Source organism: Pseudoalteromonas sp. MSK9-3, from assembly GCF_003590335.1.
Taxonomy (GTDB): Bacteria; Pseudomonadota; Gammaproteobacteria; order Enterobacterales; family Alteromonadaceae; genus Pseudoalteromonas.
Window position 1 is genome coordinate 115,343 of sequence record NZ_MIET01000022.1, and the last position, 44,045, is coordinate 159,387.

38 protein-coding genes and 1 pseudogene are annotated in these 44,045 nt (G+C 40.5%); 23 read left to right on the top strand and 16 right to left on the bottom strand.

All coding sequences use genetic code 11. The features are described from left to right. Positions 1-376 precede the first annotated feature (376 nt). The 4 genes from BGP78_RS07685 to BGP78_RS07700 are packed head-to-tail and all read left to right on the top strand — an operon-like array spanning position 377 to position 6,207. On the top strand, positions 377-616 hold the full coding sequence (locus BGP78_RS07685; RefSeq protein ID WP_119860892.1) for a hypothetical protein: 240 nt from the start codon (positions 377-379) through the stop codon (positions 614-616). A gap of 54 nt (positions 617-670) precedes the next feature. Beyond that, positions 671-1,888 carry an exonuclease SbcCD subunit D C-terminal domain-containing protein gene (locus BGP78_RS07690; protein WP_119860850.1) on the top strand — a complete coding sequence of 406 codons (1,218 nt, stop codon included), beginning with the start codon at positions 671-673 and terminating at the stop codon, positions 1,886-1,888. Further along, positions 1,885-5,538, top strand: a complete 3,654-nt coding sequence (locus BGP78_RS07695) for an AAA family ATPase (protein WP_119860851.1) — start codon at positions 1,885-1,887, stop codon at positions 5,536-5,538. The genes BGP78_RS07690 and BGP78_RS07695 overlap by 4 nt, the downstream gene beginning before the upstream one ends. 3 nt (positions 5,539-5,541) lie before the next feature. After that, positions 5,542-6,207 (top strand): class I SAM-dependent methyltransferase, encoded by a 666-nt coding sequence (locus tag BGP78_RS07700; RefSeq protein ID WP_119860852.1) that lies wholly within the window; start codon positions 5,542-5,544, stop codon positions 6,205-6,207. Here BGP78_RS07700 and BGP78_RS07705 read toward each other — a convergent pair. From BGP78_RS07705 to BGP78_RS07715, 3 genes are read right to left on the bottom strand one after another with little or no spacing between them, the layout of a single operon-like run. Beyond that, on the bottom strand, positions 6,164-6,562 hold the full coding sequence (locus BGP78_RS07705; protein WP_119860853.1) for a response regulator: 399 nt from the start codon (positions 6,560-6,562) through the stop codon (positions 6,164-6,166). The two genes, BGP78_RS07700 and BGP78_RS07705, sit on opposite strands and share 44 nt — an antisense overlap. Positions 6,563-6,601: 39 nt before the next feature. After that, complete coding sequence (locus BGP78_RS07710; RefSeq protein ID WP_119860854.1) at positions 6,602-7,129, bottom strand: DUF6942 family protein; 528 nt, start codon at positions 7,127-7,129, stop codon at positions 6,602-6,604. Further along, the gene (locus BGP78_RS07715; RefSeq protein WP_119860893.1) at positions 7,126-7,578 is read right to left on the bottom strand and encodes a YaiI/YqxD family protein; all 453 of its coding nucleotides are present in this window, start codon (positions 7,576-7,578) and stop codon (positions 7,126-7,128) included. The genes BGP78_RS07710 and BGP78_RS07715 overlap by 4 nt, the downstream gene beginning before the upstream one ends. A gap of 111 nt (positions 7,579-7,689) precedes the next feature. Here BGP78_RS07715 and BGP78_RS07720 point away from each other — a divergent pair, with 111 nt between their 5' ends. The 3 genes from BGP78_RS07720 (at position 7,690) to BGP78_RS07730 (ending at position 12,015) form a co-directional block, all read left to right on the top strand. Continuing rightward, positions 7,690-8,220, top strand: coding sequence for a lipocalin family protein (locus BGP78_RS07720; protein WP_119860855.1), 531 nt, complete (start codon positions 7,690-7,692; stop codon positions 8,218-8,220). 169 nt (positions 8,221-8,389) lie between these two features. Further along, the gene (locus tag BGP78_RS07725; RefSeq protein ID WP_119860856.1) at positions 8,390-10,276 is read left to right on the top strand and encodes an alkaline phosphatase PhoX; all 1,887 of its coding nucleotides are present in this window, start codon (positions 8,390-8,392) and stop codon (positions 10,274-10,276) included. Positions 10,277-10,353: 77 nt separating this feature from the next. Continuing rightward, positions 10,354-12,015: a hypothetical protein gene (locus BGP78_RS07730; protein WP_119860857.1), complete on the top strand. Its 1,662-nt coding sequence runs from the start codon at positions 10,354-10,356 to the stop codon at positions 12,013-12,015. Between the two features lie 515 nt (positions 12,016-12,530). On the opposite strand, the gene BGP78_RS07735 is transcribed toward BGP78_RS07730, so the two are convergent. From BGP78_RS07735 to BGP78_RS07745, 3 genes are read right to left on the bottom strand one after another with little or no spacing between them, the layout of a single operon-like run. Next, entirely contained in the window at positions 12,531-12,863 is a 333-nt protein-coding gene (locus BGP78_RS07735) for a DUF3325 domain-containing protein (RefSeq protein ID WP_119860858.1), read from the bottom strand. Next, complete coding sequence (locus tag BGP78_RS07740) at positions 12,860-14,446, bottom strand: PepSY domain-containing protein (RefSeq protein ID WP_119860859.1); 1,587 nt, start codon at positions 14,444-14,446, stop codon at positions 12,860-12,862. Before BGP78_RS07740 ends, BGP78_RS07735 begins: the two co-directional genes overlap by 4 nt. Then, the gene (locus tag BGP78_RS07745; protein ID WP_119860860.1) at positions 14,443-14,745 is read right to left on the bottom strand and encodes a hypothetical protein; all 303 of its coding nucleotides are present in this window, start codon (positions 14,743-14,745) and stop codon (positions 14,443-14,445) included. The genes BGP78_RS07740 and BGP78_RS07745 overlap by 4 nt, the downstream gene beginning before the upstream one ends. Positions 14,746-14,953: 208 nt before the next feature. On the opposite strand from BGP78_RS07745, the gene BGP78_RS07750 reads away from it, so the two are divergent. Continuing rightward, a complete protein-coding gene (locus BGP78_RS07750) occupies positions 14,954-15,526 on the top strand; it encodes a uracil-DNA glycosylase family protein (protein WP_119860861.1) in 573 nt (190 codons plus the stop codon). Positions 15,527-15,618: 92 nt separating this feature from the next. After that, entirely contained in the window at positions 15,619-15,999 is a 381-nt protein-coding gene (locus BGP78_RS07755; RefSeq protein WP_119860862.1) for a hypothetical protein, read from the top strand. Between the two features lie 24 nt (positions 16,000-16,023). On the opposite strand, the gene BGP78_RS07760 is transcribed toward BGP78_RS07755, so the two are convergent. Next, the gene (locus tag BGP78_RS07760; protein WP_119860863.1) at positions 16,024-16,503 is read right to left on the bottom strand and encodes a GNAT family N-acetyltransferase; all 480 of its coding nucleotides are present in this window, start codon (positions 16,501-16,503) and stop codon (positions 16,024-16,026) included. Between the two features lie 92 nt (positions 16,504-16,595). Between BGP78_RS07760 and BGP78_RS07765 the strand changes: the two genes are divergently transcribed. Genes BGP78_RS07765 through BGP78_RS07775 form a run of 3 tightly spaced genes read left to right on the top strand, consistent with a single transcriptional unit; the run spans position 16,596 to position 18,671 of the window. Then, complete coding sequence (locus BGP78_RS07765) at positions 16,596-17,525, top strand: LysR family transcriptional regulator (protein ID WP_119860864.1); 930 nt, start codon at positions 16,596-16,598, stop codon at positions 17,523-17,525. A gap of 55 nt (positions 17,526-17,580) precedes the next feature. After that, a complete protein-coding gene (locus tag BGP78_RS07770; protein ID WP_119860865.1) occupies positions 17,581-18,102 on the top strand; it encodes a chalcone isomerase family protein in 522 nt (173 codons plus the stop codon). Next, positions 18,099-18,671: a DUF3833 domain-containing protein gene (locus BGP78_RS07775; RefSeq protein ID WP_119860866.1), complete on the top strand. Its 573-nt coding sequence runs from the start codon at positions 18,099-18,101 to the stop codon at positions 18,669-18,671. Before BGP78_RS07770 ends, BGP78_RS07775 begins: the two co-directional genes overlap by 4 nt. A 7-nt stretch (positions 18,672-18,678) precedes the next feature. Here the strand turns inward: BGP78_RS07775 and BGP78_RS07780 are convergent, their stop codons facing one another. Beyond that, a complete protein-coding gene (locus tag BGP78_RS07780) occupies positions 18,679-19,062 on the bottom strand; it encodes a DUF3224 domain-containing protein (protein WP_119860867.1) in 384 nt (127 codons plus the stop codon). Positions 19,063-19,127: 65 nt separating this feature from the next. Between BGP78_RS07780 and BGP78_RS07785 the strand changes: the two genes are divergently transcribed. Beyond that, positions 19,128-19,916, top strand: a complete 789-nt coding sequence (locus tag BGP78_RS07785) for a helix-turn-helix domain-containing protein (protein ID WP_119860868.1) — start codon at positions 19,128-19,130, stop codon at positions 19,914-19,916. Between the two features lie 13 nt (positions 19,917-19,929). Here the strand turns inward: BGP78_RS07785 and BGP78_RS07790 are convergent, their stop codons facing one another. Next, a complete protein-coding gene (locus BGP78_RS07790) occupies positions 19,930-20,298 on the bottom strand; it encodes a response regulator (RefSeq protein WP_119860869.1) in 369 nt (122 codons plus the stop codon). Between the two features lie 143 nt (positions 20,299-20,441). On the opposite strand from BGP78_RS07790, the gene BGP78_RS07795 reads away from it, so the two are divergent. Then, the gene (locus tag BGP78_RS07795) at positions 20,442-20,729 is read left to right on the top strand and encodes a Rho-binding antiterminator (protein ID WP_138637168.1); all 288 of its coding nucleotides are present in this window, start codon (positions 20,442-20,444) and stop codon (positions 20,727-20,729) included. Here BGP78_RS07795 and BGP78_RS07800 read toward each other — a convergent pair. Both BGP78_RS07800 and BGP78_RS07805 read right to left on the bottom strand, forming a co-directional pair. Beyond that, on the bottom strand, positions 20,718-21,179 hold the full coding sequence (locus BGP78_RS07800) for a GNAT family N-acetyltransferase (RefSeq protein ID WP_119860871.1): 462 nt from the start codon (positions 21,177-21,179) through the stop codon (positions 20,718-20,720). The genes BGP78_RS07795 and BGP78_RS07800 overlap by 12 nt on opposite strands. Before the next feature lie 157 nt (positions 21,180-21,336). Next, entirely contained in the window at positions 21,337-22,386 is a 1,050-nt protein-coding gene (locus BGP78_RS07805; RefSeq protein WP_119860872.1) for a hypothetical protein, read from the bottom strand. Positions 22,387-22,875: 489 nt separating this feature from the next. On the opposite strand from BGP78_RS07805, the gene BGP78_RS07810 reads away from it, so the two are divergent. From BGP78_RS07810 to BGP78_RS07820, 3 genes are all read left to right on the top strand, one after another. Then, the gene (locus BGP78_RS07810) at positions 22,876-25,665 is read left to right on the top strand and encodes a methyl-accepting chemotaxis protein (protein WP_119860873.1); all 2,790 of its coding nucleotides are present in this window, start codon (positions 22,876-22,878) and stop codon (positions 25,663-25,665) included. Positions 25,666-25,829: 164 nt separating this feature from the next. Beyond that, positions 25,830-27,002 (top strand): hypothetical protein, encoded by a 1,173-nt coding sequence (locus BGP78_RS07815; RefSeq protein ID WP_119860874.1) that lies wholly within the window; start codon positions 25,830-25,832, stop codon positions 27,000-27,002. Between the two features lie 192 nt (positions 27,003-27,194). Beyond that, complete coding sequence (locus BGP78_RS07820; protein WP_119860875.1) at positions 27,195-28,112, top strand: diguanylate cyclase; 918 nt, start codon at positions 27,195-27,197, stop codon at positions 28,110-28,112. 260 nt (positions 28,113-28,372) lie between these two features. On the opposite strand, the gene BGP78_RS07825 is transcribed toward BGP78_RS07820, so the two are convergent. Beyond that, a complete protein-coding gene (locus BGP78_RS07825) occupies positions 28,373-30,526 on the bottom strand; it encodes a M3 family metallopeptidase (protein ID WP_119860876.1) in 2,154 nt (717 codons plus the stop codon). A 176-nt stretch (positions 30,527-30,702) separates the two neighbouring features. Between BGP78_RS07825 and BGP78_RS07830 the strand changes: the two genes are divergently transcribed. Then, positions 30,703-31,275: a DJ-1/PfpI family protein gene (locus tag BGP78_RS07830; protein WP_119860877.1), complete on the top strand. Its 573-nt coding sequence runs from the start codon at positions 30,703-30,705 to the stop codon at positions 31,273-31,275. Between the two features lie 40 nt (positions 31,276-31,315). On the opposite strand, the gene BGP78_RS07835 is transcribed toward BGP78_RS07830, so the two are convergent. Further along, the gene (locus BGP78_RS07835) at positions 31,316-34,732 is read right to left on the bottom strand and encodes an ATP-binding protein (protein WP_119860878.1); all 3,417 of its coding nucleotides are present in this window, start codon (positions 34,730-34,732) and stop codon (positions 31,316-31,318) included. A 440-nt stretch (positions 34,733-35,172) separates the two neighbouring features. Then, on the bottom strand, positions 35,173-36,129 hold the full coding sequence (locus BGP78_RS07840; RefSeq protein WP_119860879.1) for a class I SAM-dependent methyltransferase: 957 nt from the start codon (positions 36,127-36,129) through the stop codon (positions 35,173-35,175). Positions 36,130-36,648: 519 nt separating this feature from the next. Here BGP78_RS07840 and BGP78_RS07845 point away from each other — a divergent pair. The 4 genes from BGP78_RS07845 to BGP78_RS07860 all read left to right on the top strand — a co-directional run bounded on the left by BGP78_RS07845 (position 36,649) and on the right by BGP78_RS07860 (position 40,465). Further along, on the top strand, positions 36,649-37,257 hold the full coding sequence (locus tag BGP78_RS07845; RefSeq protein WP_119860880.1) for a hypothetical protein: 609 nt from the start codon (positions 36,649-36,651) through the stop codon (positions 37,255-37,257). Between the two features lie 122 nt (positions 37,258-37,379). Continuing rightward, positions 37,380-37,853, top strand: coding sequence for a membrane lipoprotein lipid attachment site-containing protein (locus BGP78_RS07850; RefSeq protein ID WP_119860881.1), 474 nt, complete (start codon positions 37,380-37,382; stop codon positions 37,851-37,853). Positions 37,854-38,906: 1,053 nt separating this feature from the next. Then, positions 38,907-39,881, top strand: a complete 975-nt coding sequence (locus tag BGP78_RS07855; protein WP_119860882.1) for a transposase — start codon at positions 38,907-38,909, stop codon at positions 39,879-39,881. Between the two features lie 242 nt (positions 39,882-40,123). After that, on the top strand, positions 40,124-40,465 hold the full coding sequence (locus tag BGP78_RS07860; protein ID WP_147386069.1) for a hypothetical protein: 342 nt from the start codon (positions 40,124-40,126) through the stop codon (positions 40,463-40,465). Positions 40,466-40,887: 422 nt separating this feature from the next. Here BGP78_RS07860 and BGP78_RS07865 read toward each other — a convergent pair whose 3' ends face one another. Further along, positions 40,888-41,925, bottom strand: a complete 1,038-nt coding sequence (locus BGP78_RS07865) for an IS110 family transposase (protein WP_119860884.1) — start codon at positions 41,923-41,925, stop codon at positions 40,888-40,890. A gap of 40 nt (positions 41,926-41,965) precedes the next feature. Beyond that, positions 41,966-42,211, bottom strand: a pseudogene (locus BGP78_RS07870) (integrase core domain-containing protein); the annotation flags it as partial. Positions 42,212-42,441: 230 nt separating this feature from the next. On the opposite strand from BGP78_RS07870, the gene BGP78_RS07875 reads away from it, so the two are divergent. Further along, positions 42,442-43,416 carry a transposase gene (locus tag BGP78_RS07875; RefSeq protein ID WP_119860885.1) on the top strand — a complete coding sequence of 325 codons (975 nt, stop codon included), beginning with the start codon at positions 42,442-42,444 and terminating at the stop codon, positions 43,414-43,416. Positions 43,417-44,045: the final 629 nt, after the last annotated feature.

The following is a 44,045-nucleotide window of genomic DNA, read 5'->3' on the forward strand; positions in this document are numbered from 1 at the left end:
AAATAAAACGCTCAGCAAATAGTCTAATTTTATTACAGTTAATGAGATAATGTAACAATAACAGAAACATGGAAAATAACACGCTATTCAGCTGTGATTAATTACTTTAGACTAAAGTACAAGTGAAAACGTTTAAAAACTCGACTTTACTGGGCTAATTCAAGCATTCAAAGGCGTGCCATTGTGATATTTTTGAAAGTTATTATGCCCATTTTTGAAATAAATAAAGAAAGGGCAAAAAAAGTATTGATATTTGGACCAATTTATCTTTAAAATCGCGCTCTTTTTTATTTCAGAGAAAATGAGGCCTGAAAAGTTGGCGTTAGTTTTGCTCTGTAATTTATACCCGTTTAGTCATAGACAAGTGGTGAGCAGTATGGATTTTTATATCCTAAAAAAACAAGAAAAATTAGTTGCCATCCCTGCAGATGAGCAAAGCTGCAAGCAATATTTAGATGAAGGCTACTTTTATGTAGATAAAATCGCTGCTTGTAATGAAAAGTCTGCATTAAAAAGGCAACAGGCAAAACAAAATAGGTTTTTTAAAACACCTACTTTATTGTTATTGCTTGTTTTACCAATCATTATTTTTGCTTCGTTACAGATAACCCGTTAAACAAATCTGCTTTGCAATGCTATATTAGCGTCTCGATGAGTATAGGGACGCTTAATGAAAGTACTGCACACCTCCGACTGGCACCTTGGTCAGCAATTTTATGAACATAATCGGACACAAGAGCATAACGCTTTTCTCTCTTGGCTTTGCAATACGCTTGCTGAGCAAGTAATTGATGTATTGGTGATTGCAGGGGATATATATCATACTGCAACCCCTCCAGCCTACGCAGAGCAGCAACTATACACCTTCATTAAACACGCCAAAGCGAGTCGCCCAGCTTTGCAAGTCGTGATCATCGCCGGTAATCATGACTCAGCAAATCGCATCGAAACAGCCAAACCCCTATTGCAAGCGTTTGATACCCACGTTGTTGGCAGATATAACAAACATGCACCTGAGGATGTTGTGTTATCCATTACAAGCGAGCAAGGGCCTTTAACAGTTGTCGCAATGCCCTTTTTACGCGCTGGCGATTTAACACTTGATAACCAACTTCCAGATGCTTATCAGCAAGGGGTTGGTACAGCCTATCACGAGAGCATTTCCCATGCGCTGTCGATTAAGCAAGGCCCTTTATTGGTTATGGGACACCTGCATGCCAAAGGCGGGGATATCTCCAGTGATTCAGAGCGCAATATCGCGATAGGTGGGTTTGACTCTATCAACGCCTCTATATTTTCAGACCATGCAGATTACGTCGCACTGGGTCATTTACACAAATCACAACGCGTCGCAAAAAGCGAATTCATACGATATTGCGGCACGCCAATGCCCATGTCGTTTTCAGAACGGCACTATCAACATCAGGTACTCATAGCGCAATTTAATGCCCAAACCTGCACGTCTGTAACACCGTTACTGGTACCACGCTATCAAGATGTGTGCTTATTACCCGAAAAAGGCAGTGCAACCCTTGATGAACTGTGCAAGTTAATAAGCCAACTACCGAGCGAGCAAGATACCCCCCCTCTTTATGTACGCTTGCGGCTAAACGCCACAGAAACAGACAGTCAGTTTCGCGCAAAAATAGATGAGGCGTTAGCTGGCAAACATGTGCTTTTTTGCGGTATTGAACGTGTGCGAACCAATGCTGATCATGATCAACAAGCACAATTTGACGATTTGGGCCGTGTGGAGCAGCTCGATCCCGCTCAGTTACTCGATTTGGCATTTAAACACCATATGGGGAGCGCTGAGCAAGTGCCCGACGCAATACAACAGTGCTTAGCTCACGTACTCACTACATTGGATGAGGTAGACCAATCATGAAGCTCATTAGCGTCACGCTGACTAATCTCGCATCCATCACCCAGGCAACAATTGATTTTGAGCAAACACCACTGCAACAAAGTGGTTTATTTGCTATTACTGGCGATACTGGCGCAGGAAAAAGCACCTTGCTCGATGCTATTTGCTTAGCGTTATATGCAAAGACCGCTCGCCTTAAAAACGATTTAAAGAATACAGTTGCCTTTAATGGTGACGAAATAAAGCTGAATGACCCTCGTAATTTATTACGCCGAGGATGCGCACAAGGCAGCGCCGAAGTGCTATTTATCGGACAAGACAATCAACGCTACAAAGCGTGCTGGAAGGTCGCACGCGCACGCAACAAAGTAGATGGTCGGCTTAAAGTAGCCGAACACGAAATATACGCCTTAGCTGATGAGACACTCATTGCCCAAAAATCAGCTGCGGTAAAGTGCACTGAGCAGCTCATTGGCTTAAACTTTGAGCAATTCACACGTGCTGTACTGCTTGCTCAGCATGAGTTTTCAGCCTTTTTAAAAGCCAGCAGTGATGAAAGGGCGCAACTGTTAGAGTGCTTAACGGGGACTGATAAATTTAGCCGCATCGGACAGACAATATTCGAGCTACATAAAAATAAAAAAGTCGAATTAGAGCAATTGCGTTTGAGCTTAGAAGCCTATTCTTTGTTAAGTGATGAAGAGCTTGATGACATTACGATACAAAATAGGCAACATCACGCAGCATTAGAAGAGTATAAGCAACAGCAAAAGCACATAGAACAACAAAAAAACTGGCTGCAAACTGGCCAAGCTATACAAAGCAAAGTACAAGATCATACCACGCAGTTAAATCATGTTGCAGAGCAGCTTTCAACACAATCAGCAGAATTTGAGTTAGCACAATTGGCAACCGTTGTAGCGCAAATCTCAGATAATAGGGCTCAAGCCAAGCAGCTCATAGTACAACACAAAGAATGTACTTTAGAGCACGCGCAGCTTAATAAGGTGGATCTCACTGAAGAGATCAGAAAAAAAGAAGTCCAGCACCGCGACTTCATTGCTATAGAATCACAAACTAAAGCAACCTTTGAACAACAACAGCCAAGTATTATTCAAGTGAGAACACTTGATACAAACCGCACCGCAAACAAAGCCCAATTAGACAATGCACAGCGCGAGGTTGAGACAATACAATGTACGCTCGATAAAACAGCAGCAGAGCAGCAAGCCCTGCAGAAAAATTTGTCAGACGATAATGCCAAAGCCACACAATTGCGTGACACATTAAATAGCGATCCTCAGGGTGTTGCTGCATTACCACATTGGCAGCACCTTAGTGCATTGCTATTAAAGTTAGAACAATTAGCGACTCAGCGAACTACGCTCAGCAATGAACGCCAAGCAGCGACTCAACAAGTCACTCAGCTCGCTGAGCGGTGTGCACCGCTCACACTGCAAGTCGACAAACAACAGCAACACAGTTTACAGATTGAGACACAATTAAACGCCCTAAAACAAGAGATTGCTCAGCTTGACTATGAAGCCATTCAACAGCGCCGTTTTGCGTTGCAGAGCGGGTTAGCGTGCAAAGAATCACTGCGTAATGTCGATACTGAGTTAACTCTATTACAGGTAGAATTAGATAAAACTCGCCACCAGCAGCACAGTTTAACGCTACAACTAAAAGATACTGAGCAACAAACCGAGTTAGCAAAACAGCGTGTTGCACTCACTCAGGATAATTATAACCAAGTACAACTGAGAGCCAGTGAAAATATTAGTGCCTTACGCAGTGCGCTTCAGCCAGGCAAAGAGTGTGTCGTCTGTGGCGCAACAGAGCATCCCTACGGCGTAGAGCATATCGATGAACATTGGCAAAATTTGCTCGATGACTTTAAAGTGCAAAAAGCGCAAGCAGAGCAAGCATTGCAACAAGCTCAAACGCGTTATACTGAGCACCTGAGCACACTCGAAGCCGTTAATGTCCAACTACAAGTCACGTTGCAGCAGCAAGCGCAACTAGGGCTCAAATCGCAGCAATTAACCACACAGTTAAATGAATTGGGCGAAGTTGCTACTTTATCTGATGAGCAGTGCCATAGCCAGATAACATCATTGCAAGCGCAGCTTACACAGTATAGTGCGCTATCAGCCCAACAACAGGATGCGTGGCAACAGTTTCAACAGGCGCAAACCGCATTGCAAGCAGTCCAAACTGAGCTGAAAAATACCGAACAAGCTTTACAACAACACCAGCACACAACACAACACTGTGACCACCAGTTAACACAGTTAAACCAAGATATCTGCGACATTGAGCGACAAGCCCAGCAACTTTTTAATGATGAGAATTGGTGGTCACTTTTTTCAGAGCAAAATCACCAAGCGCGGTTATCTCTCACGGCTCGAATTGAACAGCTACAACATGTTGAGCACTCTCTAAACCTCCTAGCCACATCGCAACAAAATGCGCGCAATGCATTAGATGTTATTTTAGCGCAGCATGCAGAGCAAACGCTGCAATGTGGAAATGCACAGCATCGCGTTGATACCTTAGCTGCCAGTGCACTGCAACTTGATCAAGCACGCGCATTATTGCTGCCCCTTGAGCAAACCCCTGAACAGTGGCAACAGGCTTTGCAATTGGCGGTAGATAATGCGCAGCAACAAGTAGTTGAAGTAAACAGTACGCTTGCAACGCTTGCCCATGCTCTGCAAGAAAAAACCTTGAAACAAGCCAATTTGCAGCAGCAACTGAGCCAAATCGACCAGCAAACTCAAACCGTAGAACAGCGCTTTGCACAGTGGCTGTCACAGCAACAGCCGGTCTTCCCGCAGTTAGACGCTGAGTTAATCGATTCAATTTTATGCCAAGACCAAACGCACTTTTTGGCACTGCATGCACAGCACAAGCAACTAACAACACAGCATGATCAAATACAAGCGACTTTGGTGCACCTGCAAGCTGAATATACTCAGCATCAAGCACATGCTATGACTGATAAGTCTGTCACTGAGCTTAACGCAAGCCTTGATAAACTAAATCAACAACAGCAAGCGACTCAAACGCTGTGGCTTGAATGTAATACTTTGCTGACCCAGCACGAAAAGAATGTGGCGCAATTACAAGAAAAACAAACCCAGCTGTCCGCTCTGCAGGCAGATTACGAACACTGGCATTTACTCGATAAACTCCTAGGCGACGCCACAGGGAAAAAGTTACGTAACATTGCCCAAACGCAGACCTTAAAAATATTATTACAATATGCAAATCAGCATCTTCAGAGCCTATCAAAACGATACAAGTTAACGGTGATTGGCCACTCACTTGATATTGCCATTATTGATAAAGATATGGCTGACGAGCAACGTTCTGTGAATACCTTATCTGGTGGCGAGTCATTTTTAGTGTCTCTGGCCTTGGCATTGGGACTTGCTTCTTTATCTTCGAATAAAGTACACATTGGTTCACTCTTTATTGACGAAGGCTTTGGTACTTTAGACCCAGAAACATTGAGTGTCGCGCTAGATGCGCTAGACTCTCTGCAAGCACAAGGGCGCAAAGTAGGGGTGATTTCACACGTAAGTGAAATGACCGAACGCGTAGCGACGCAAATACAGGTTAAAAAGCAACCCGGTGGCTATTCAAGTCTTACGGTAAAAGGATAATGTATGCCGCACTTTCAAGGTGATGAAGCTGTAAATTATGATGCAAAAATTACAAAGTTAGTACCTGGGTATGAGCTATTACACCAGCTCACTGGCGCACAGTTACTCACTTTGCTCCCTGATGACTCTGTTATTTTAGTCGTTGGTGCGGGAACCGGTCGAGATATCATAGAACTTGCCAGTATAAATGAAAGTTGGCACTTTATTGCTCAAGATATCTCTGCTGATATGCTCGATATTGCAAAGACACAATTTACCGACCATGGTCTGCTATCTCGTGTTACGTTTCATTATGGTGAACTCACCACATTAGATACACCCGTTGATGCTGCACTGTGTTTACTGGTGATGCATTTTTTACCCGACAACGGGGATAAAGACACATTACTACACTCAATCCGACGCAACATGGTGTCATCAGGGGCGGTTTTTATAGCTGATTTAGTTGTGCCTGAAACCAAGTTTGAACGTGAAGCTCAACTGGCAATGTGTCGTACATTAGGGCTAACGGAAATAGGAGAGCAGCGTATGCGTCATAACTTAAGCCATGAGTTTTACCCACTTAATCGCATACGCTTGGCTGAGTTACTTGAAACATCAGGATTTTCAAACCCACATCACTATTTCAAAGCACTTGGCTTTTCAGGGGTTGTTTGCCACGCTTTGTAGCAATACACTGAAGCTGTTTTTCTAAAGTATTTAAGCAGAACGGCTTCACTATGATCCCATCAACTCTGGCGGAGATCAGCTTTAGCAACGTACGACGGTTGTCTTCACACGTCACCACCAAAATAGCCATTTTATGACAAGCAAGCTCGTGTTTTACTTTATCAATCAACATGGTGCCGTCCATTTTTGGCATGTTCAAATCCGTCACTAACAGATCAAACTTTTGTTTTTTCAAATAAGAGACAGCCTGCATGCCATCAGTCGCTTCTGTGATGTCTGTGTATTTCAACTTGCGTAACATATTGATTAGAACATGCCGCATCAGTGGCATATCATCGACGACTAAAACCTTCATCCTTTACCTAACTCTTATACCAACCTTGTTAGTGAGAGATTAGTCAAGGCTATCTAAAATGCCACATAATTTGCTAATTTTAATATTACTTAGCTGTCGGTAGTCAAAGTACGGACACACCACTAAGTTTAAGGTTCTGTCTACTGCAAACTCGTCATCTAGCCACTCTAGTGTGTTAGTAAAAATCTGATCTCGCAATAACTTTTTGGCATACGTTCGCCCTGCAATAATGTGATATTTGTAGAGTTTCTCACCAATTTTAGGAGGGCTAAACAACAAAGCTTCCTGACTATGCTGCTGTAATAAACAATTATCACGATATTTTTGCCATGTATCATACTTAGTAAAATTATGATCTCTATGATTTAGCTGCGCAATAAACTTAGCATAAACATTGAACACTTTACGCCACCCATTTCCAGATGCCATATTAATCGCGTTAATTTCACCACCAATAAGTGCCTGTATTTCATTTAAATTATGATATTCGGACATGGGGGGAGGGCGCTCAATATAAACAGCAATTAGCCCCGTGTCAGCGCCAAAACCCTGAGTTAGTATTTTCATGATTTAGCACGTTGTAAAATACGGTCTAGCGCATTACCAAACGCTTGTTTATCCGTTGCTGACAGCTTTGCTGGGCCTCCGCTCATTTCCACACCGCTACTGCGCATTGTATCCATGAAATCACGCATATTGAGAATCGATTTAATATTATGCTCCGTATATTCTTCGCCTCGGGGGTTAATCGCATGTACCTTGAGCTCAACCACTTCAGCAGCTAGGGGAATGTCTGAGGTGATCACGATGTCGCCTGGTTGTACCCGCTTTACGATTTCATTGTCTGCAATATCAAACCCTTGATTAACCCGTAGTAACGTCACAAATTGAGTTGCAGGTACTCGCATTGCGTGATTTGCCACAAGTGTTGTTTGTGTTTGCGTGCGCTGTGCTGCACGAAAAATAATTTCTTTTATTGGCGTAGGACAAGCATCTGCATCAACCCAAATTTGCATAGTAAAACCTCTGGTAGAATTGGTAGGTAAAATAATGATCTTGGCGACCATTGTAATCGTAACGCTCTATAATTTAAATTAATTAAACATTTTGACTGTAGGCATAACACCATGCATAAAATTATGACGTTTGTATGTGTTTTATTTTTCACTGGATGCACAGGCATAGCAGAAGGAATAAAACCGGTTACCGAGCTCGACATCGAAAAATATCAAGGAAAGTGGTACGAGATTGCACGGTTAGACCATCGGTTTGAACGGGGCATGAGCAGGGTAACCGCAAACTATGCATTGAAACCTGATGGCTATGTAGAAGTAATAAACAGAGGTTATGTCGATGAAGAACAAAACTGGAAACAAGCCATTGGCAAAGCTAAGTTTGTCGGAGATAAACCAAACGGCCATTTAAAAGTGTCTTTCTTTGGCCCTTTTTATGGATCGTACGTTATTTTTGAACTGGATAAAGAAAACTATCAATATGCCTACATTACTAGCTACAACAAAGACTATTTATGGCTGCTTTCAAGGACGCCTAGCGTCTCTGAGCAACGTCTAACCCACTTTATTAGCACAGCCACGCGCTATGGATTTGACACCGATGCGCTCATATTCATGACGCATAATGACACAAAGACACCTTAACGCTTTACTGTAAAGCCCCTTGACAGTGAAGGCCCCGAACACCAAGCCCCAATAAGGCAGTCTTATAACTGTCTGAAAAATTTAATATTAGTGTCAGGTACTTGTAACCGGTCCACGCAACACTGTTGTCTGTTTTAAAAACAACAATGATAGCAATCTGGAGTAACTGATGAATCGTGTAGCATATTCTCTACTAGCAAGTGCCGTCGCACTTGCTTTAACCGCCTGTAATGGCGACGATGGTGCCACTGGTGCTGCTGGCGAACAAGGCGATGCAGGTATCAATGGCACAAACGGCAGTGATGGCCAAAACGGCGCTAATGGCCAAAATGGTGTCGATGGTACTACAGGAAAGAGCGGTGTAAACGGCGGTTCTGGTTTGATCCGTATTGCAACCGTGCCAGCAGGAGCAGAGGTAACGGGGTTACATTTAACACGACAAGGTGACCTATTTTTCAATATCCAACACCCCAATGATGCCAACACTGAAGTTGATAGTTTTAACCAAAAAACCTATCACACAGGAACTGTTGGTGTATTAAGTGGTGTGAACTTCAATAACTTACCTAGAAATATTGTCAGCTCTGCGGTACCACATAGTGATTCAGCTCTAGAGCAACAAACCGTAGTCTCTGCGGTAGGCCAATATCAGATTTTGGGTCAAACTGGCGACACCTTCGCGCAATTAAATGAACAAGGTCTACCTGGCGGATTAGGGGTAATATACGGGATCAGTTCAAAGCAAGAAATAATTAAAAATAACATGCCTGACTTTAATGGCTTTGTTCCTGCGGGTGAAAACTCAGGTTACTTATTTACTAACTGGGAAGACTACCCAGGAGGCATGAGTCGCTTAAAAATGAGTAAAGCAACTAATGGAACTTGGTCTGTAGAAGAAGCCATGATGGTTGATTTTGACTCAGTAAAAGGTACCGCTGCAAATTGCTTTGGCTCCGTATCACCTTGGGGTACACCGCTCACTTCTGAAGAGTGGATCGTTGACTCAAAAGTAGATACCACAACAAACCCTGCTTGGAATAAGCCCACAGATGTCAGTTCTCGTTTAGAGAACTTTCGACAATTCCTTGCGCCAGAGTTCCCAAACCCTTATCGCTACGGGTATATTGCTGAGGTACAAAACCCAGCAACAGATACGCCAGATGTTGTTAAACACTTTACTATTGGTCGATATGAGCACGAAAACTCAGTGGTTATGCCTGACCGTCGCACCGTCTACTCCTCGCAAGATGACACCGGCGGTGTGCTATTTAAATTCATTGCCGATCAACCTGAAGACCTTAGCTCAGGTACATTATATGGCGCTAAGTTAACACAAGATGCCGGCCTTAATGACCCAGCAGTCACCGGGTTTGATATTGAATGGGTTGAATTAGCATCCAATACCAATGCCCAGATAGAAACTTGGATCGCACAATATGATGACGTTACCAGTGCAGATTACGTAGAGGGACAAACAAGCTACCTATCTGTCGCTGATGTACAAGCATGGGTTGATGGTAAAGCGACCTACCCAACCGTTGCACAAGGTGGTGGTCCCATTACAGCGGGTAAGCCTATGGATGATCGAGTGGCATTCTTAGAGTCTCGCCAAGCAGCTCGCTTAAAAGGCGCAACAGCTGAATGGCGTAAACTAGAAGGGATCAGCATAAACCATGACCGTGTACTAGAAGCAATTACGGGCCAAGATGTTATCGCGGGTGAAATTGTAGAAAAAGCCTATATGTATATTGGCATTGCTGATTTAGACAGCACCATGACAGATGGTGAAGGCGATATGCAATTGTCTGCTCGTGTAAAAGACTGTGGCGGTGTTTATCGCGCAAGCATAGACAGTAACTACAACCTGACACGTATTGAGCCTGTCGTTATGGGTGGCACATACCGTTCAAGTTTAACCGGCTCAGAGCGCTGTGATGTAAACCAGCTGTCTCAACCAGATAACGTCATTGTTATGCGTGATGGACGTATCCTTATCGGTGAAGATGGTTTTCAAGAAAACAATACTTTGTGGATGTATGATCCCCAATCAAAGTAACCGTTAACATTTTATTAGTCTGAGCGGCACTCATCGCATTGCCGCTTTTTTTAGCAACAAAAATAGAAGTCATAAAAATGAAACAGCTTCTCTTAGTATTACTATTGCCTGTATCTATCACCGTGTTACTTGGCTGCTCAGAACAAAACATCATCCTCGGTACTGAACTTAACGCAAACACCCATACAGCACCACCCAGTGCCCCGCCATACCAAGTAGGCGATGACATTCCTGCACTGGCTTATATTGAACATAACGAAACGTACAATGCAGAATCGGTGATCCCACCGCAGTGCTATACCAAAACAAACGGTGTAAATAATCCGTGTTATGCATGCCACCAAACTGACCGTACAGATCTAAATAGGCCAAATCAAATGGCTGACGGTAATTTACAGGGTGACTATGAATTTTCAGATCTGGGAGTAAAAAACCACTGGAAAAACCTGTTTGTTGACCGAACTGACTTAATCAAAGGCATTTCAGATAAAACAATACTCGATTGGATAAACCAAGATAATTACAGTGAGTTTATCAAAAAACAGCAAGCCAACTCACAATGGCAAGGTGAGATCACCCCCATTAAAAACTTGGCATACCCAGAAAAAGCATTTAACTCCCAGGGTTTTGCGAAAGATGGCAGCGGCTGGGTCGCATTCAACTATAAGCCATTCCCTAGTACCTTTTGGCCTACGAATGGCTCAACTGGAGACGTCATGATCAGGCTGCCAAGTGCATTTAGGGAAGTGAAAGGCGTGTATAACCAAGACGCTTATCTTGCCAACCTCAGCCTTGTAGAGCTTGCTTTAAAAGGATTAGAAACAATCTCAACACCGCCAATCAATGAGCAACGAGTAGGCAGCGATTTAAATTCTGATGGCAAACTCTCTACCGTTAATCATATAACCAAACAACCCCACTATGTTGGCGATGCGACCTCACCGTTGGCATATCAGCTGTATCCAGAAGGCACCGAGTTTTTGCATACCGTTCGCTACATAGGCGTAGACAGTAACGGCACCATATTTAACGCGCCACGCATGAAAGAAGTGCGCTATATGAAAAAGCATAACTTCAAGTCTAAACAAGAACTTGGTACATCATATTATCGAGAAGCGAAAGAAAAATCATTTGAAAATCTACCTCAAACACTCTATCTCGGAGATCAGGGTATCAATAACAGTTTTGGCTGGACCATCAATGGCTATATAGAAGATACGCAAGGAAAATTAAGGCCTCAGCATAAACAAGAACTGGCTTTTTGTAATGGGTGTCACAAAACAGTTGGCGCAACATACGACCAAACATTTTCATTTGCTCGTAAAGTGACTGGTAAAAAAGGGTGGGGTTATATCGATTTAAAATCAATGACGGATGTACCAAATAAAGGTGAAACAGACGGAGAGTTTTTAACCTATATGACCCGTGTTGGCGGTGGAGATGAATTTAGACAAAATCAAGAAATGCTTATGCGCTGGTTCAATGAGGATGGCCAACTTAATACTGAAAAAGTCAAAGCCACATCCACACTCTATGATCTTATTACACCATCTCCTGAGCGCGCACTGGCTTTAAATAAGGCGTATCTATCAATTGTCAAAGAACAAAGCTACTTATTTGGTCGAGATGCTACTTTGGTTAAAGCACACAATGTTTTAGAGCATGTAAATGATAGCCAACAACCCCTTAAGCCAGAGCATCGTTATGTGTGGGATATGCAGTTAGCGTGGGCTGATTGATAAAAATGGTAACCTAGTAAGTAAAATAGTGATCTGTATCGGTTCACTATTTTACTTACTTGATGGTATGTAAGTCCTGCGACACTCTATTTTACCGCTATAGATCAGTATTTTACCAAGCTAGATGGATGAGATCACACTTTTACTAACTAGGTACAAGCCAGATCGTTATTTTACTAACCTCGATTAAACAGATCATTGTTTTACTAACTAATCATGGCAAAAACAATGATTTGTCCATAAAAACCCCTTCCATTCCCTTAGTAGCCCTATATGAGATATCACGAGATCAAGATTTTACTAACTAAAAGTGTATAAATCACAACTTAAGATCAGATTTTTACTAACAAAGACACTGCGATAACATGCTGAGATCAGATTTTTATTAACTAGAAGGAGAAAAAGCGTCATAGAGATCACGATATTACTAAGTTATGTTAGTAATATCGTGATCTCTAAGGGGGTGACTACCTATTTAATCGTAAACTAAAGCTTAAACGCTAATAAATAGGTCATTAAATTAGCATTAAGATACTTGTTATGATTAATAATGCCGGAAGTACGTAAATAAGTGATCTCAGCTTTGCCGGTTGATAACTTAGTACTAACGCCAAACACATCACAGAGACGGCCATATAGCCACAGAATAATACGCTGCCATAACCAAATTGGTGCCACATGCTCACCACCGCACTGGCTAATAAACAAACCCACGACATTATCAGTATATGACGGCTCGACTTTGTATCAATTCGTACAGCGAATACGGCTCTGTAATGACTACTTTTAGCCAACGCAAAGCCTGTAAAACCGGTAAAGCAAAGCAAAAATGCAAGGAGCTGCGTCATACCACTTGCCCCTTTAATGTTCTACTAGTTGCAGGAGTTGCAGCTTCTTTGTTCGCCAATTTACGGCTTTGAATATAAAACACAGCGGCAGTGATTAAACACAATATATCAAACCCAGCTAAAACCCACTGCTGCTTTACTATATAACTTACTAAATTCCCCTGTGTTGTAAATGCATTACAAAGAGGTAATAAAAGCCATAATACGGCATTAAACTGTGCTAACTGACGCCATTGGGCAGTGCCCGCTTTGTATAAAGCCATGAGCGCTACACCCAGCCATCCTAAAAAGAAAAGGTGGATTTCAGCCTCAGCACGACCTGTAAAACTATCCGGTAATAAGCGATTAGCAAAGAAAAATGCCGCCGTCGCGACTGGCAAGCCCATAATGGTTGCCAAATTAAGGCCTTCTACCAGTCTGAGCCCAAAGCTTGCTGTTTGATCTGCCTTCATACGTTCACGAATACGCTTCGCCCACATAACAGCGCCACTGCCTATCATGACGCACCCAGCAATACCACACACAAAGAATAACCACCGCAGGCCGGGTAATGCTAAACGTCCCGTATGTAACGCTATCATGCCATCATATAACGTTTCACTGGCACTCAACTCTGTATTTGCCGTCATCACGAGCTCACCCGTGACTGTGTTATATATCCATACGGGCATTTCATCTTGTACTTTAGTTCCCGTATTAGCATAAAATTTAAGCTGTGCAGTTTCATCTGACGGGTGATCGACAATAACCCGCTTTACATCTATGTTTGGCCAGTTAGTATAAAACTGATCTACAAGTTGTTTCATAGGTAACATTTCAACCCGATTCCCAGTGATATCAACGTGCTGCCTTGCGGGGTTTAGATCGGCAAAGAAAGCTTTTCTCCCCTCCTCATATTGCGTCATCGCTGGGTAGGGAAATAACATGAAAATCAAAGTGACTAAACCGGTATAGGTGATCATAATATGAAATGGCAACGCCAATACAGATGACAGGTTATGTGCATCTAACCAAGTACGTACACCTTTTCCTTTTCTAAACTGAAACATATCTTTAAAAATGCGTTTATGGATCACGACGCCTGAAATCAAGCCAATCAGCATAAATAAACTAGCAAAAGATACTAGCCAACGTGCAATAGTGCGGTCCATATAGTGTAAATCAAAGTGGAGTCGATAAAAGAATAACCCACCTTTGCTATCTCTATATTCGTTTAGCGTTTCCTCAGTGTTTGGATCCATAAACTGATCGTGCCATTGACCGCGCTCCCCCTCTTTTCCTTTGTCTTGATACGACACTTCAATTGCGCGACTACGTTCAGTGGGTAAACCAACCCACCAAGTTTCAGCATCCGCTGCGTTAGCCTCTAAATGCTGTAACGCTGAGGTAATTTGACTCTGTTGCGACAACACTCGATTTTCTTGTGGCGCTACATCGTGAATAGCAGGCTGTGACCACAGCGTAATTTCATGACGAAAAAAACTCAGGGTACCTGCGAAAAAAATAAGAAATAACAACCAACATACTAAAAGACCTGTCCAAGTATGTAACCATGTCATTGAACGAAAAAAGCTATCTTTCATAACCAACCTTTAATGAATGCAAGCAATAAAGCCTGACATGTACCTAATAATATTAAGACCCCATATACTTTTCGTAGCGTTCGCACACTGAATACCCAAATAAATACACATACATAAACTAAAATACTCAAACTAACGGCAAGTAATACAGAATCCGTTTTTGGTAATGGCACCACAGCCGCAAGTAAAGAGACCGCAATCGCAGAAAAAACATAGCCACCAACAATGGCAGCGAAAAAACGCGAACACACTAAGAACTGAGCACTTTTAAACCAAGTACCGATATGGGATATAACCACGATAAAACCCTAGGGGATAAAATACAGAAAAATAAATTATGCTAAATTAGACACAAAAAAGATAGTCATTCTCATTTGTATTTGTATATAAATGAGGCAAAAGGAAATGAATAACCAATATGTACCTATTAATGACGTAAATCTCGTTCAGATACGAAAAAAGAAGTATACTTTAAAGCTCGTTATATGAAGGAAGCGGTCGATTAGTGTGACAATTTTAGATGAAATTAAACAGTGCAAAATATGTCATGACCACTTACCTTTAGGCGCGAACCCAACCATTCAAGGAAACAAGAACGCGCGTATCCTCATTGCAGGGCAAGCACCCAGTAAAACTGTACACCTTACAAATAAACCGTTTAATGATGCCAGTGGTGTGAGGCTCAGGTCATGGTTAAATGTCACCAGTGACGTATTCTATAACCCAAATATATTCGCCATTGTACCCATGGCATTTTGTTACCCTGGCAAGGGAAAAAGCGGTGATCTGCCACCACCTCCGATATGTGCACAAAAATGGCGTAAAACATTATTGCAGTATTTCAATAAAGTCGAACTAACACTTGTCATAGGGCAATATGCACAACAATATCATTTTGCAAACTTTACAAGCGTCACAGAACAAACTAAGCAGTGGCAAACGCAGTTACCAAACATAATAGCTTTACCACACCCGAGCCCAAGAAACCGACACTGGTTACAGAAAAATAGCTGGTTTGAGCAAGACGTTATACCTATTTTGCAAACTAACACAAACAAAATTATAACAAAAATTAAATAATTACAGGGATCTCATTGCGTAATTTGGATTTGTTACGCATAATTCACTCTAACTTAGGTACTAACACATTAACATTTTCAAAGGACTTGAATATGCTGTATAGAATTACTGGTTGGGCGGCTATAGCCCTCAGCATCGTTGCATTATTTCCAAGCTACCAAACCGGTGCATTATCTGTGATTGGTTTCTATATTTGTTTATTTTCGTTATTGATAGGAGCCTTCGCCAGCCATTTAGGGCACTACTTTTACTATCGAACCGTCTTTCTAATTGCACTTATGAATGTTTTCATCGTTAATGATGGAACACGATTTATGTTGTTGATTGAGCAAAGCGATTGGGTTTATATTGGCTCCATGTACGGTATATTTATCGTGGTTGGGAGTATATGTAGCTTTTTGATCCGAAGGGAAGATACCCATCAGTTAAATCCAAAGCGATATGAGGCATCGCAAAAAAAATTGTCTCCGTGATGACAGCTCATACCGCTTAAAAGCTTACTTTGAAGCGAACGCAAGCAATTCATCACCGGATAATCGATTTATGATCCATTCATTCTGCTGTTTAGCACCAATGCTATGATAAAAATCAATTGCAGGTTGATTCCAATCTAGCACAACCCATTCAAACCGCCCACAATCTTTGTCTATTGCCAGCCGCGCCAAGTGCTTCATAATCGCTTTACCAGCGCCATTACCTCTTTTATTTTGAGAAACATAAAGATCTTCTAAATACAGGCCATATTTGCCTAGCCAAGTAGAGTAATTAAAAAAGTACACCGCAAACCCAATGGCTTCACCTCGCTCTTCGCAGATCAAAGCATGCGCACGAACATCATCACCAAATAGTTTATTTTCTATATCTGCCACTGTATTAAATACAGCGTCAGGCTCTTTTTCATAAACAGCTAACTCATTTATAAAATGCAGAATAGTAACCGCATCGGATTTAACAGCAGCGCGTATTTCAATTGTCATTGTCGTTTTTCCTTTTTAAATTCACAGTACTCAGTGTATGCTAAATCCCCACATGTATTAAGTGCATATATTGCACTGAGTGAATGAATATAATGCATAATATGTTAAATATAGATTTAAACTTACTCAAATTGTTTACTGTGCTTTATCAAAATGGTTCTGTAAGCGAAACTGCCGATGCACTCAATATCAGTCAATCAGCTTGCAGCCACGCACTGACTAGATTGAGGCATAAATTAGATAACGACTTATTCATTCGTATCGACAATAAAATGATACCTACACAGTTTTCAGAGCAATTAGCAGCCAAAATATTACCTGCTATGGAACTGTTACAAGTAGGCTTACAACCGAGAGAGCAATTCAATCCTGATACTGATACAACCTATACTATTGCCGCAACCGACTATACAGCTTGGTGCCTAAAGCCCCTGATAGAATATATGCACCAACACCATCCTCGCATTGCTATTCGCCTGATAACACTTGAGCAGCGTATTCCAGAAGAAAAATTAAAAACAGGCCAGATTGATTTTGCCTGCGGCTTTTCACATCAAGCTGAGCAATCTCAAAGTATATTTGGCTTAACTTGGCTCACTGATAGCTACGTCACACTTACGTCTAAGCAGCATCCATTAGCTTTTAAAACTGCACTCTCGATAGAAGACTTTATCAGCTACCAACACATATTAATTGCACCTTGGAACGAAGGGAGGGGAGTCGTTGATAAAGCATTGATTAAACGTAAAGTGTTACGTGACATCGCCCTGACAACGCCATTTGGCTTAAGTGCACCTTTTATGCTGATCGATACACACTGGATCCTGACCTTACCACGAAAATATGCACAATACGTTTCAGACAAGCTTGCTTTAAAGATACATCAACCGCCGATTACAATACCAGACTACAAACTCAAACTGTATTCACATAAAACTCGACAACAAGATCCAAAAATAATTTGGTTCAGCGGTATATTACAGAAAATATTTAATACGACTTATTATGAAGAAGTGAACTAACTTAGATAGTCTGTACGTATGTTGTTATATAAACACAACATAAGGAGAAACCATCATGAAGGTTATGGCGTTTATCATTTTATTATCGAGTCACATAGGTGCTGCACACGCAAACACAATAGACAATTTAGTTAGCAACCCAGTAAAAGTTGGTGAAACAAGTCGCATGACATACCTTTTTTGGGATGTATATGATGCAACTTTATATGCGCCCAATGGTAACTACAGTGCTGATAGCCCTTTTGTACTGAAACTCGAATACTTACGGGATTTAGAGGGGGAAGATATCGCCCAACGATCTGTCGAAGAGATGCGAAAGCAGGGCTTTACTGATGAAATAAAGTTAGCCCTATGGCTTGCCAACATGAAACGTATATTCCCCAATGTAAACAACGGTACGCAATTACTCGGAGTCAGAAATAAAGCGGGTGAAAGTGTTTTCTATAGCGAAAGTAAATTGCTAGGGAAAATTACCGATCCAAGTTTTACCAAACACTTTTTTGATATTTGGTTAAGCGACAAAACATCAGAACCAGAAATGCGCAAAGAATTACTCGCCATACAGGATAAATCATGAAAAACACATTATTCGCTATAGCTATATGTACCGCAGTGAGCGGTTGTGGCGTGACTATTCAAGGTGAAGCTTACAAAGACATCACGCCTTCGTTTGACCCATATGATTTTTTTAACGGCAATGTTAAAGCATGGGGTATTGTACAAAACCGCTCAGGCGAACTGGTACAAAGATTTAAAGTAAATATTGCCGGCTCAGTTGATGCGAACAATGTACTGACATTAGATGAGACATTTAGCTATGGTTTAGGCGAGGGTGTAACATCAAGAGTATGGACGATAAACGAAACCGGAATTAACCAATACCGAGGCACTGCGCCCGATATACTCAATGAAGCCACAGGCACAGTGTATGGAAACGCCATGCAATGGAGCTATGATATGGAGCTACCTGTCGACGATACGACATATAACGTACATTTTGATGATTGGATGTGGGCCTTTGATGAAAATACCATTGTAAACCGCTCTTATATCCGCAAGTTCGGTATCACAATGGCAGAGGTTACAATTTTTATGCAAAAGCAAAATCAAAATCAAAATCAAAATCAATCATATTCGCCCAAATAATCCTATCTTATAATGAAAAGTGAGTATGTAATTCATGCTCCTTTTGTTCTCCCGCGCAAAAGTGGGCTGTGCCTGATATAGTTTTTAATTGCTCAGTGCCACTGCCTTCTATAATCGACAATGTTCCTTTAGCTTCTCCGCGTTCAAATAAACCCTCATGTAACAGCGAGATACTCCCTTCACAGGCTTGATACTGGCCAGTGAAAACCTCAATACCCGTAAAAGTTGCAGACCCATTAGGTAAATAACACAAACTATAATGTGTTATAGAAGTTCCTTGTAACACACCAACATAGTGCTTTTTAATTACAGCACTTCGAATTGACGCTTGGGTGTTTTTACCCTTCATAACATCACTTTCTTGCCAGCTCTCAATGGTAAACTTAGACATCGCCTTTCCTTTCTTCGAATCAATATGACAAAATTACTTTATTCACAGCTCGGGGAATTGTATAAATGCGACAAACTCATACTCATCTAGCCAATGCTTCCGGTGTATTTCACCCATCAAAAAATGCACAATATTACAATCTCAATATCTACCAACCAGCAGAACACCTTGATTCTATTATAGACTGCTATTGGTTTGCTGATTGGGATCTACAGGGCACAACCACGCATATACAAAGAAATTTACCGAGCCCAAATATGCACTTGGTGTTTGACCATTTAAGCACCTATTACACCGGCGTAATGACCCAAGCATATGAAACACCTCTAGCAGGTGAGCACGCTATTATTGGTGTTAAATTTAAAGTTGGCGCACTCAATAGATATTTACCATGCGACCACAACGCGCTAAAAAACCTTCATTTCATTAGTAACGGTGTACTATTACCTTTAAAGAAAGAGAAAAGTTTAGTACCTAAAAATCACAAAGCCAGTATTTGCATATTAAATCAGTTATTTCATGACTTACCACCGGCCAGCTCACAAATTAAAAAAGTAAATCATGCATGGCAAACCTTATTAAATAACCCAGAGATTGATACCGTGCAAAGCTGGGCCAATTTAGCCCAGTTGTCAGTGCGGACACTACAAAGATTATGTACAGCACATATTGGTTTAACACCAAAATGGCTGTTGCGAAAACAACGATGTATTTACGCGATAAAACTGCTGGATAATAAAGACTATGATATTTATGACGTGATTTTACATTTAAAGCTGAGTGACCAAGCGCACCTTATTAAAGAGTTTAAAACTGTTCTGGGGCTGACCCCCCGACAATATCTAAACTTGTAAAGGGCCTTTACACTTATTCAAGTAAATGTAACCTGGTAAGTTGCTTCTCTAAGGTGTTCATATTAAAAGGCTTAATAACAAACCCACTCACCTTTGCAAGCAGTGCTTGTTGTACTTTTTCTTTTTCATTCTCGCCTGTCACCATAAGCAAAGGCGTTTTCGCAAGTATACGGTCTTGACGAATTGCTTGGAGTAGCTGTAAGCCATCAATTTTCGGCATATTCAAATCTGAGATAACTAAATCGTAAGGCCTGCTTTTTAATAACACCATCGCTTGATAACCATCAACCGCTTCATCAATATCATCAAACCCAACGTGTCGTAGCATATTTATCATCACATGCCTCATAGAAGCCATATCATCAACAACGAGAATACGCATTGGGTCTCCTTACCTAAAAATATAAACTTGCAACAAGTGCTCGTAAATAGTGAGTGTAGCTTATATCTAGCATCATGAAAGGCATCTGTGTAATTGAAATGAAATATACGATAAAGCGGTCTTGTATAAAGGAAGATTAAGAAGTGTCAACGCAAATAAGTCACGTAAAAACCCTATGGAGAATAACCAAAATGAATTGTAGCCAACATGACTATATTGAAATTGCCTGCTTATACCATTACACCCTAAAAGTATGCACCAAAAAAGGCACAGAACATCATGGGATCGCTATCAATACGGTTTATAACGAAAAAAAGCAGCAATGTTTATGTATTAAAGATGCTGAGCGAAAACAACTGATTGAACTCAATACAATTGTTAACGTGGATGTTCTAACCCCAAACCCCTACTTTAGCCACTTAAGAATTTAGTGGCAGCTCCATAAATACGCTTAATGGGTTCTCACGGTATAAACCAAAGCGTTCACATCGTGCAAAACCGAGGCTTTCATATAAATTGATTGCTTCTGACTGCTTATTACCCGTTTCCAAGCGCATCAATGGGATTTGTGCTTCACCAGCATAATGCAATAAGGTTTGCATAATACGTCTTGATAAACCTTTACCACGGTATGTAGGTTTTACATATAAACGCTTTAGTTCACCATAAAGCGTATTGTCGAACTGTTTAACAATCGCACCACACGCCACAATACCATCTTCGTTCATAAGGCCAATAGCATGTACGTTTGGTTGTTTTAATTCTGTAAGCTCTAATGATTGAGCGCTAGCAACAGGGTAAAGGGAATGCATTAATCGATCTATTTCTGAGAATAATTCAATAACATGGCTATCTTCAGGGTTTAAATCAACTAATTGCATATATTCACTCAACTCAGTGTTTCTAGGAACATTCTAAATGTGGAGTCAAACTATACCGACATACACATGAGTAACAAGTAAAATACGTTTAAATTTGTAACCTTTTAATACGATAGCGAAAAGTTTGATATATTCATCATTTAAAACATAATCTTAACTAAAGGAAGTAATTTTCCAGCGCCTGCTTAAGATACTTTTGCATGGATCCTCTGTGATATTTGCGGACATTATAGCTTTGTTCTAAATGAATAAAGCGTTTAGATGAAGCACTGGAGCTCGTTGAGCATATATTTGACGAGCCATTGGTATAGCGCGCTTGAACATTCCAAGTCCCTCCTAAACTTTTAGTGTCGTTCCCATAGACACACGCCGCTATTTTCCCCTCGTCTTCAACGACTCTGCGCAACGAGTGTAAAATGCTATGCTCTGCGTCAGCGGTGTTATAGTGCACACTTTCACTCAAATTTAGCATTAGATCGTTATCCACATCACACTGCGCTTGAAGTTTAGCAAGCGTTGTCTTGCCAAAGCCATGATATTGGATAAAGACAGAGGCATCATCAAAATCACTCATATACTTGTGGGCTACATTAAAAAATGATTCTGTTTGATGCGCAACATCACTGGCCTCATAATGACCATTGGTACAGGTACTTAGAGCATGGCTGTTATCCCGACGGGTACCTGCTAACATCAGTAGCCTAGTTTGCGTGTATAAGAAAGCGTCAATTGCTTGGGTGCCCGTAAACGTATCTCTTTTAGGATGCGGCGCCTGTAATATGGCATTCAACCCAAGGGGGTTATACACATAGGTACCACCGCCTTTAAATTCGACACTGTGCAATGATGCACGTTCTTGTAATAAATAATAGGTGGATTGTGTGTTGGTATCAAAGAATTGTGCAACAATATAGCCAATAGGAGTTGCTAGTTCTTGTGCAAGAGGAAAGTCTTGTGCAATAAATGCGTCAAATACCGCTTCAAACTGCTGCTGTTCTGTTGTGCTGGGTGCGACCCAGGTATTGTCTGCTTTTTTACCATAGTCAATCGCTTTGAGATGTTTAGCCAGTTCTCCCGACATAATCGTCGTCGCATAACTGGGAAAGCTCAGCAAAGTGACGAGCAGTAAAACCAGCGTAACCAATACCGTCACTGATAGTGTACTTCTTCCATAAGGCGTAAAAGAACAGGGTGAATACAAACTCATAGCATCTCCGAACGGTTAAATTAGCAATCAAAAAACGACATGTCGCAATTTTCCTGATCCGTGCGGCTTGCAAAACAATCCTTTGTATTAGTTTATAATTATTTAATATGTCAAAAGTTGTATTATTAGTATCAAAATAAACCCTATTGTTCTACAAAAAACAATAAAAATGACTTTTTAGTATTAGTTTTTATTTACCTTTTTTAGTTCCAGAAATGGTGATTATTCAGTGGTTTCATAAAGTTAGTGACTGGGCTGACCAGTAAAGCGAGTAGTAGGATGTTTGCCATATTTTGGATAAATAATACGAGTACTGATCCAGGTAAGTGGTGTTATAAAGGACTAAAGGTAAAAGTCATAAAGGCTGTACAAGTATGTTTCTGGTATTAAAAATGATCTTCAAATAAATATCCTGCTCGCGGTGGTGACGAAGTTTAAATGTTCGACTATCTTTTTGATTAAATAACTCGTTTATCAACTAGGTAACTTATGATTTTTACATCAAGGACTGACCGTCTAGCCAAAGCATCTATGCAATCCAAACTTAACCTATTTGAACAACACCTTTCGACACTTGAAATATCGAGTAGTGGCAAGATATTACATGTTAGCCAACACTGTTTATCCCAAATTGGTTATCAATTAACTGAGTTAGTTGGACAACCTCTCAATCGTATCTTTAAAGGCCTAGGTAACGCTACGATTGAAGCAAATACTGACTATAAAATCGACACCAAAAACAAACGTATTTTATGGGTTACAGTTGACGTCATTGATCAAGCTGAAGGGTTAACTGAGGGCGCAAATACGCTTCTAACGTTATTCGATGTCAGTGAACATAAAGCACAAAATATGGATTACTCTGGGCAAATCGCTGCGATCAGTAAATCACAAGCAATTATTGAGTTTGATTTAAATGGGGTTATTCTGTTCGCAAATGATAACTTTCTCAAGACTATGGGTTATGAACGCCATGAGATTATTGGCCAGCATCATAGCATGTTTGCTGATGCTGAATACGCGGCAAGTGAGGAATATAAAGACTTTTGGCTCGCTCTAAAAAGAGGAGAGTTTAATTCTGGTGAATATAAACGAGTAGGTAAAAATGCCAAAGAAGTCTGGATCCAAGCAACCTATAACCCTATTTTTGACACCAATGATCAACCTTTTAAAGTCGTCAAATACGCCTCCGATATTACCCAATCAAAAATACAAGCTGCCGACTATGAGGGCCAACTCGATGCAATAAGTAAGTCTTTGGCAGTCATAGAGTTTAATATGGATGGGACGATCATCTCAGCAAATGACAACTTTTTAAGCGTGATGGGTTACTCGCTCAATGAACTTGTCGGCAAACATCATAGCCTATTTGCTGAACCGCACTATGCAGCCAGTGTAGAGTACCAAACGTTTTGGGCTAAATTAAATGCTGGAGAATTCAGCTCTGGTGAATACAAGCGCTTAGCAAAAGGCCACCGAGAAGTATGGATACACGCGTCGTATAATCCAATATTTGATATCAATGGCAACCCGGTGAAAGTAGTCAAGTACGCATCCGATATCACAGAGCAAAAAAAGCAATCCACCAACTATGAAGGCCAGTTACAAGCCATTGGCAAATCACAAGCGGTCATTGAGTTTAATATGGACGGCACCATACTCACAGCAAATGACAACTTTTTGCAAGTAATGGGTTACACGCTTGACGAAATCAAAGGGCAGCACCACCAGCTTTTTGCCGATGCACATTATGCGAATAGCCATGAGTACAAAGAATTTTGGCAAAAACTACAGCAAGGCAAGTTTCATTCTGGCGAATACCAGCGATTAGGTAAAGGTAATAAAGAGGTTTGGATCCAAGCGACTTATAACCCAATATTAGACCCAAGTGGTCGACCCGTTAAAGTAGTCAAATTTGCGACAGACATAACCGAGCAAAAACAACAAAGTGCAAATTATGAAGGTCAGCTCAGTGCCATCAACAAATCTCAAGCGGTAATTGAGTTCAGTATGGATGGGATTATTTTACACGCCAATGATAACTTTTTAAACACGATGGGTTATCGCCTCGATGAAATCCAAGGGAAACACCATAGCTTATTTGCTGAACCCGGCTATGCGGCAAGTAATGAATATAATCAATTTTGGCACAAGCTCAACTTAGGGCAATTTGATAGTGGTGAATATAAAAGACTGGGCAAAGGGGGTAAAGAAGTTTGGATCCAAGCCACATACAACCCAATTTTAGACAATAACGGAAACCCCTTTAAAGTCGTCAAATATGCCACTGACATTACACAACGCAAACTTGCCGTGCGCTGTATAAAAGAAGCCATTATCTCGCTCTCTGAAGGGCACCTGTCTCACAACATCGATAACGACCTTGGTGCTGAGTTTAATATTTTAAAAGAGGCAATGAATGGGCTGACGCGTAGTTTAAATAGTATGGTGCATGAAATTACAGACACCTCTAACAATGTTTATCAAGGTTCACAGAGCATTGCAACAGACAGCGAAGAGCTCAGCAAGCGCATAGAGCGACAAGCCGCAAGCCTTGAGGAAACAGCTTCAACCATGGAAGAGTTAACTGCCACAGTAAAACAAAATGCCAAAAGTGCTGAAGACGTCTCTGTGCACGCAGATCAAGCAATGAGTAAAGCAGCGCAAGGTCAGCAAACGGTCTCCAATGCAGTCAATGCCATGTCGGATATTGAAGGATGTAGCAACCGTATTTCAGACATTATTGGTGTTATCAATGAAATTGCTTTTCAAACAAATCTACTTGCACTGAACGCATCTGTTGAAGCCGCAAGAGCAGGGGAGGCGGGTAGGGGCTTCGCTGTGGTGGCAAGTGAGGTGCGCAATCTTGCGCAGCGTAGCGCATCTGCTGCCAAAGAAATCAAACATTTAATCGAGGACAGTAGCTCAGCTGTAGCAAAAGGCAGTGAGCTCGTTGCCACCTCTGGAGAGCGATTTACAGAACTCACTCAAGTTGTGCAAGAAGTAAACAGTATGATTATGGATATAACCCGTGCAGGACAAGAGCAGTCAGAAGGCGTTGCTGCGGTATCATCTACAGTCGCTCAGTTAGACAATTTAACGCAAAAGAATATGCAACTGGTAGAGCAATCTACTCAAGCAGGACAATTAATGCGGCAGCAAGCACAACATTTGTTGCAGCAAGTCTCGACCTTTAAAGTGAGTAGTACTCAAGAGTTACTGCTTGCACCTGAACCTCAAAAGATGTTTCAGCTAGTTGCAGGCACGAGCACACTATAGCTATCAGCCGCGCTTTTGCCAAAGCGCGGCTCCTCACACTATCAAGAAAAAACAAAAAACTCTAAATTTCACATAATATTTACAACAATACTTAATCCTGTATTCTGGTTCATGCTGACTTAACACGAAGCCAGCAACGTAACTTTTTCTACAAGGATTAGATCATGAAAAAAATAGATGTCATCGCGCTTCTATGTGCATTAATAATGTGCACTTATGCTCATGCCCAAACAATTGAAACAACAGAAAATCTATGTGGTAGCTATATACAAAGCGCCTCAACTAAAAATATGTTGTTTGACGAAAATATGCATGAGCCACTACCTGTTAATAAGCAAACCCGATTTTTAGGCTTCGATATATTGGAAATAAACGACACACTTTACTTACAAGCGAGTGCTGCAAGCATGAATGCACACATGCTGTTCATTGATGTACTTATATCTGAAGATTATGCAATATGTGGCTCTGGTGTATTTTCAACATATGGTACGCAAAATGAGCGCACAACACTGCAAGTGATGATCCCTGTAGAAGACATCATAGGATTAGATAACAGCAGTTCACCTTTACAAATTGAAGTGCTTACTATTAATGCAAATAACGACTTAACATCCAATATATATAACTACGACCGTCAAGCACTGAACTCCCTCATCAATACACGATTAACGCCTGACCAGAACACTCCCTATTCTCTCGCAGTAACGCACCCTACTGATACGGTCGGTAATTACCACAACGATCCTCACCGCAATAATAAAATGATTTATTGCGCGCTAGAGCGATATCATAATTGTGATTACTCTCTATTAGATTTTTTAGACGTGCACGATCAACATTCGTGGCATTTGGCGCTTCCAATTAAAGGGCAATTCACGATAGATGCTCATGTTGTAAACATGCTATTTCGTGAAGATTTAACGGCTCATAAAAATATCATTCCGACCGACTTTGGTGTTTGGTACCCCCATAATTCATTTTATGAACTGGGCGCGTCGCGTCAAAATGCCAGAGCGTTTCTCTCGCAGTTTTTTACTTTAACGCATTCAATGCACCCACAAACAGGTAAATATCAAACCACAATAAGCTGGGACATTCCGCTACAACACGGCGAGTTTCAAGGTAATAACCATTTACAAAGAAGCCATGAGATCTATTGGATGATGAACTTTGCTTTTACTACCAACGAAATGGGACCAGAAAATCAGGCACTAACACAAGGCGCTTCTCAACATCACTATACACAGGCGAATAAAGTCAGCTTTTTATCTCTGACTGGCATCAAATACAATCAGGCTAGTCAGCTCAACTTACTTCCTTTAATTGTCAATTAAATCATAACGAATGAAGTTGCGCTTATTTGCAACTTCATTCTAAAAGTATTTTTACCCCTTATGGCAATGTAACTTTCGCACTTAGCTGAATAAAATTAACCGTATTTACCACTTTCCCGTGCGTGATCTTTTTGCTGTTTTAGTTTACATTTACGTCATGTGCATAACGCACAACAAAGGTGCAAAAGGATTATGTTTCAAGGTTTAGACAAAATGGACGACTGTTGGGTGTTGGTTGTCGATGACTCGTCATTAATGCGACAGTTGCTGCTCAGTAGTTTAAAACAAGTATGTAAGGTCTCAGCGGTAGAGTCCGCCGAGCAAGCCATTGACGTTTGTCGAGATGCTCAACCCGATTTAGTATTGATGGACTGGGTACTAGAGGGGATGTCTGGAATAGAAGCGTGCAAAAAAATGCAAAGTATTCCTGAGCTATCTGAGATCCCTGTTATTTTCGTCACCTCGAACACCAGTGAAGCAAACCAAGAGCTGTGTTGGGAAGCGGGTGCCGTTGACTTTGTTCCCAAGCCAATCGTTCCTAAAACGTTGCAAAATCGCGTAAAAACGCACCTAAAATATAAACGCCAAACCGACTTATTAAAACAATACTCTTTTGTTGATGGTCTGACCGGCATCTATAATCGTCGCTTTTTTGACTTAGAAATTGTACGATTACTTAAACAAGCAAGTCGACTTCAACAGCCTTTTGCCACCATGATGTTAGATATCGACTTTTTCAAAAAATATAACGATGAATATGGTCACTTAAAAGGCGATGATGTACTAAGGCAAGTCGCTACCGCGCTCAAACAACAAGTGAAGCGCCCCATTGATACCGTATTTCGTTATGGTGGTGAGGAATTCGTCGTTTTATTACCTAATACAGCCAAAGAAGGGGCTAAAATTATTGCAGAACAACTTGTTGCAGCAGTAAAGAACCTCTGTATTGAAAACCGCGGTTCACCCCTTGAAGTCGTCACTGTAAGTGTGGGGCTTGCGTTTCTGGCAGAAGGTGAATACTGCGACACAACCCAGTTACTCCATCGTGCTGACAGTGCATTATATAATGCAAAAGACACTGGGAGAAATAAATACACGGTGTTTGTTTAAGCGCTGAAGTTTAGCGCCTAGCAGGCTAAACCTTAAACAAGCGACATCATAAAAGGCACGCTAAACGTCTTGCTCTGCGGTATATTACTCATCGTCGCAATCGTCAGCCACAGCTTTGATGAACACGATAAGGTGTTTATATTTACAGCGTGAGGGGTGGGTTTAAAATTTGTCTTTAGTGGCAATGACTTCTGAGAAAATCTACAAAAGCTCTAGAATGAACTCACTCTTTATCGAGTGAGTTCATTTCAGTGACTACATTATTTTGTTACAGGAAAACCTCTGTCACGCATTAATGCACTTACATCCGCATCTCTGCCACGGAATAAGCGATAGGCTTGTGCTGGATCCATCGCATTTCTCACAGAGAATAAATGTTCAACTAATTTGTCAGCAAGTGCTTTGTCATAAAAACCACCTGGTGCATCAGCAAATGCTTCTGCGGCGTCTGAAGTCAGCACTTCCGCCCACAAATAGCCATAATATGCCGCCGCATAACCTTCACCTGAAAAGATATGACCAAAGTGCGTACTACGGTGACGCATTACTAACTCTGTTGGCATACCTAATTTAGTTAATTGCTCTTTTTCAAACTTAGCAGGGTCAATTTTGGCAGGATCAGTAGTGTGATACAACAAATCCATCATTGCGGAAGCCATGTATTCTGTGGTCGAAAAGCCCTGGTTAAATGTTGATGATTTTTTAATTTTATCAACCAATGACTTTGGAATTGCCTCACCTGTTTCATGGTGAACTAAAAATTGATTTATCACCTCATCTGTCGTTAACCAACGCTCTAATAACTGAGACTGAAATTCTGTATAATCACGCACACCGGTATGTGATTGAGGGTAAACCACATCAGCGGATAAGAAGTGTAATGCATGACCAAATTCATGGAAGTAAGTCTCTGCATCCGACCAAGAAATAAGCGTCGCTTTACCTTCTGGGCCTTTCACAAAATTTGAGTTATTGGTGCTTAGAACATTCGTTTCACCATCCATTGTTGTATAACTACGGAACGTATTAGCCCAGGCACCAGAGCGTTTTCCTTTTCTTGCAAACGGGTCTAAATACCATAAACCAACGTGCTTACCTGTTACGGAGTCTTTTACTTCCCATACGCGAACATCATCATGGTAAACAGGCACTGAACCATCTGTTACCTCTGAAAACTCAAAGTTAAATAACCGTTTAGCAACATAGAACATCGCTTCTCGTAGTTTATCTAACTGAAGATACTGTTTGATCTCATTCGAATCTAAGTCGTATTTATCTTTGCGAACTTTCTCTGAATAAAAACGATAATCCCATGGTGCGATAGTAATATTTGCACCGTCTTTATCTGCTATCGCCTGCATATCCGCAACTTCTTCTTCTACACGTGCAATGGCAGCAGGCCATACTTTATCCATCAATGCTTTTGCATTCGCGGGAGATTTTGCCATACGATCTTCAAGGCGCCACTGAGCATAGTTTTCATAACCTAAAAGCTGAACACGTTCATGACGTAGCGTCAAAATCTGTTTAATCGTCGCATTATTATCATATTGGTCACCGTTACCACCACGGTTATAATAGTTTTTCCAAACCTGCTCGCGTAACGCACGTTCAGTCGAGTAAGTTAAAAACGGATCCATTGAAGAACGAGAGTTGGTAATTGCGAATTGACCCGCTTTACCTCGTTCAGCTGCGGCCGACGCGGCACCCGCAATAAATGATTCAGGTAAACCTGACAATTGTGATTTATCTAAAAATACCACATAGCCTTCTTCATCAGCCAATACATTGCTGGAAAATTTAGTATGTAGCGTAGCCAATTGCTGATTAATTTCTGCATAGCGGGCCTTGGCTTCACCTGTCAACGTCGCCCCATTACGCGCAAAGCTGTTATACGTCAGCCAAGTCACTCGTTGTTGCTCTGGCGTTAGCGTTTTATATTCCTCACTTTGGTAAACCGCTTTAACTCGGTCAAACAATTTACTATTTTGTGTCACCTTAGATGAAAATACCGAAAGTTTTGGCGCCAACTCTTTCGCTAATGCTCGCGATTCTTCTGATGATTTATTATTTCGCCAAATTCCATAGTACGTAAAGACACGATCTAAACTTTTGCCAGCACGCTCTAACTCAACAATGGTATTTTCAAATGTGGCAGACTCAGGGTTGTTAGCCACTTTATCAACATCAGCTAAGTGCTCAGCAATCCCCGCTTCAAATGCAGGTGTTAAATCAGCCAAATTCATTTTATCGAATTGTGGTACACCTTGAAATGGCCCTGAAAAAGGCTGTAGTAGCACATTTTCTTGTGATACCTGAATATTAGATGCTTGCGTCAATTCAGTGGTAGAAGTACACCCACTTAACGCAACCACAACGGCAAAGCCGAGCGCAGTCATTGTTGTTTTAATCATTGTTGTCTCTTTAAATTTTTGAATGCTTATTTATATACTCGCTCATTTTAATCGGGGCGGTAAAACATGCAATTGATTCGCGGCAAAAAGCTAAATAGTGCGTTTAATTAAAAAAGCACAGTTGCAATTGAAGAGCGATTGGTGCAAGTTAGTAAAAAACCACTCTGGCCAGTGCAATGGAAATTGGTATTTTTATTTATAATAACGTCGAAGTACTCGATTTTTGCGGTCCTTTTGACGTTTTTTGCACAGCAAATCGTTTCACCAACCAACATATCAATGTCAGTCTTGTCGCCCCAACTCACTCCCCAGTAAAAACAAGAGGCGGACTGAGTGTAAACCCCCATTACAGTATTCATGGGCACCCTAAATTTGATCTATTGCTCGTCGCTGGCGGACAATATAAAGAAGTGATAAATAACCCAACGGTACTGCGTTGGCTAGCAGAAACAGCAAGGCATACTCCAGAATGTGCTTCTGTATGCACTGGGGTATTTATTTATGCTCAAGCGGGTATTATCGACGGTAAACAAGTTACGACTCACTGGAACGATATTCAAACCTTACAAACTCAGTTTCCACAGCTCCACGTCATTAAAGAAAAAAGGTTTGTAATCGACAATAACTTTATTAGTTCAGCGGGTATTACTGCTGGAATAGATATGAGTTTATCCATTATTCAATCCCGATTTGGCAAGCCTGTTGCCACCAAGGTAGCCCAATATATGGACTATAATACGCAGCTGTAATATTGGCGCTAAATTAACAAAATAGTCCAATCAAGAAAGACTAACTTGCTTGGACATGCTGCATGTCTTTAATGCACTCATTAACATAGGCAAGCTCTTTTTCCATCTTTTTATAAAGAGAGGTATATCGAGTTACACCTTGTTGTGCTAACGCAGATTCTTCCAATTCAGCAGCCAGTGAATAAAGCTTTTCAGCACCAATGTCTCCGGCTTGGCCGCGAATAGCATGGGCAATGTGTTTTGTTCTATCATGATCAGTGGATTCAATCGACGCATGCAAGTCCGTAAATTTGCTCGGTGCATCCGCGATAAATAACTCACAGATCATCGCGTATAACGCGCGATCTCCTTGCATACGATCTAATGCATCATCAATATTAAAAGAGTTTTCTTCTTCAGGTACAGCCAAGAGCGTCGCAGAATCATTTTCTAGCTCGTTATATTCAGATACTAAGCTGAAGTTTATTAATGTGCCAAACAAACTATCAGGATTTACGGGTTTGGTAATATAGTCATTCATTCCAATTGCGAAACAGCGCTCTCTTTCTCCTGACATAGTCCCTGCAGTCATCGCTATAATTGGGATCGCTTTATAGTGTTCTGTCCCTTTGCCTGCTCGAACCGCCTCAGTTGCTTCATAACCGTCCATCAATGGCATATTACAATCCATTAAGATTGCCATAATATCTAACGATTGCTCAGCTGCAATGTTGAGCTTCTCTAATAGGTCTATCCCAGATTTCGCCGTTAATACGTCGATACCTTGCGAGCTCAGCATGCCCTTCGCTACCTCTAAGTTTATCTGGTTATCATCTACCACCATCACAATTTTTCCGGATAAAGCACTATATTGCTCAGAGTGTTGGTTCGGTTGCTCATTTTCATCAACCAAGTCAAACATAATGTGTGTCTGTTCTTGATTAATAAGTGCAAGCACATCTAAATAACGTATCGGCTTTGCAATGCTACAAAGTATATTTTTAGGCAGCTCCCCCTGAAGCGCATCATAAAAAATACAACACCGTTGTTCCGCTTCTTCGCTCTGCAAATGTAAGTCTAAATGGCTACTGTCTGCATCAATAAGCCAATATTTTGCATCCATCTTGGTTGTTAACTCACCAGAAAAGCGCTCAACCAGCTTTTCTAGCAACTGAAAAAATTCACTTGAGGGACTTTCAATATATATTCTAGACCCTGATAACACAGGCATAATATGCAAAGGTTTCGCACTGCTTACCGGGTAAGGCAATCGCAGTGTAAATTCACTCCCTCGACTTTTAACTGATGAGAATGAAATGTCGCCTCCCATAAGTTTACACAGCTGTTTGCAAATAGATAACCCAAGCCCAGTCCCGCCATATTGACTCGTCACGTTGGCTGACTCTTGCGAAAATGCTTGGAATAACTTGTCATAATTACTTTTTGAAATTCCCACGCCGGTATCGCGAACACTTACTTCTAACCAAATATGTTCATTGTCAGTCACCGTTTTTGCAACAACATATACACCACCTTTGTCAGTAAATTTAATTGCATTGCTGAGCAAATTATATAAAACCTGTTTAAGTCGACTTGAGTCACCAAATAACCCTAAATATTCAACCTCCAATGCATCAAGCTGATAATCCAAACGCTTTTCGTGTGCTTTAACGCCAATGGAGGAAGTTACATGCTCTAATAGCGTGATTGGATCAAACAACTCACAGTCTAGTTCTAATTTACCCGCTTCTATTTTTGATAAATCGAGAATATCATTAATTAAGCTTGTTAATGTTTGAGCACTGGTCTTCATCATGCCTAAATAATTTTGCTGCTGTTTCGATACAGCCTCTCGGCTCACCAGATTCAGCGTACCTAATATTCCATTTAATGGTGTGCGCATCTCATGGCTAATACTAGAAATAAAAGAACTCTTAATATTAGATGCCTCTTCCGCTCGCTTTTTAGCATTCTGTAACTCTGCGGTGCGCTCAGCAACTTGTTGCTCTAAGTAAGCATTGTTATGTTTGATTTTTTCTTTGGCTTTATTTTGCGCTGTTATATCTGTGACAAATAAAGCAAACCCTTGCGAGCTTGCATCGCTGCCACGTATTGGCGATACGGTTAGCTCCAACGCAATGGCTCTTTCATCCTCTTGCGGCAAACTGATCTCAAGTGGTTTAACTGTATGATTTTGACTGACTAACTCTAAGGTATCAGTAAAATAATTGTCCGACACATAATGTTCTAAGGCATGATAACCCAAACCAATATTACGCTTTAGTTCAGGAAAAAACCTTTGCGCAGCACGGTTAAAACTGGTTATTTGTAACTTTGTATTAAAGCCAATTATCCCACCCGCAGCACCATCGATAATGTCAGCAAACTCAGACTGAGTCGCTATGAGTTTTTGTGAACTTTTGAAATAAAACCAAATAATGGCCAACACAGTGATAAAAATAATGCTAAAGACAAAGAGTAAGCCATAGGTGCTCACACGCTTCTCGAATAAAATTTCAGCATATTGGGCCACTGGCATCGTAGCGGCTATTTTTATCAGCCCATGTTGCGCACTGGAAGACGTTCTTAAAAAATCTTCTTTTACAATGAATTGTTGCTCAACATCTTTGTTCAAAGTCGTCAGAAGTAAATCCCCAGATAACCATGGAGCGTGAGAATATAGCGCCTGCCAAGTCATGTCAGAACTAAGATCTTTGGTGAAACGCATGGTTGTATTCGAATGATAAATAAAGTGCCCGCTTTGATTCAAAAGTAGCAATTGCAGCGCCGGGTCGATATCGCTATACAAATCCGTAAGCAATACGTCTGCGTTAAGGTTTAATACTAAAATTGAAAATAAAACATTGTCGTCATTGTATACAGGTAAAGCAAAGCGCAAGGTCGGCTCAATAGGATGTACTATTTTTCCTCTTTCTTTATTTAAATCGATTTCAGATACGTACAAACTGCGCTCATTGAGTTCAAGGGTCTCTAAAAAATACTCCTTACTTGCCTTATTTTGTAATTTTGCTTTGGGCTGCACTTTTACAACACCACCAAAGCGGTCAACGCGTACTAGCTCATCCCCCGTGCCACTATCAATCAGTCGTAACTGACGAATGTCAGTGTAGGTATGCATCATGGATTGAAATGTCGTATTTAATCGCTCTTTCCATAAGGCCAGCGACGTGCCATCAAGAGGGTCTATATTGCCATTCAGTTGCGCTCTAGAGATCCCTTGTATCGGCGGTGTTTCTAATAAAAAATATAAAAAATCACTATTATTTTGAATGTACTCAGATAAATGCTGCTTTTTATTTTCTAGCAACTCCGATAAAGAGTCATTAACGTTTACTTGTGCTTCACGTTGAATTTTTTGTTCAAAAAAGAAAAGCGATGCTACCAATGCGAAAGTAAGCATGACCAAAAGAAAGGGGATCGATAACTGTCTAACAAGCATAGTTACGCTCTTATGCATGGTGTTCCTTCAATACGCTTACGCGTCCTTGTTAACTTTGAATGTGTCATGCAAACAGCGTACTAACATGACTGTTCTTACACTTTAGAATAAATAGATCAATTTACAACTTAATCAGCAGAACATTTCCAATACAAAGTCATTAACTATGCCTTGTTGTGCCTAGAATAACCCCTTAATAGCCGAGTGTCTGACATAGGCTAAGTGTTATGTATTTTTTAAAAGTAACGTTAATTGGTTGACGAACAGAGGTTCAGAGATAAAACAAGGGTGGCGATACAGCAAGGGCAGCGATAAAAGCAACAATGGGTGACAAGCACCTTTGGCTGGCACCTATAGACCCGGCAAATTCCTTATTCCATCACATACTACCTGCAAGGAAAGCACTAGGAACAGGACATAGTAATGAAGGGGCCGACAATAACCCCTTCTGCACATAGTTAGAGATGAATGTCGCTATCGCTCTGTGAGTAGTTAAATAACAAGCTTTTCAATCCCCCCTCTGGATTAATATCTACAAAAGCAGAAGGGTTTTTCAAGCGTTCAATAAATTGCACATCAGGTGCTTGCGCTTGCATTTCGTCAATTAAAAATTGCGACTCTAAACTAGGGTCATTCACACAAGCCAAAACATGTGCGCCATCCTGGAGTAACTCAGGTAGCCGGCGTAATATTTTTTTATAATCCTTAGTTAAAGCAAAGCTCCCTTTTTGAAAGGTGGGCGGGTCAATAATGACTAAGTCATAGGGTCCAAACTTACGTAACTTACCCCATGATTTAAATAAATCATGGCCCAAAAACTTAACCTTATTGGTATCATGTTCATTAAGTCGGTGGTTTTCTCTGCCTTTACTCAGAGCCGCTTTTGCCATATCTAAATTTACAACTTGAGATGCGCCACCCGCAATGGCCGCTACCGAAAAGCCACAAGTATACGCAAATAAGTTCAACACATTTTTTTGCTGCGCATGCTCCATAACCCATTTTCGACCATTTTTCATATCGAGAAACAAGCCATTATTTTGCTTTTGGCCTAAATCCAGTAGAAACTTTAAGCCATTTTCAGTCACAACTTGAGTATGCGCAAGCGTACCAAATAATACGTCCATTGGTGCGCCCGCTCTACTTCGGTGATGCAGTAACACACTATGCACATTATTTTGCCATATTTCTAATTGAAGCCATTGCTCAACGTGTAAAGTTAATGCTGATAGAAAATCTTCGGAATGCTCTTTAAACAAAGAAATTAAAATCTGTCCATTTAACCAATCAATTGTGATCTGCTCTAGCCCTTCAAAGCATTGCCCTCGACCATGGAACAAGCGAAAAACTTCATCTCCAAAACTATCGATTTGGCGAACATGTTGGTCAAGCGTAACTAAAGCAGAGGGAGTCATATTTTTATACACATCATCTTAAATGCCGACATTGTACTGTGCTGATGAAAAAGTAAAAGCCAGATTGAGCAGAAATCGCGGGGAAAAACGCTCATGATTAAAAAAGAGACTATTCGGCTGAATAAGTCTTAATTTGAACTGTCTGATTCGATTAACAGGATTCAATCAAATCTGCCAGTTGTGTATGTGCCAAAAGCGAACCTTAATGGTTACACGTTTCTGCTCTAAAACGTGTTTAGTCGAATGCCTCAAAAGAATAGCGGCCGTCAGAAAATTATTTTTAAAGCACTGACCTTATGTCCAGTTGCTTTGTGTTTCTTCTATAGTCAAGAAAACGACCCATTGGGTCGTTTTTATCCTTTCCGTAATTTCTATAATGATTAAAAATATATCTGTAGCAACAAGTTAGTTAGTTAGTTAGTGTGATAGAACTGGTACAATGATAAAAATGACCCGTGGCTCGGTAGAAAAACGACCCAATGGGTCGATATTAAATTGTTATATTTTAAGGAAAGCTCGGTGTTGAAAAAGCTCAATTTTCTATTAGTTATAGTACTTCTTTCTGGTTGTAATAGTGATGCGAACGCAACTAAACAAAAGGAGTACTTTTTCTCACCAATTGGTTGGAAGTTTCATTTACCTGACTATTGGATCCCCCAGAAAGGCTCAAATATTGAAAAAACACTAGAAAAATACGGCGATAAATTACGTATTGATGATGCTCAAATGGAAAAATTTCGTAATCAGCAAGTTTTCATGATGGAAACAAGTAGTGGGTTTAATAAATTTACTTCTGAAGTTTCATCATTTTCAGGCTCAGAATTAGAATTCGAAAATGGAATTGCAGCATACAAAAATCAATTGATGTCACAATTGAAAGGAATTTCTCCAGAAGCAGAAATTAACGTTGGTGACGTAAATGAAATATCGATTGATGGTCAAAAATTTAGTGTGTTTGAAACAAAATTTAAATTCGTAAAAAGTAAAAACGATTATTTCTACATGCAAGTTTATATGGGTAATGTAAATAGTAATATATTATTAGCTAGCTACACTTGCATACATGGCTCAAGTGAATGTAAAACCGTAAAACAAGCATTTGAGAGTTCAACGTTTAAAAAAATATAACAAACGCTTCATGGTTCGCCAGCAAAGCTGACTAGGACAATAATACGCTGGGCTGCGCCCAAAGCGCGTATCATTGCCCCATAAGCGAAAAGTTATATTTATAAAGATACATCGGAGTTTTTGTGAAAAAAACATTAATTATACTTAGTGCCGTGGCTATGGTTTCAGCTTGTAAAACAACACCTATCAATCAGGCATCAGATTCGGAAGTTCAAAAGTATTTTCAAAATTTAGAAATAAAGCCACAAAATGGTTCTGTGAAGCATATTAAATTTGGGCAAATAAAAGCAACTGAAGAACCGTATGCTACAGAGTACAATGAATGTCAAAATGAAGCTTTTGCAGGGAAAGTTTTTACGTTCGGTACTGTTGAAGTAACAAACCCTAAGAAACTATCCCAATATTCTGACGATAGCTTAATTCGAGACTTAAAGTTTATTTTAGCTAAAAGAAAAGATGTGAGTATTAAACCAGTTTTTGATGATCCTCGATTTAAAAGTAACTTAGAGCAAATAAGAGAGTTAAAAAGAAAAACTCTTGAATGTGTGAAAAAAGCAGGTTGGTCATATTTATCTAACAAAGAAGTTAGTAAATAAATATAACAAACGCATCAACGCATGGACTAATAAAGCTTGGCTTGGTTCGTACCTCACCAATTTTAGCCAAGCTTTATTAGCCCGTTATGCGGGCGTTGGTATGACTCCCACTGTCAAGTTAAACACACTGATCCCTGCTTAACTTTAAGCCATAATCTCTCAACTCGAATTAGAGCGAGCTAATACATAGGATGAAGCAAGTGATTTCGTCGGTTTTCATGCTGATATTCGTTGGTTGCTCACTTTCGTGAGCAGAGCAGACCTTACTTAGTTCGACGTGGCACCTGTCTTCAGTCTATGTTCGTGGTTCAATGCTGCGTTTGCAGCATTGCTATCCTAACGCCGTCGGTAGTTGTGCCACACCCGATGCTTGACCCAATGCATTAACTCTAATTCGTTCATTTTAAGCTGGTACGCGTGCTAAACGTAATCTTGGATTAACGGGTATCAATACGAACATTTTAGAAGACACCCAACGTAAATTGATTGTGACACGATGACCAGCATTAACTTTTGAATAAATGTCACTTATTGATAAAAGGAAAAAGTCTGAAGCAGCGTCATCTTCTCCACATTGGCCTTGTTAAGTATGCAAAATCGGGGTCTTACGATTTAGCGAAAGGGTTAATTCAAGTGAAGAGACCATGAAATTAGCACAAACGAGTTAGCAGCAGAGCTTGCTGAATTAAATCAACGCGTTAACCGGCTTAAGTGTTCGAGCTATGAAAATGCGTGCGCGATGAAAATATCATTGATAAATCAGCGAAAATTAGCTCTAATGGCAGGATAAAACGTACTGAGTAATGCAGGGATGGCTTAATCACGAAAGATAAGCCGATAAAATAGGCTCGAGACAAGTTACGCCACTAAAAGCAAATTCCCATAGCATAAATAACACCAACTCTGACACACCGAGCAGGTAGCGGCTCAGTCCAACAAGCGATTATGCAGCACAAACAACGCACAATTTTAACTGACACCCACCCCAAATTGACTGTTTTTCATTCATTACTTATCTTTTAAATTCAGCTTAAAAGATAGGTGTTTTACCTCATGGCTACAGCACGGAAAAGGCAAGTGAGTTTAACTGATACCAAATACTACCATTGTATTTCACTGTGCGTTCGTCGTGCGTATTTGTGTGGTGAAGATAAGGTAACAGGGCAATCGTATGAACATAGAAGAGGTTGGATAGAAGCAAAGCTACTTGAACTTGCCAAAGTGTTTTGTATTGATGTGTGTGCGTATGCGGTGATGAGTAATCATACGCATACTGTACTTTATGTAGATGATATAAAAGCTAAAAGATTGAGTGAAAAAGCGATTATTATCAGATGGCATAAGCTATTTAAAGGCACCAGACTGTCTCATAAGTACCTTCAGGGTGAAAGGTTAGACTCAGCGCAGCAATACTTTTTAAATAAAGACATTGAACAATTTAGAGAGCGCTTATCGAGTATCAGTTGGTTTATGCGGGTACTGAATGAAAGCATTGCCCGAAAAGCGAATAAAGAAGATGGTTGTACGGGTCGATTCTGGGAAGGCCGTTTTAAATCACAAGCTTTACTTGATGAAGCGGCACTGGCGGCCTGTATGGCGTATGTTGATTTAAACCCAATTAGAGCCAAAATGGCTGACACACCCGAAACGTCAGACTACACGAGTGTTAAAACACGCTGTGAACATGCCAAAGAGGGCAAACAACCTAAACACTTAGCACGTTTTGCAGGTAGCCCCCGAAAGCACATGCCAAAAGGTTTACCCTTTGAATTAAAGTCCTATTTAGAATTAGTCGAGCTAACAGGCAGATGCATGCGAGTAGATAAACGAGGCGCTATAAGCCCAATCAACTCTTCAATTTTAGATAGACTCAACATAGCCCCAGAAAACTGGTTAAAACTCACCACCCAATTTACCAAAGTATTTCATGGCGCAGTAGGGCGGCCTCACAAGCTTGATAATTATTGCGCGAGTCTAGAAATAAAACGGCGAGCTAATTACAAGCAGTGTGAAAAGTTACTGGCTTGATTTTGGCTATCAAGGTAATCTCTAGATAACTAATACACCATGGTTTGGCGGGTTGGCCGTGCCTTATCGCTGGGGATGAGTTAAGTATTCTCTATTTTTGAGCTTATAGCACATGTGGTTAATTCAATTTTATTAACTAGACGATATTTCAGATTGAACATTGCCTGTTCATTTGCACTCATTTTTAAGTGGATGTCAGTTATCAGTTTGTTGAATTCGGGAATGTAATTAGAGAGATTAAATTGAGAACGAAAGTTGATAGAGCTTTAACGATGTGTTTGTTGGCATATGGCATACCTATTACCTTAATAGGTATGGAAGAATGGGGGCTCGGTTTTCTTGGTACTGCGGCATTTTTGTTGACATATATGCTAACTACCACAGCTAAAACCTTAAGAAAGTCGATTAAAATACTAGATCCTTTTGTTTTTCTAAGTTATATAATTAATTTTACTGGATGTTGGCTTGTAGCCTTCAAAGGCTACGATGACAGTGTAAGTATTTGGATATATGTGGCTGTTTTTATTATGGGGTTTCCTGTATTTAAACAAGTACAACGCCATTTCGAGCAGGAATTAAATTAATTAACGATATTTAACACACTATTTAACAAGACACCAATGAGATTTTAACTGACATATATGGACACTCCCGGTATGTCAAACAAAATAACTCTGGCGGGGTAGAATAAACTACCTCGTTTTTTCATTTCTTCGCTGCCACTGTTTGACGTTTGACCCATTTGCAATAAAGCGTTGCTCTGACATATATCCGGGCTTAACTGTTATTTCAGTGCCCCTAATGAGCTTCGAGCCTATACACCCTAATTTGAATACACCCAACCGGTTTATATACCGTGCCTTTGCCGGGTTTTGTATAGGCAGGCTAGGCCTTTTTTCATCTAACTGTAGCGAACAATGATAGGCGATTGGCAAGTGCTCTCAACACCCACGCGGGTTAAGTTACCCTTGTCATTTACGAGCTGCCTGCCAATCTAACTTGGTGTTTAAGCATTACCTTGAACCTGGTTGCATGAACGTATCGGGCGGTAATATTCATTTTTTTGAAGTAATATCCACATTAACCTTGCCAGACGATGTGCCATTGCAACCGCTGCTTTATTTACCCCACGCCTTTGCTTGATGGCAGTGACCCATAGGTTCAGGTCATCGTCTTTTTTATGTGCGTGGTTTACAACAGTTCGAGCACCATGAATAAGTTGCTTTCTGAGGTATTTATCTCCACGTTTAGTAATTGTGCCCAAACGATTTGTTTCTCCAGACGCATATTGCCTAGGCGTAAGGCCAAGCCAGACGCTAAAGTCTTTCGCACTTTTAAATGCTTGGCCTTTATCGATGCTGGCGCTGAACGCGGAGGCAATGATAGGGCCAATCCCTGGAATGGATTGCATAATTTCTGCACTGGTGTTGTGGGTGTTAGTTTGTTGAAACAAGGTATCCATGAGTTTAATTTTTTTATCATAGCTTTCTAACTCTTGTTGCACCTCTAACAACATGAGGCGAATAACAGGCTGAACATCTTGTGATAAAAGTTCATGAATATGCTTTTTGAATACAGAGTATGCTTTGGGAATGTGGAACCCAAATTCAAGAAGTAGACTTCGAGTTTGATTTATACAAGCTGTGCGAGTACCGAGTAGCCTTTCTCGTATTCTATGTAAACAAAGTACGGCTTGTTGCTGTTCACTTTTAACGGGAACAAAGCGAATGCTAGGCCTTCTACTCGCTTCATATATTGCCAAACAATCATTCTTATCATTTTTGTTACCACGTACAAATGGGGTGACATGTTGTGCAGGAATTAAATTAACTTGATGACCAGAATTTAAACATGCTCTGCCCCAGTAGTGAGAGGACGAACAAGCCTCCATAACGACTTCACAAGGCGGTAAATTAAGGATTATTTTATGGAGTTTTACTCTAGAAACCCGCTTTGAGAAACAAGGTTTTCCGTGTTCATCAATTCCAAGAAGTTGAAATACATTTTTTGCTAAATCGATGCTTAATATACTAACGTTATTCATGATGGATGCTCCTACTAACTATCGTTATAAACTGTTGTGGTCAACTAATTCCGGACAGTGAATTAAGTTTTTCTTCTGCTACTGCAGGGGCTTTCATATCATTATGACTATGCGGCCTGCTCCAGTTGTAATAGTTCATCAAATAAAAGCTAATATCTTGCTCTGCTTCCTTAAATGAGTTGTAGCCCGTACTTGGAACCCATTCTGTTTTGAGGCTTCTGAATACGCGCTCCATCGGGGAATTATCCCAACAATTACCTCTGCGGCTCATGCTTTGTGTTATTTGAGGAACATTTTAGAAGACACCCAACGTAAATTGATTGTGACCCGATGACCAGCATTAACATTTTGAATAAATGTCACTTATTGATATAAAGAAAAAGTCTGAAGCAGCGTCATATTCTCCACATTGGCCTTGTTAAGTAAAGAAATTTAGAAGACACCCACCCAAAATTGACGATTTTTCATTCATTGCCTATCTTTTAAATTCAGCTTAAAAGATAGGCGTTTTACCTCATGGCAACAGCACGAAAAAGACAAGTGAGTTTAGCTGACACCAAATACTACCATTGTATTTCACGGTGCGTTCGTCGTGCATATTTGTGTGGTGAAGATAAAGTAACAGGGCAATCGTATGAACATAGAAGAGGCTGGATAGAGGATAAACTGCTGGAACTTGCCAAAGTATTTTGTATTGATGTGTGTGCGTATGCGGTGATGAGTAATCATACTCACACTGTACTTTATGTAGATGATATAAAAGCTAAAAGACTGAGTGATAAAGCGGTTATTATCAGGTGGCATAAGCTGTTTAAAGGTACCATACTGTCTCACAAGTACCTTCAAGGTGAGCGATTAGACTCAGCGCAGCAATACTTTTTAAATAAAGACATTGAACAATTTAGAGAACGTTTAGCAAGTATCAGTTGGTTCATGCGGGTACTGAATGAAAGCATAGCCCGAAAAGCGAATAAAGAAGATGGTTGTACGGGTCGATTCTGGGAAGGCCGTTTTAAATCACAAGCTTTACTTGATGAAGCGGCACTGGCGGCCTGTATGGCGTATGTTGATTTAAACCCAATTAGAGCCAAAATGGCTGACACGCCAGAAACCTCAGAGTACACAAGCGTTAAAACACGCTGTGAACATGCCACAGAAGGCAAACAACCTAAACACTTAGCACGTTTTGCAGGCAGCACCAGAAAACACATTCCCAAAGGTATACCGTTTGAATTAAAGTCGTACTTAGAGCTGGTAGAGCTAACAGGCAGATGTATGCGAGCAGATAAGCGAGGCGCTATAAGCCCAATCAGCTCCCCAATTTTAGACAGACTTAACATAGCCCCAGAAAACTGGTTAAAACTCACCTCACAATTTACCAAAGTATTTCATGGCGCAGTAGGGCGACCTCAAAAGCTTGATAATTATTGCGCGAGTCTAGAAATAAAACGGCGAGCTAATTATAAGCAGTGTGAAAAGTTACTGGCTTAATTATTATACCATCAAGCTAATCTCTATATAATCAACACGCCATAGCTTGGTGGCTTAGCCGTACCTTATTACTGGGCATGAGTTCAGTTTTTCTCTATTTTGGAGCTTATAGTACATGTAGTTAATTTAGTTTTATTAACTTGATGATATCTCAGGTGAATATTGCCTGCTTATTGGTTTTATTTTTTTGAATGGGTGTCACTGTTTCTCTTGAATTTACCTGTAGAGAAAAAACTATGGAGCAATATCACTAGATATCTTGTGTTTCCTATTAAATACCTTCTTTTGGGTTTGGGGGAATTTTTTAAACCAGCATCAATTTGGGCTTTTATGGCGTTTGCTTTTCTTCTAATCGGTTCAATTATTATGAAAAAATTAGAAGTCGCTCCAGAATTTTCTTTAATATTGATGAACGTATGTATATATCTTCCTATGGTTTTAGTTCTTTGTGCTGTTCCTAGTACATACGTAAATTACGGTGTTAAAGACGTACATATTCAGGGCAAGAGCATGAAAAGACATTATAAATTCAAGACCTTTTCAAGGTAATCTGTACTGCGCATCGCTTTCTTTTGCTTTGCGGGCATACCTTTCTTAAAGCTCGTTTCAGCTTTTAGGTGATTAAAAGC

What these genes read in the sequence shown, in the direction of transcription:
- BGP78_RS07685 (WP_119860892.1), top strand. Translation starts at nt 377, where the DNA reads ATGGATTTTTATATCCTAAAAAAACAAGAAAAATTAGTTGCCATCCCT.
- BGP78_RS07690 (WP_119860850.1), top strand. Translation starts at nt 671, where the DNA reads ATGAAAGTACTGCACACCTCCGACTGGCACCTTGGTCAGCAATTTTAT.
- BGP78_RS07695 (WP_119860851.1), top strand. Translation starts at nt 1,885, where the DNA reads ATGAAGCTCATTAGCGTCACGCTGACTAATCTCGCATCCATCACCCAG.
- BGP78_RS07700 (WP_119860852.1), top strand. Translation starts at nt 5,542, where the DNA reads ATGCCGCACTTTCAAGGTGATGAAGCTGTAAATTATGATGCAAAAATT.
- BGP78_RS07705 (WP_119860853.1), bottom strand. Translation starts at nt 6,562, where the DNA reads ATGAAGGTTTTAGTCGTCGATGATATGCCACTGATGCGGCATGTTCTA.
- BGP78_RS07710 (WP_119860854.1), bottom strand. Translation starts at nt 7,129, where the DNA reads ATGAAAATACTAACTCAGGGTTTTGGCGCTGACACGGGGCTAATTGCT.
- BGP78_RS07715 (WP_119860893.1), bottom strand. Translation starts at nt 7,578, where the DNA reads ATGCAAATTTGGGTTGATGCAGATGCTTGTCCTACGCCAATAAAAGAA.
- BGP78_RS07720 (WP_119860855.1), top strand. Translation starts at nt 7,690, where the DNA reads ATGCATAAAATTATGACGTTTGTATGTGTTTTATTTTTCACTGGATGC.
- BGP78_RS07725 (WP_119860856.1), top strand. Translation starts at nt 8,390, where the DNA reads ATGAATCGTGTAGCATATTCTCTACTAGCAAGTGCCGTCGCACTTGCT.
- BGP78_RS07730 (WP_119860857.1), top strand. Translation starts at nt 10,354, where the DNA reads ATGAAACAGCTTCTCTTAGTATTACTATTGCCTGTATCTATCACCGTG.
- BGP78_RS07735 (WP_119860858.1), bottom strand. Translation starts at nt 12,863, where the DNA reads ATGACGCAGCTCCTTGCATTTTTGCTTTGCTTTACCGGTTTTACAGGC.
- BGP78_RS07740 (WP_119860859.1), bottom strand. Translation starts at nt 14,446, where the DNA reads ATGAAAGATAGCTTTTTTCGTTCAATGACATGGTTACATACTTGGACA.
- BGP78_RS07755 (WP_119860862.1), top strand. Translation starts at nt 15,619, where the DNA reads ATGCTGTATAGAATTACTGGTTGGGCGGCTATAGCCCTCAGCATCGTT.
- BGP78_RS07760 (WP_119860863.1), bottom strand. Translation starts at nt 16,503, where the DNA reads ATGACAATTGAAATACGCGCTGCTGTTAAATCCGATGCGGTTACTATT.
- BGP78_RS07765 (WP_119860864.1), top strand. Translation starts at nt 16,596, where the DNA reads ATGCATAATATGTTAAATATAGATTTAAACTTACTCAAATTGTTTACT.
- BGP78_RS07770 (WP_119860865.1), top strand. Translation starts at nt 17,581, where the DNA reads ATGAAGGTTATGGCGTTTATCATTTTATTATCGAGTCACATAGGTGCT.
- BGP78_RS07775 (WP_119860866.1), top strand. Translation starts at nt 18,099, where the DNA reads ATGAAAAACACATTATTCGCTATAGCTATATGTACCGCAGTGAGCGGT.
- BGP78_RS07780 (WP_119860867.1), bottom strand. Translation starts at nt 19,062, where the DNA reads ATGTCTAAGTTTACCATTGAGAGCTGGCAAGAAAGTGATGTTATGAAG.
- BGP78_RS07785 (WP_119860868.1), top strand. Translation starts at nt 19,128, where the DNA reads ATGCGACAAACTCATACTCATCTAGCCAATGCTTCCGGTGTATTTCAC.
- BGP78_RS07790 (WP_119860869.1), bottom strand. Translation starts at nt 20,298, where the DNA reads ATGCGTATTCTCGTTGTTGATGATATGGCTTCTATGAGGCATGTGATG.
- BGP78_RS07800 (WP_119860871.1), bottom strand. Translation starts at nt 21,179, where the DNA reads ATGCAATTAGTTGATTTAAACCCTGAAGATAGCCATGTTATTGAATTA.
- BGP78_RS07805 (WP_119860872.1), bottom strand. Translation starts at nt 22,386, where the DNA reads ATGAGTTTGTATTCACCCTGTTCTTTTACGCCTTATGGAAGAAGTACA.
- BGP78_RS07810 (WP_119860873.1), top strand. Translation starts at nt 22,876, where the DNA reads ATGATTTTTACATCAAGGACTGACCGTCTAGCCAAAGCATCTATGCAA.
- BGP78_RS07815 (WP_119860874.1), top strand. Translation starts at nt 25,830, where the DNA reads ATGAAAAAAATAGATGTCATCGCGCTTCTATGTGCATTAATAATGTGC.
- BGP78_RS07820 (WP_119860875.1), top strand. Translation starts at nt 27,195, where the DNA reads ATGTTTCAAGGTTTAGACAAAATGGACGACTGTTGGGTGTTGGTTGTC.
- BGP78_RS07825 (WP_119860876.1), bottom strand. Translation starts at nt 30,526, where the DNA reads ATGATTAAAACAACAATGACTGCGCTCGGCTTTGCCGTTGTGGTTGCG.
- BGP78_RS07830 (WP_119860877.1), top strand. Translation starts at nt 30,703, where the DNA reads ATGGAAATTGGTATTTTTATTTATAATAACGTCGAAGTACTCGATTTT.
- BGP78_RS07835 (WP_119860878.1), bottom strand. Translation starts at nt 34,732, where the DNA reads ATGCATAAGAGCGTAACTATGCTTGTTAGACAGTTATCGATCCCCTTT.
- BGP78_RS07840 (WP_119860879.1), bottom strand. Translation starts at nt 36,129, where the DNA reads ATGACTCCCTCTGCTTTAGTTACGCTTGACCAACATGTTCGCCAAATC.
- BGP78_RS07855 (WP_119860882.1), top strand. Translation starts at nt 38,907, where the DNA reads ATGGCTACAGCACGGAAAAGGCAAGTGAGTTTAACTGATACCAAATAC.
- BGP78_RS07865 (WP_119860884.1), bottom strand. Translation starts at nt 41,925, where the DNA reads ATGAATAACGTTAGTATATTAAGCATCGATTTAGCAAAAAATGTATTT.
- BGP78_RS07875 (WP_119860885.1), top strand. Translation starts at nt 42,442, where the DNA reads ATGGCAACAGCACGAAAAAGACAAGTGAGTTTAGCTGACACCAAATAC.